The organism is Amycolatopsis thailandensis (genome assembly GCF_002234405.1).
In the GTDB taxonomy this organism is placed as follows: domain Bacteria; phylum Actinomycetota; class Actinomycetes; order Mycobacteriales; family Pseudonocardiaceae; genus Amycolatopsis; species Amycolatopsis thailandensis.
In genome coordinates this window covers 1-57,671 of the sequence record NZ_NMQT01000066.1, presented here as the reverse complement: position 1 = coordinate 57,671, position 57,671 = coordinate 1, and the positions used below count along the sequence as shown (strand labels likewise).

At 69.6% G+C, this 57,671-nt stretch carries 40 protein-coding genes and 1 pseudogene (1 of these 41 running past the window's edge); 25 read left to right on the top strand and 16 right to left on the bottom strand.

Annotated features, from left to right (window positions below; genetic code table 11):
- The 4 genes from CFP71_RS19030 to CFP71_RS19015 all read left to right on the top strand — a co-directional run.
- Positions 1-555, top strand: the 3' portion of a protein-coding gene (locus CFP71_RS19030; RefSeq protein ID WP_093935213.1) for a LysR family transcriptional regulator. The gene continues 309 nt to the left of window position 1, outside the view; 555 of the gene's 864 nt are visible here — the last part of the coding sequence; its start codon lies beyond the left edge, outside the window; the stop codon is at positions 553-555.
- Between the two features lie 143 nt (positions 556-698).
- Entirely contained in the window at positions 699-2,039 is a 1,341-nt protein-coding gene (locus CFP71_RS19025; RefSeq protein WP_244199734.1) for an MFS transporter, read from the top strand.
- A 2-nt stretch (positions 2,040-2,041) separates the two neighbouring features.
- Positions 2,042-3,190, top strand: coding sequence for an ROK family transcriptional regulator (locus tag CFP71_RS19020; RefSeq protein WP_244199733.1), 1,149 nt, complete (start codon positions 2,042-2,044; stop codon positions 3,188-3,190).
- Positions 3,187-3,915, top strand: a complete 729-nt coding sequence (locus CFP71_RS19015; protein WP_093935234.1) for an SDR family NAD(P)-dependent oxidoreductase — start codon at positions 3,187-3,189, stop codon at positions 3,913-3,915. The genes CFP71_RS19020 and CFP71_RS19015 overlap by 4 nt, the downstream gene beginning before the upstream one ends.
- Positions 3,916-5,286: 1,371 nt before the next feature.
- Here CFP71_RS19015 and CFP71_RS19010 read toward each other — a convergent pair.
- From CFP71_RS19010 to CFP71_RS18990, 5 genes are read right to left on the bottom strand one after another with little or no spacing between them, the layout of a single operon-like run.
- Positions 5,287-7,560: a lantibiotic dehydratase gene (locus CFP71_RS19010; RefSeq protein ID WP_167406183.1), complete on the bottom strand. Its 2,274-nt coding sequence runs from the start codon at positions 7,558-7,560 to the stop codon at positions 5,287-5,289.
- Positions 7,560-9,032: an MFS transporter gene (locus CFP71_RS19005; RefSeq protein ID WP_143267116.1), complete on the bottom strand. Its 1,473-nt coding sequence runs from the start codon at positions 9,030-9,032 to the stop codon at positions 7,560-7,562. Before CFP71_RS19005 ends, CFP71_RS19010 begins: the two co-directional genes overlap by 1 nt.
- The gene (locus CFP71_RS19000; protein WP_093935208.1) at positions 9,029-15,871 is read right to left on the bottom strand and encodes a non-ribosomal peptide synthetase; all 6,843 of its coding nucleotides are present in this window, start codon (positions 15,869-15,871) and stop codon (positions 9,029-9,031) included. Before CFP71_RS19000 ends, CFP71_RS19005 begins: the two co-directional genes overlap by 4 nt.
- A 4-nt stretch (positions 15,872-15,875) precedes the next feature.
- Complete coding sequence (locus tag CFP71_RS18995; protein ID WP_093935207.1) at positions 15,876-23,636, bottom strand: non-ribosomal peptide synthetase; 7,761 nt, start codon at positions 23,634-23,636, stop codon at positions 15,876-15,878.
- Positions 23,637-23,640: 4 nt separating this feature from the next.
- Positions 23,641-23,844, bottom strand: coding sequence for an MbtH family protein (locus CFP71_RS18990; protein WP_093935206.1), 204 nt, complete (start codon positions 23,842-23,844; stop codon positions 23,641-23,643).
- Positions 23,845-24,114: 270 nt separating this feature from the next.
- Between CFP71_RS18990 and CFP71_RS18985 the strand changes: the two genes are divergently transcribed.
- Positions 24,115-25,683 (top strand): amino acid adenylation domain-containing protein, encoded by a 1,569-nt coding sequence (locus CFP71_RS18985; RefSeq protein WP_244199732.1) that lies wholly within the window; start codon positions 24,115-24,117, stop codon positions 25,681-25,683.
- On the opposite strand, the gene CFP71_RS18980 is transcribed toward CFP71_RS18985, so the two are convergent.
- A complete protein-coding gene (locus tag CFP71_RS18980; RefSeq protein WP_167406182.1) occupies positions 25,628-28,573 on the bottom strand; it encodes an ATP-binding protein in 2,946 nt (981 codons plus the stop codon). The genes CFP71_RS18985 and CFP71_RS18980 overlap by 56 nt on opposite strands.
- A 151-nt stretch (positions 28,574-28,724) precedes the next feature.
- On the opposite strand from CFP71_RS18980, the pseudogene CFP71_RS45595 reads away from it, so the two are divergent.
- The 3 genes and pseudogenes from CFP71_RS45595 to CFP71_RS44975 form a co-directional block, all read left to right on the top strand.
- Positions 28,725-28,820 (top strand): annotated as a pseudogene (locus CFP71_RS45595) (hypothetical protein); the annotation flags it as partial.
- A 106-nt stretch (positions 28,821-28,926) separates the two neighbouring features.
- Complete coding sequence (locus tag CFP71_RS44980; protein WP_244199731.1) at positions 28,927-29,154, top strand: hypothetical protein; 228 nt, start codon at positions 28,927-28,929, stop codon at positions 29,152-29,154.
- Between the two features lie 2 nt (positions 29,155-29,156).
- Positions 29,157-29,696, top strand: a complete 540-nt coding sequence (locus CFP71_RS44975; protein WP_244199730.1) for an SDR family NAD(P)-dependent oxidoreductase — start codon at positions 29,157-29,159, stop codon at positions 29,694-29,696.
- 216 nt (positions 29,697-29,912) lie between these two features.
- Here the strand turns inward: CFP71_RS44975 and CFP71_RS18965 are convergent, their stop codons facing one another.
- Both CFP71_RS18965 and CFP71_RS18960 read right to left on the bottom strand, forming a co-directional pair.
- Entirely contained in the window at positions 29,913-30,290 is a 378-nt protein-coding gene (locus tag CFP71_RS18965; RefSeq protein ID WP_093935203.1) for a hypothetical protein, read from the bottom strand.
- Positions 30,287-31,519 (bottom strand): MFS transporter, encoded by a 1,233-nt coding sequence (locus tag CFP71_RS18960; RefSeq protein WP_244199729.1) that lies wholly within the window; start codon positions 31,517-31,519, stop codon positions 30,287-30,289. Before CFP71_RS18960 ends, CFP71_RS18965 begins: the two co-directional genes overlap by 4 nt.
- A 76-nt stretch (positions 31,520-31,595) precedes the next feature.
- Between CFP71_RS18960 and CFP71_RS18955 the strand changes: the two genes are divergently transcribed.
- Complete coding sequence (locus tag CFP71_RS18955; RefSeq protein ID WP_093935233.1) at positions 31,596-31,967, top strand: MerR family transcriptional regulator; 372 nt, start codon at positions 31,596-31,598, stop codon at positions 31,965-31,967.
- A 505-nt stretch (positions 31,968-32,472) separates the two neighbouring features.
- Here CFP71_RS18955 and CFP71_RS44210 read toward each other — a convergent pair.
- Positions 32,473-32,610: a hypothetical protein gene (locus CFP71_RS44210; protein ID WP_167406180.1), complete on the bottom strand. Its 138-nt coding sequence runs from the start codon at positions 32,608-32,610 to the stop codon at positions 32,473-32,475.
- 254 nt (positions 32,611-32,864) lie between these two features.
- Here CFP71_RS44210 and CFP71_RS18945 point away from each other — a divergent pair, with 254 nt between their 5' ends.
- Complete coding sequence (locus tag CFP71_RS18945) at positions 32,865-33,152, top strand: hypothetical protein (protein WP_143267115.1); 288 nt, start codon at positions 32,865-32,867, stop codon at positions 33,150-33,152.
- 5 nt (positions 33,153-33,157) lie between these two features.
- Here CFP71_RS18945 and ctaD read toward each other — a convergent pair whose 3' ends face one another.
- Complete coding sequence (gene ctaD / locus CFP71_RS18940) at positions 33,158-34,930, bottom strand: aa3-type cytochrome oxidase subunit I (RefSeq protein ID WP_093935199.1); 1,773 nt, start codon at positions 34,928-34,930, stop codon at positions 33,158-33,160.
- A 144-nt stretch (positions 34,931-35,074) separates the two neighbouring features.
- Between ctaD and CFP71_RS18935 the strand changes: the two genes are divergently transcribed.
- The 5 genes from CFP71_RS18935 to CFP71_RS18915 all read left to right on the top strand — a co-directional run bounded on the left by CFP71_RS18935 (position 35,075) and on the right by CFP71_RS18915 (position 38,027).
- Positions 35,075-35,629, top strand: a complete 555-nt coding sequence (locus tag CFP71_RS18935; RefSeq protein WP_093935198.1) for a hemerythrin domain-containing protein — start codon at positions 35,075-35,077, stop codon at positions 35,627-35,629.
- 24 nt (positions 35,630-35,653) lie between these two features.
- Positions 35,654-36,058 (top strand): hypothetical protein, encoded by a 405-nt coding sequence (locus CFP71_RS18930; protein ID WP_093935197.1) that lies wholly within the window; start codon positions 35,654-35,656, stop codon positions 36,056-36,058.
- A gap of 38 nt (positions 36,059-36,096) precedes the next feature.
- Positions 36,097-36,522, top strand: a complete 426-nt coding sequence (locus CFP71_RS18925; RefSeq protein ID WP_208635985.1) for a hypothetical protein — start codon at positions 36,097-36,099, stop codon at positions 36,520-36,522.
- Entirely contained in the window at positions 36,519-37,688 is a 1,170-nt protein-coding gene (locus tag CFP71_RS18920; protein ID WP_093935196.1) for a zinc-dependent alcohol dehydrogenase, read from the top strand. Before CFP71_RS18925 ends, CFP71_RS18920 begins: the two co-directional genes overlap by 4 nt.
- Positions 37,689-37,829: 141 nt before the next feature.
- Positions 37,830-38,027 carry a hypothetical protein gene (locus CFP71_RS18915; RefSeq protein WP_093935195.1) on the top strand — a complete coding sequence of 66 codons (198 nt, stop codon included), beginning with the start codon at positions 37,830-37,832 and terminating at the stop codon, positions 38,025-38,027.
- A gap of 78 nt (positions 38,028-38,105) precedes the next feature.
- Here the strand turns inward: CFP71_RS18915 and CFP71_RS18910 are convergent, their stop codons facing one another.
- Complete coding sequence (locus CFP71_RS18910; protein ID WP_093935194.1) at positions 38,106-38,831, bottom strand: GAF and ANTAR domain-containing protein; 726 nt, start codon at positions 38,829-38,831, stop codon at positions 38,106-38,108.
- Positions 38,832-38,885: 54 nt separating this feature from the next.
- A complete protein-coding gene (locus CFP71_RS18905; RefSeq protein WP_093935193.1) occupies positions 38,886-39,506 on the bottom strand; it encodes a GAF and ANTAR domain-containing protein in 621 nt (206 codons plus the stop codon).
- Between the two features lie 2,856 nt (positions 39,507-42,362).
- Between CFP71_RS18905 and CFP71_RS18900 the strand changes: the two genes are divergently transcribed.
- From CFP71_RS18900 to CFP71_RS18880, 5 genes are all read left to right on the top strand, one after another.
- Entirely contained in the window at positions 42,363-43,499 is a 1,137-nt protein-coding gene (locus CFP71_RS18900) for a hypothetical protein (protein WP_093935192.1), read from the top strand.
- Positions 43,500-44,674: 1,175 nt separating this feature from the next.
- Positions 44,675-45,997: a M20/M25/M40 family metallo-hydrolase gene (locus tag CFP71_RS18895; protein ID WP_093935191.1), complete on the top strand. Its 1,323-nt coding sequence runs from the start codon at positions 44,675-44,677 to the stop codon at positions 45,995-45,997.
- The gene (locus CFP71_RS18890; protein WP_093935190.1) at positions 45,997-46,875 is read left to right on the top strand and encodes an alpha/beta fold hydrolase; all 879 of its coding nucleotides are present in this window, start codon (positions 45,997-45,999) and stop codon (positions 46,873-46,875) included. The genes CFP71_RS18895 and CFP71_RS18890 overlap by 1 nt, the downstream gene beginning before the upstream one ends.
- Before the next feature lie 40 nt (positions 46,876-46,915).
- Complete coding sequence (locus CFP71_RS18885; RefSeq protein WP_093935189.1) at positions 46,916-47,512, top strand: winged helix-turn-helix domain-containing protein; 597 nt, start codon at positions 46,916-46,918, stop codon at positions 47,510-47,512.
- 1 nt (position 47,513) lies between these two features.
- Positions 47,514-48,257 (top strand): SRPBCC family protein, encoded by a 744-nt coding sequence (locus CFP71_RS18880; protein WP_093935188.1) that lies wholly within the window; start codon positions 47,514-47,516, stop codon positions 48,255-48,257.
- Between the two features lie 193 nt (positions 48,258-48,450).
- Here CFP71_RS18880 and CFP71_RS18875 read toward each other — a convergent pair whose 3' ends face one another.
- From CFP71_RS18875 to CFP71_RS18865, 3 genes are all read right to left on the bottom strand, one after another.
- Positions 48,451-48,672: a DUF5703 family protein gene (locus CFP71_RS18875; RefSeq protein ID WP_093935187.1), complete on the bottom strand. Its 222-nt coding sequence runs from the start codon at positions 48,670-48,672 to the stop codon at positions 48,451-48,453.
- Positions 48,669-49,682, bottom strand: coding sequence for a YncE family protein (locus CFP71_RS18870; protein WP_093935186.1), 1,014 nt, complete (start codon positions 49,680-49,682; stop codon positions 48,669-48,671). Before CFP71_RS18870 ends, CFP71_RS18875 begins: the two co-directional genes overlap by 4 nt.
- 112 nt (positions 49,683-49,794) lie before the next feature.
- Positions 49,795-50,760 carry an aldo/keto reductase gene (locus tag CFP71_RS18865; protein WP_167406181.1) on the bottom strand — a complete coding sequence of 322 codons (966 nt, stop codon included), beginning with the start codon at positions 50,758-50,760 and terminating at the stop codon, positions 49,795-49,797.
- A gap of 136 nt (positions 50,761-50,896) precedes the next feature.
- Here CFP71_RS18865 and CFP71_RS18860 point away from each other — a divergent pair, with 136 nt between their 5' ends.
- The 4 genes from CFP71_RS18860 (at position 50,897) to CFP71_RS18845 (ending at position 55,744) form a co-directional block, all read left to right on the top strand.
- Positions 50,897-51,943, top strand: a complete 1,047-nt coding sequence (locus CFP71_RS18860; protein ID WP_093935184.1) for an LLM class F420-dependent oxidoreductase — start codon at positions 50,897-50,899, stop codon at positions 51,941-51,943.
- Complete coding sequence (locus CFP71_RS18855) at positions 51,943-52,782, top strand: undecaprenyl-diphosphate phosphatase (RefSeq protein ID WP_093935183.1); 840 nt, start codon at positions 51,943-51,945, stop codon at positions 52,780-52,782. Before CFP71_RS18860 ends, CFP71_RS18855 begins: the two co-directional genes overlap by 1 nt.
- A gap of 105 nt (positions 52,783-52,887) precedes the next feature.
- Positions 52,888-53,598 (top strand): histidine phosphatase family protein, encoded by a 711-nt coding sequence (locus CFP71_RS18850; protein ID WP_093935232.1) that lies wholly within the window; start codon positions 52,888-52,890, stop codon positions 53,596-53,598.
- A gap of 103 nt (positions 53,599-53,701) precedes the next feature.
- A complete protein-coding gene (locus CFP71_RS18845) occupies positions 53,702-55,744 on the top strand; it encodes a M3 family metallopeptidase (protein ID WP_093935182.1) in 2,043 nt (680 codons plus the stop codon).
- Between the two features lie 57 nt (positions 55,745-55,801).
- Here CFP71_RS18845 and CFP71_RS18840 read toward each other — a convergent pair whose 3' ends face one another.
- Positions 55,802-57,025 carry an aminotransferase class V-fold PLP-dependent enzyme gene (locus CFP71_RS18840; RefSeq protein ID WP_093935181.1) on the bottom strand — a complete coding sequence of 408 codons (1,224 nt, stop codon included), beginning with the start codon at positions 57,023-57,025 and terminating at the stop codon, positions 55,802-55,804.
- Between CFP71_RS18840 and CFP71_RS18835 the strand changes: the two genes are divergently transcribed.
- On the top strand, positions 57,024-57,671 hold a 648-nt coding region (locus tag CFP71_RS18835), incomplete at its 3' end, for a GntR family transcriptional regulator (RefSeq protein ID WP_143267113.1). The two genes, CFP71_RS18840 and CFP71_RS18835, sit on opposite strands and share 2 nt — an antisense overlap.

Sequence of the window (57,671 nt, the reverse complement as noted above, 5' to 3'; positions counted from 1 at the left end):
CTGCTGCACCGCGTCCGCGAACGTTTCCAGGAGGATCCGGCCGCGACGGAGATCCGCGTGGTGGTGAGCGGGTTCGGTGAACAGGCCCAGCTGGTCCGCGACGGACGGGCAGATCTGGCGATCGCCGCCTGCGTGGACGGTGACGGCCTCGAAACCGAACTCCTGGCGACCGAACCGCGCGTCGCCGCGCTCGCCGTCGATCACGAGCTCGCCGGTCGCGACGTGCTCGGCGTCGCCGATCTGATCACCGAGCCCGCTCCGCGCTGGGCGGATTCGCGGATCGTCGACAGCGGCCACTGGCTGGGCCATCCCGATCGCCGGTCCGACGGCCCGGTCGTCCGCGACACCGCCCAGCTGCTGGAGGTCGTCTCCCTCGGACAGGCCGTGGCACTGGTGCCCGCCTCGCTGGCCGCCGTGAACGTCCGCCCGGACGTCGTCTACCGGCCGGTCGGCGATGCGACGCCGTATCGGACCTTGGCGCTCTGGCGCTCGGGGAGCCGGTCGCCCTCGATCGCCAGGTTCCTCAGGATCGCCGCCGAACACGTGCCGGAATAAGGATCGACAGGTCAGCGGCCCTTGCCTGATCGTTCCGCTCCGGTTGGCCGATCGTCCCCGACAGCGTCGGATCCAGGCGGGAACACCGCGTGAACCGTAGTTTGGTGTTTGTCGCACAAAAAGCGCGGTGGGGAGGAAACCTGATGGTGTCGGGGATTGCGAGACCTCAGTCGATGTCGCCGAGACGGGCGCGGTTCGTACGGAACTGGACCGGCAGGCTGGTCGCCTTCGGCGAGTTCATCGACGGCTACGACCTGCTCGTCATCGGCGCCGCCGTCCTGTTCCTCAAGCCGTCGTTCCATCTCACCGCGTTCCAGGTCGGCCTGGTGACCGCGGCGGCCTTCGTGGGTACGGCGCTCGGTCTGGTGGTCTTCGGTGACCTCTCCGACCGATTCGGCCGCCGGGTGATCTTCATGATCAATCTGGTGGTCTTCGTGGTGGCGTCCCTCGCCGCCGCGTTCGTCCAGGACGTGTGGCAATTGGTCGCGGCCAGATTCGTGCTCGGTCTCGCGGTGGGGATGGACATCCCGACCTCGCACGCGTTCCTCACCGAGATCGCGCCCAAAACCCGGCGAGGCCGGATCGCGGGCAGTTTGCCCAACATGATGTGGCTGTCCGGCGCGGTCACCTCGGTGCTGCTCGCGCTGGCGCTTCAGCCGTTGTTCGGAAACGAGACCTGGCGGTGGCTGTTCGGCCTGGCCGCGCTGCCCGCGGCCGCGGTGCTGGTGGCGAGGCAATTCCTGCCGGAGTCACCCCGGTGGCTGAGCGCGCGCGGCCGCGGGGAGGAAGCACAGCGGATCTACGACGCACTCGGGCTGGACCCGCCGAAGCGCGAGGTTTCGGAGAAGCGCAGTTACCGGAGGCTGGTTTCCGGTGGTGCGTGGCGACGGCTGGCGACGGTCACGGCGTTCTTCGCCATCCAGGCTTTCGGTGGCGCGGTCGCGACGGTCGCGGGACCGCTGATCATCAGCAGTACCGGCATCGGGGTCTCCAACACCCTGTACTTCTCCCTGCTGGGTTTCGTGGTGGGCCTGGTCGCCGTCGTGGCGGGCGCCGCGATCATCGACCGGGTAGACCGACGACGGTTGGGCGTGTGGACGTGTCTCGGCGTGTTCGCCGCCGGGGTGGGCATCGCGTTCACCGGCGAGCGGGCAGGCGTCGGCCTGGTCGCGTTCTGGGTCGTGTACGCCATGCTGACCTGGCTCGGCCCTGGCGTGTTGTCCTGGGTGTGGAGCACCGAAGCCTTCCCCACCTCGCTGCGTGGCCTCGGATCCGGGATCGCGCAGTGCGTGACCCGGCTCGCGATCGCGCTCAACGTGTTCTTGGCGCCCATGCTGGCGCAGAAGTACGGCATCACGATCGTCGCGTGGTACGCCTGCGCGTTCTTGGTCAGCGCCGTGATCGTGCTGGTGTCGCCGTGGCTGGCCACCACCGGTGTCGAGCTCGAAGAGACCAACGGTGTCGAGTCCGGAAAGCCGGTGTGAAGATGAACGACCCAGGTCTCAGCGGGACCCGGCCGCGTCAGGCCCGGCAGGCCAACACGGCCGCCGTGCTTCAGCTGCTCGCCCAGCGCGGCCCGCTGGCGCGCGGTGACATCGCGAAGGAGCTGTCCCTCAATCACGGCAGCGTCAGCAGGATCATCGAGCCCTTGCTGTCCGCCGGCGTCGTCCGTGAGCTCGCAGAGCAGTCCACCGGGGTCGGCAGGCCCCGGGTGCCGGTGGACCTGGACTCGTCCAGCCGGTACGCGGTCGGCGTGCACCTCGGTCTCGAACGGACCACGGCCGGACTGATCGACCTGGCCGGTCACTGCGTCCGGACGCTCGCCGAGAACCGTGATCCGGCGGACAGCGTCGCCACCCTGCGGCACGCCGCGGACCTGGCGGCGGAGATGGCGGGTTCCGCGCCGGGCCCGGTGCTGGGCATCGGTGTGACCGCCGGCGGTGAGGTGGACCGTCAGACCGGTCGGGTCGTGCGCAACGACGTGCTGGGCTGGACCGACGTCCGGGTGTCCGGCCCGTTGCGGGAGCGGACCGGGCTCGACGTCGTGGTGGACGGCAACGTGTCCGCTCTGCTGGGCGCCGAGCTCACCTTCGGCGCCGGACTGGGTCGCCACAACGTGTCGTACCTTTTCGTCGGCAACGTCGCCGAGACAGGGTTCCTCAGCCGAGGAGGGGGTACGAGCTCGAACGGCATCATCCAAGGCGGCTTCGGCCGCCTGCTGGTGCCCGGCCTCACCGATGGTGGTCACGGGCGCTTCGGCGAACGCGGGACGGACGTGGCGTTGCTCGCCGCGGCTCGGTCCGCGGGAGTCGCGGCGAGCTCGCTGACGGACCTGATCCGCCTGGCGGACACGGACACGGACACGGTCGCGAGCGGGCTTCTCGAGGCGCGCAGCGCCCAGGTGGCTCTGGTGGCCGACACGGTGTTCGACCTGATGCGGCCGGACATGATCATCCTCGGCGGTAGCGGCGCGCCCTCGGACCGATGGCTCGAAGCGGTACGCGATCGCGTCGAGACGACTCCGCCGCACACGCTGGTCCGGCCACGGTCCCGAGGCAACCCCCTGGTCACAGCCGCGGCGGGACTCGTCGTGCGCGCCTTCTTCACCAAGGGGACGGCCGAATGGGTCGCGTGAGCGGGGTGGTGGTGCTCGGCGGCGCGGGCGGTATCGGGTCGGCCGTGGTGAGCGAACTGCTGGGGGAGGGGCGACCGGTGGTGGCCGTGGATATCGCGCCACCACCGCCGGAACACGTCGATGTGCCGTGGATCCGGGGCGACGCGACCGATCCGGCCGTGGTCGGTGCCGCGTTCGACACCCTCGGCAGCGTGACCGGCTTGGTGCACTGCCTGCTGAGCGAGCATCGCGCCCCCTTCACCGAACAGACGACGGACGCGCTGCGCAGGGTGCTGGACGTCGGTGCGGTGTCCGCGCTGGAGCCGTTGCAGCAGCTGATCGGCCGTGCCGGGGGACGGCCGTGCGCCGCGGTGCTGGTCAGTTCGATCCATGCGGGCCTGGCCTGGGCCGGGCAGGCACCGTACGCGATGGCCAAGGCCGCGCTGGAGGCGCTCGGCCGCGCCGCCGCCGTGGAACTCGGACCGCGCGGGCTGCGGTGCAACGTCGTCCGGCCGGGGTTCGTCAAGGTGCCGCGTAACGCGCATCGCTGGCAGGACGCGGCCACCCGCGACGCGCTGACCGGGCTACAGCCTCTCGGCGAGCTCGCCGAGCCGGAGGACGTCGCGCGCGTGATCGCCTTCCTCCTCGGCGATCGGGCCAGGTTCGTGTCCGGTGAGACCGTCACCGTGGACGGCGCGATGACCGCCGCGCTACCCGAGCCGCCGGCACCGAGCCGCACGAGCTGAGGGCGTCCGACCAAGGCGACGCAGTCTTTCCACCCATCGCTGGGGAACGTGTCGCGCAACGCCGGGCGCCGATCACCACGGTTATTGGGGGGTAAGGCAAAGGTGGCGTGCTCTGTCGCTCGCCCTCACGTCGACCTCGGGTGTTGCGAAAGCCACTTTCGCAACGCTGAAGGTCGCGAAAGTGGCTTTCGCAACGCTTCCGGGACTTCGCCACCCACGAGGACCGCAAGACCCGAGGCGAAGGGGACTTTCCCCTCATCACACGAGCGGAAAGCACCCTTCACCCCGCTGATCACCCGGCACCCCACCAGGACACCTTTGCCTTACCCCTCAATAACCTCACCGAGTGGACGGCACAAGCGAATTCCGCCTGGACAGGACCACCTCCCTCCAGGCGGCTCTTCCCACGGCTCGGGGAGTGGCCCGGGTACGGATCGCGCGAGCGCTGTGGGAGGCGACCGGCGACGACGAGTACGTGTCCGAAGTGGCCACGATGCTGGAGAGCCTCGGCGAGCGGGACGATCGGGTGGCGGCGGCCGAAGCGCTGCGGGAGTTGCCGATCATCCCGCGTTCGTTGGCCGCGTTACACCGGGGAATGTCGGACCCGGATCCGCTGGTGCGTCACCGCAGCGGCGAAAGTCTGCTCGGACTGGCCGGACAACCACCCGACCTCACGGCCGACGGCAGGTCCGCGCAGATCGCCGGAGACGATCCGGCTGCTTGGCGTGCCGTTGCCGATGAGGTGCTCGGTGCGTTCGGCACGCGGTCGCAGGGGTCTACGGCGACCGGGCGAGTTTCGCGGTGGAGCTGGGGCCTGCCGACTATGTCGCGCCTCATCACCGGGCCGCGGGGGTGTTCCTGGCCGGCGTCCGGCTGGCCGGTCCGGAGAAACCGCATGTGCCGTCCCTGCGCAATGTCGGCGTGTACACGACCTATCCCGATCGAGTGCCCGACTATCCGAATCTGCGCGCCACCCTGGAACAGCTGGGATTCGGCGGGTTGCCTGAGCCGATCGCCCTCGACGAGGTCGCGACCGCTGCGACCCTGGACGCGGTTGCCGCGGCCCTCGACTTCGACGTTTCTCGTTGGTGCGTGACGGAAATCCTGGTCGGCGACCGGTCACGTATCGCACTGGAGATCGGACCGGCCGACCCTGGCGGCGATCGGTTGCGTGTCTGCACGTTGTGGCTGGACGGTGCGATCGCGACTCCGTTCGACAACATGGCGTACGTGCCGCAGTTCGTCCACTCACTGCGGTTGGACGCCGCCCGTTACCGGGCCGGCCGGTCACCGGACTTCGGCTACTGGGGTCCGACCACCGACGACCTGGACGCGGAGTTGCGCTCCGACGGCACACTCCGGTACTGCGGCTCAGGCCAGCTGATCCACGGCGACGAGGCGGAGTTCGGCGGTGTAGGTGTCGCCCTGGCCGTCCGTCAGCCAGGTCTGTTCGGGGGTGGGCAGCATTTCGGTGAGGACCAGGGTCGCGTCCGGGTCCTTTCTGGTCAGTCGACGGATGGCCTTCGCCAGGATCTGGACGTAGACCGGACTGTCGAAGTCGACGTAGAGCGGCCGTGGCTCGGTCGGTGAAACGGCGAAGACGAAGCGGGGCAACCGGTTGTGCCGTGCCCATTCCCGCGCACCGAGGAACCGCTCGGACTCGGTCTTCGACTGGGCGAAGGCGAGCTCATCCGCCCGTGGCCGCCAGGTCTCCCGTGCGACGACCAGGCGGTCCACCGTGATCCGCGGGGTGTGCGGCAGGTCGGGGACGGGCTGGAACGCGTCCATCACCAGCCGGGTCAGCGCCTGGGAGAACACCTCCAGGACATCGAACTCCCGGCCGTCGGGCAACCGGACCATGACCCGTCCGGCGCGTTCGGAGACCAGCGCGTCCGCGCTGAGCACGACCCGCGGTCGCGCCGGGTCGGCGGTGTGGTCGAGCAGCGCGACCTGATAGTCCAGTTCCCGCACCAGCGACTGGCGGGTCCTGGCGGACAACCGGGTGTGATTCTCTTTGGCCAGCAAGGGAAGCAGTCTCGGGCCAGGGAAGTCGCCGGTGGTCAGGTCCAGCAGTTCGGCGACGTCGGGGTGCTGGGTCAGGAACACCGACGCGCCCATCGTGTTGATCGCGGTGTGCAGCTCGCCCAGCACGATCTGGAAGTCCCCGCGTGCGACGGCTTCCTCGCCGTCCGCCAGCAGCAGCACGTCCGGGCTGACGTACCGCGAAGCCGCCCAACCGGGAGTGCCCGGCGGCACCGGGAACAGCTCTTCCACCCGGGGCCGCAGTGAATCGGCCGACAGGGTCGTCCGGCTGCCCTCGGCCGGCAGGAGCGAGGACCACCGGCGCCGGAACTCCGCTTGGATGTCCGCGGCGTCGGCCGGGGCGTCCCCGTGCAGCAACGGCATGCACGCGAACCAGAAGGAGGCCAGGTCGACCGGTCCGGGGCCGAGCCCGGCCAGGATGGCCTTGGCGCGATCCGAAGTGCGCCGGGCCAGTTCGGTGGCCATCCATCTCGCGCTGGTCAGGAAGAGTTCCAGCGGTGCGAGTCCCTCGGCCACCCGCGTGCCGAGCACGACCCGGTCTCCCCGGCGGGCGTCGGCGTAGGCCACCGCCCGGCACGGCGCGACCCGCGCGCCCTTCTCCCGCAGGGAGGCAACGTCGGTCAAACCGGTGAAGTCGTCGCCGAGCGCGGACAACGTGGTGCCCAGCGAATCGGCGTCCGCCGCGGCACGGACTTCATCGAGCCGGGATTCCAGCAGCTTGAGCGTTTCCAGGCACTCGCGGCGCAACCGGTCCTCGCCGATCCGGTCCAGCAGCGCTCGCAGCGCCCTTTCCGGACGAGGTCCGGCCGGCACCTCCAGCCGCCAGGTCAGCCAGCGGTCGTCGCACATCCGTTCCAGGATCCGGGCCGTGCCCTCGACGCCGGTACGGTGGCCGATCTCGTCCGCGGTGAGGACGCCGTCGCACAGCGCGAAGATCTTTTCCTGCTCCGGGCCGATCGGGACCGGTGGCCTGCCCGGTACGCGGACCTGTCCGTCGTCGAGCCGGACGAACGGCACCCGGCGCGGCGCCAGCCAGCGGCGGATGCCCGGTTTCCGGTCGAGTGTCTTGGCCAGCGAGTCGATCGCCCAGCTCGACAGGAACACCTCGGAGCTTTCGATCAGCTCCGGCGCGGTGGCGAACCGGATCCCGGTCAGCGCCGGATCGAATCGTCCCCAGCCCACCGGCCCGAAGAATCCGATCGTGTCGTTCTTGACGCAGAACCTCTGCCAGTAGCGGGCGACCAGCTCCTCGCGCTTGCGCGGCATGTTCGTCCGGCTCGCGACGGTCGGGGTCCAGGCGAGGAAGGGCATGAGCGTTCCGTCCACGACGGACTGGTTCTGCCAGGTGATCGCGGCCCGGAAGCGATCGTCCGCGGCGATCTCCCGCAGGACGAACGCGGTGTCGACCGCCGCCTGACGATAGGCGTCCTCGAAGGCCGCGCGCCGCGTGCTGTCCGGTGCTTCCGCGGCGATCGCGTCCGCCGCCGCGGCCAGCCCTTCGGGGGCGAGCCGGAGCACGCCCGCCGCCGGGAAGCCGGCGCCGCGCAACACCAGCTGCGGCCAGAGCGACCACCGGCTCCCGATCGGGACCAGCGCGCTCATCACGCCCGCCCGGCGGCGACGGCGAGCACCGCGTCGGTCAGCAGGCTGGGCGAGGGATGGGTGAACACCGCGCCCACGGACAGGTCGACGCCCAGCTCCCGGAGCACGCCGACGGTCAGCTCGAACGCCGCCATGGAGTCCCCGTCGGCTTCGAAGAAATCACTGTCGGCGGTGAGCGCGTCGTTGTCGAGGGCCGCTCGGTACAACTCCAGGATGACCGCGGCCGTCTCGGCGCGTGTCCGTTCCACGGTCGGTGCGTTCTCGTTCATCGGTACTGCCTTTCCGGTGTCGGGGGTGGGGCCGGCTCGCCAGGCCGCGGTGACGAAGACGGCGCTGGCGAAGGTCGCCACCATGGCGACGAGGTACAGCACCGGGTCGAGCCCGGCACGGTCGATGAGGAACCCCGCGAGGAGGAACCCGGCGGGCCCGCCGAGGGCGTTGACGGTGATGACGGCCTGGAGCACTTTCGGTCGCCACACCGGGGGGACACGGGTGGTCAGCAGGGTGAAGTAGGGCGCGTTCAGCACGGGCACCGCCGCCGCGGACAGCGCGAGCGCGGCCAGCAGCCAGGGCAGCGTGGCGCCGGTGACCAGTACCCATAGCGGCAGGGCGATCACGACCGCCGCGCCGGCGGCGAGCAGCCGGGGCGGGAAGCGCGACGCCACGGCGTAGGCGGTGATCGAACCGAGCACAGCACCGGCCCCGGAGCAGGCGACGAGCAGACCGCCGACCGCCGGGTCGCCGTCGAAGCGCCGGAAAGCCAGTAACGGCAGAGCGATCCAGAGCATCCGGAACAGCAGGCCGTAGAGCACGCTCGACAGGGCAGCCATGCCCAGGAACCGGTCCCCGCGCAGATATCCCAGCCCGGCCAGCAACCCGCGCGGGGCTTCGACGGTTCCCCGAGCCGAGCCGACGGCGGGCACAGCCGACAGGAGCAGGGCGGACACCGCGTAGGTGGCCGCGTCGGCGAGCAGCACCTGCCCGGGTGACAAAGTGGTCAGCAGCAGTCCGGCCACCGCGGGACCGGCGAACGCCGCCAGGTTCACCGTTCCTTCGAGCACGCTGTTGACCTTGGTGACCGCCACGGCGTCGTCGTGCGTCAGTTCCGTGCCCAGCAGCCGTTGCGCGGCGAGATAGGGGATGGTGAACACGCCGAGCACCACCACGATCCCGAGAAGCAGGCCGAAGCTGAGCACTTGCGCGGCGTGCAGCACCGGCACCAGCGCGATCACCGGCGCCCGCGCCGCGTCGCAGCACACCATCACCCGGCGGGGCCCGAACCGCTGCACGACCTCGCCGCCAAGCAGGCCGAGCAGCGCGGTGGGCAGGATCTGCGCGGCGAAGACCAGGCCGGCCCGTCCGGCCGAGCCGGTCTGCTCCAGCACGAACCACGGCAGCGCCAGCATGCTCATCTGCGAGCCGAAGGCGGAGATCCCTCCCGCCAGCAGCAACGCGCGTACCGGCCACCTCACCGCGGTCGCTCGGCCGTGGCCGCACGGATGATCGCGGCCACTTCCGGCGCCGACGAGTCCACGATGTCCATGTGACCGCCGTCGACGGTGTGCACGGTCAGCCCGGTGGTGAGTCCCGTCCACAGCGCGACCTGGTCGGCGTGGCCGGAATCGGTCCGTTCGCGGGCCAGCACCAGGACGGCGGGACCGTCGTAGTGACCGTGCCGGTGATCCGCCAGCGCCTGGAGCAGGGCCCGCCACATCCGCAGCGGCAGTCCCTCCACCGATTCGGTGGTGACCCCCATCGCCTGGGAACGCCGGAGCAGGTCCAGGATCCGGGCCAGCTGCCGGTCGCGTCCCGGGGAGCGGCCGTGGGGGAGCGTCGCCACCAGTTCTTCGGCCTCGCGGAGAAGACCGGCCTGCTCGGTGACCCGGCTCGCCTCGGCGGCGGTCGGCATCGGCGGGTCCAGCAACAGCGGCGGATCGACCCGGCGTCCCGCCGCGTGCAGCTGCCGGGCCATCTCGTGGATGAGCACCGCGCCGAAGGACCAGCCGCACAAGGTGAACGGCTCCTCCTGTCCGGTGGCGAGGAGGTCGGCGACGTAGGATTTCGCCAGCGCCTCCACGGTTTCCGGCGTTTCACCCGCGCCGTCGGACCCGGGTGCCTGGAACGCGAGCACCGGGCGGTCCTCGTCGATCAGCGCCGCCAGCTTGACGTACCAGCGGACACTGCCGCCGGTGGGATGCACCAGGTAGAGCGGCGCGCGGGGGCCGCCCGCACGCAGCCGGATCAGGTTCGCCGACGCCGATGGGCTCGACGGCGTGGCTGCCGAGAGCGCGGTCACCAGGCCCCTGATCGTCGGATGCTCCAGCACCATCGGGACGGTCAGGACGATGCCGGCGTGCTGGGCCGCCGAGCGCATGTCCAGCAGGGTCATCGAGTCGCCGCCGAGCTCGAAGAAGTCGTCGGTGACCCCCACTTCGTCCAGATCCAGCACCTCCGCCCAGATCGTGGCGAGCGTGCTCTCGGTCGCCGACGCGGCGGCGACACGCGGCCGGGTCTCCTTCCGATCGGGTTCCGGCAGGGGAAGCCCGCCGACGTCGACGAGCCCGCCGGAAGACAGCGGGAAGGCATCGAGCCAGGTCCACGCCTCGGGCACGAGGGACCCGGGCAGATGTTCGGCGGCGAACTGCCGCAGATCGGCGCGGGAACCGGTCAAGTAGGCGGTCAGGCGCCCCTCGACCGGCATCACCAGCGCGTCGCGCACTTGCGGGTGGCGGCACAGGACAGTCCGGATCCGGGCGGTGTCGGCCCGGACGCCCCGCACGCGGACCTGGTGCCCCACGGGACCGAGGACGCGGAGTGTGCGGTTCCCGTCGATCCAGCCGAGATCGCCGGTGCGGACCGGGCGTCCGCCGGGATGATCGGCCAGATGGATCTCACCGGTGACCCCGGCGGGTGCCGGAAGGCCCTGCCCGTCGAGCACGGTGATCCGTACCCCCGGCGCCGGCCGGTATCCCGCTGCACCCGGGTTCTCTTTACGAGCGGCGAAATGCCCGGCTTCGGGACTGCCGTACCCGGTGACGACGGTGATCCCGTCCGGGAGGACGTCCAGGCACCACGGCGGCAGTTCCCCGCTCACCCACAGTTCGTCCACTTCGGACAGACAATGCGGGTCTTCGTCGAGCAGCCGGGCGCCCAGGGTGGCCGTGAGGGTCAGCCGCCTGACCCGGTGCCGCGCGATCGACGCTCGCGTCTGTCCGGCGTCGGGCGGGGTAGCGGGCCCGGGCACGAACCGGCCGCCGCCCAGCAACGGTCCCCAGAACGCGTCCACGTCGTCGTTCGGCCCGAGGTTCAAGCTCACCTTCGCCGTAGGGGCGACGCGGCTGAGGACCGCCCGATGCGAGTGCGCTCCGACGGCGAGGTCCCCCGTGACCACGGTGAACGGTGCCGCCGACGCCCCGTCCGTCAAAGGATGGACGGGAACCGGGCCGAAGGACGCTTCGGCGACGGTGGACACCACCGCCCGTGCCTCGCATCCGGCGGGCAACGAGGCGCCCGCGAGCGGGACCACGGCCGCGCCCGCCTTCAGCACCCCGAGCCAGGCGACCGCCCGCTCCGCCGGTTCCGGGACGAACACTCCCACCGGGACACCGGGCCGGACGCCGCGCCCGGCGAGATCCGCCGCCACGGCATCGGATCGACGGTCCAATTCGGCGTAGGACAGCGCGGGCGCGATCGCGACACGGTCGGGTGTCCGACGGGCCTGCGCACGGAAGGCCTCGTGCAGGGTGGTTTCCCGAGGGAGAGTGGCGGGGCCGGTCAGCGGCTGCACGTCGTCTTCGCCGAGGAACGCCGAACCGAACGGCCCGGGGCCGCCGTCGGCGATGGCCGTCAGCACGGTCAGATGGAGCCTGGCCACGGCTTCGGCCTGAGCCGGGGAGAGGAGCGCCTTGTCGGCCTGGAGCGTCATCAGCCGGGGGTGGAAGGTGACGGCCAGCGGCAGGTCGGTATAGGCGACCTCCCGCATGTCGTCGGAGACCTCCGCGCCGATGTTGTGGAAGCTGACGTAGTTGACCAGTGTGGTGATGACCCGATGGCCCCGGTCCCTGGCCATCGACGCGGTCGGGTAGCGGCGGTACGGCTGGATGTCGCGTTCCTTCGCGAACACCGCGCGCAGGAACTCGCGCCAGGTCGCGGGCGTTTCGGTGACGCCGAACGGCGCGAGGGTCAGGAACAGTCCGCGCATCCGCTCGGCGCCCGGCAGCTCGGGGCGGCCGTTGCAGGTCAGCCCGGTCGATACCGCCGTGGTACCCGAGAGGATCTGAAGAGCGCGCAGGTGCGCCGCGATCATCACCGTCTTGAGCGGTACCCCGGCGGCCGCGGCGGCGGCGCGCAGGCGTTCGGTCAGCTCCTCCAGCGACAGCTCGATCTCGTGGACGCCTTGGTCGTCCCCGGGTTCGGGGTCGGGCTTCGGCAGGGTCGCGGGGGTGAGCGTCCGCGCCTGACCGGCCCAATATTCCCGCGCCTCGAAGGACTTCTTGGCCCGCGCTTCGAGCGCGACGTACTCGGCGAACGGTGGCGGCGGCCGGAACTCGGGCACCGTCCTGCCGGTGACCCCGGCGTCGTAAAGCTCCCGCAGGTCGGCCAGCAGGGAGGTCAGGCTCCAGCCGTCGATGATCGCGTGGTTGTCGGTGACGGTCAGCCGGGCCCACCGGTCGGTCATGCGGTGCACGGCCAGGCGCAGCAACGGCGGCCGGTCCAGATCGAGCGGGGTGACGCTCTCCTGCCGGAAGAACTCGGTGTACGCGGCTTCGCGCTGCTCTTCGGGGAGCGCACGAAGATCCACCACGTGCGGCCGGTGCGCGCCGCGCGGATGCACCAGCGCGAGCGGTTCGCCGAATCCGCCCGGCGCCAGTGACGTCCGCAGGATTTCGTGGCGGGCCACCAGTTCCGCCACAGCCCGGTCCAGCGCGTCGCGGGAGAACGGCGTGAAATGGTCCACCAGGAAACCGGTGACGTTGTGATACGGCGTCCGTCCGGGCCTCGCGGTCATCTCGTAGAGGATGGCGCGCTGCATCATCGTCTGCGGATAGGCGTCGGCCAGCCCCTCGGGCAGACGCCGGCGATCCTCGGGTGTCAGCAGGCTGAACGGGGTCACCTCCGGACGCGGCCCGTCCGCCGTCGGCGCGGCCCCGGCCAGCGCGGCGACCGTCCGGTGCCGGAACAGGTCGTGCACGCTGATCCGCAGGCCCTCCTCCGCGGCGCGCCCGGCCACCCGCAGCGCCAGGATCGAATCACCGCCCAGGTCGAAGAAGTCGTCGTCGGCGCCGACCCGGCCGACGCCCAGCACCTCGGCGAACACGGCCGCCACCCGCCGCTCGGCCGGGGTCCGCGGGGCCGGTCCCGTGCCCGTGGGGTCCGGGTGGGCGCGGTCCGGCTCGGGCAGCCGGGCGTGGTCGACCTTTCCGTTGGCGGTCAGCGGGAACTCGTCGAGCCAGACGAACATCGAGGGCACCAGATGGTCGGGCAGGTCCTTCCGGAGCCGGGCCCGCGTCTCGCCGACGGGACGACGGTCACCGGTGAGGTAGGCGATCAGGCGATGGGTGCCGTACCCGTCGGGCCGGGCGGTCACGACCGCCGCGCGGACGCCGTCGATCCGGGCGAGCGCGCTCTCCACCTCGCCCGGCTCCACCCGGAACCCGCGGATCTTGACCTGCTGATCGGAGCGCCCCAGGTACTCGAGCGTGCCGTCCGCGCGCCTCCGCGCCAGGTCCCCGCTGCGGTACAGCCGGGAACCGGGCGGACCGAACGGATCGGCGACGAACCGCGCCGCCGTCAGAGCCGGGCGGCCGAGGTAACCGCGGGCCAGGCCCGCTCCCGCGATGTACAGCTCGCCCCGCACACCAGGCGGGACCGGCCGCAGCCGCTCGTCGAGGACATGGATCCGGCGGCCAGGGAACGGCCCGCCAACGGGACTGACCGGTACCGGCAGATCCGCCGCGGTGAGCCGGTGCAGGGTCACGTGCACGGTGGTCTCGGTGATCCCGTACATGTTGACCAGTTCGACCTGGCCGAGGCCCGGACGATCGGTCCAGTCCGCCAGTTCGGACGGCGCGAGCGCTTCGCCGCCGAACACCACCCGGCGCAGGCGCAGTTCCGCCTGGCGGGCCGAGAGCGCCGGGCCGAGATGGCCGAAGGCCGTGGGAGTCTGGCTGAGCACGGTGACCCCGGTGCGGACGATCAGGTCCGCGAACGCCTCGGGAGCGCGCACCGTTTCGGCCGGGGCGATGACCACTCGACCGCCGGAGAGCAGCGCGCCCCATAGTTCCCAGACGGAGAAGTCGAAGGCGAACGAATGCGCACACGCCCAGACGTCGGCGGGCGAACTGGGCAATGTCTCACGGTTGGCCTCGATCAGGGTGGTCACGTTGGCGTGCGTGACGCCGACACCCTTGGGCACGCCGGTGGAGCCGGACGTGTGGATCACATACGCCAGGTCTTCGGGCTTCAGCGGCACACCGGGATCGTGTGCGGGATACTCCGCCGTCGTGTCGTCGTCCAGCCGTATCTCCACCGTCGCCCGGCCGGCGAGCAGTTCCCCGGTCGCGGTCCCGCTCCGGGTGACCAGCACCCTCGCGTCCACATCGGACAGTGCGAAACGCAGTCTCGCCTCGGGATGCGCCAGATCGAGCGGGACGTAGGCGGCGCCGGCCCGCAGGACGCCGAGCGCGGCGACCGCCAGGTCCACCGACCGGGGCAGTCCGATCGCGACCCGGTCACCCCGGCGGACCCCCAGCGCCAGCAGCCGGTTCGCGAGCCGGTTCGCCCGGAGGTCGAGGTCGCGATAGGTCAGTTCCTCGTCCCCGCAGACGACGGCGACCGCGTCCGCGTCCTCCGGCATCCGCTCCCGGAACACGGTGTGCACGAGCGATCCGGCCGGATCCGGTCCGCCGTCGAAACCGGCCGCCAGCAGCTTCTCCTCGGCGGCGGGCAGCACCGGCAGCGAACCGATCGGCGCCGTCGCGTCCCGCGCGATCCGGCCGAGCAGTTCGGCGTACCCGCGGGCCATCCTGGCGGCGGTCTCCCGGTCGAACAGGTCGGTCGAGTACTCCAGCGACCCTCTGAACCCGCCGGACCGTTCGCGGGAGAGGCTCAGCACGAGGTCGAACTTGGCCGTGTCCGTGGTGAAACCCAGCGGTTCGGCCGGGACCCCGTCGAACTCCGGGCTCGGCGGCGGAACCTCGGCGTCGAGGTTGAACACCGCCTGGCACAAGGGATCCCGGCCTGGCCGCAACTCCCGAGCCAGGTGTTCGAAGGGCAGGTCCTGGTGCTCGAAGGCGGCAAGGCACCGCTCGCGAGTGCGGCCGAGAAGACCGGCGAAATCCGGTTCCCCGGAGAGATCCCCGCGAATCAAGACCGTGTTGGCGAAGAACCCGATGACGTCCTCGTAACCGGTTCCGGGGCGGTTGGCCGTCGCGGTGCCCACCACGACGTCGTCCTGCCCGCAGAAGCGGCCGAGCAGCACCTGGAAGGCGGCCATCCCGGCCATGAACAGGGTGCAGCCGTGCGCTCGGGCGAGCGTGCCGAGGGCGTCGGCCACCGCGGGTTCGATCGTGAAGGCGGCCAGCGCGCCCCGGTCCGAACGCTCGGTGGACCGGGGCCGGTCGGCGGGCAGGTCAAGCGCCGGAACTCCGTCCAGTTCCTGTTTCCAGAACCTCAGCCGCCGTTCGCCTTCCGGACCTTCGATCAGCGCGTGCTGCCGATGCGCGAAATCGGCGAACCGGAGTGTGGCCGGCGGGAGCGACCGCCGGTGGTACAGCTCGGTGAACTCGCGGAGCAGGATGTTCGCGGACCAGCCGTCGAACACGGCGTGGTGGACACGGAACACGAGGACGTGCCCGCCGTCGGCGAGCCGGAGGACGGCGGTCTCGAACAGCGGCCCTTCGGCGAGGTCGAGCGGCTCGGCGACCAGGTCGCGGATCAGGTCTCCGGCGGCCCGCAGCCCGCTCACCTCGTGCACCGCGACGGAAGCGGCCGGATCCGGACGCACGTCCTGCCACACTTCACCGTCGCGGTAGGCGAACCGGGTGCGCAGGGCGTCGTGCCGGGCGACGAGCGCGTCCGTGGCAGCACGGACGCGAGCCGGCGACAGCGGTCCCGGAACGTGCAGGGCGAGGGGAACGGTATAGGCCGCGCTGCCGCCGAACAGCTCGTCGTGGAACCACAACCCGGTCTGGGCCGGGGTCGCGCGCAGCGGTCCGGCCTGCCGCACCGGGGAAACCCGGCCGGGGGAGTTGCCACCGAGGAGCATTCCGGCGAGGCGGGCCCGCAGCTCGGTCGCGTCGGAATCCGTCATCGTGTCACCGGTCCTTGGTCTCGGAGTGCGTGGCTACCGCCTGGGCGATCTCCTCGTCGGTCATGTCCCGCACCCGTGCCCACACCAGCTCCTCCACCACGGTGGCCAGGTCGCGAACCGTCGGATGCCGGAACACCGAAGGCAGCGGGAGCTCGATGCCGAACGCCGCGTGGGCACGGGCACACACGCGGTTCGCCGCCAGCGAATGCCCGCCCAGGCCGAAGAAGTCGTCCAGCGCGCCCACGTCGGGGACACCGAGTACCTCCGCGAAGATCCTGGCCACGGCCTGTTCGGTGGGTGTCTCGGGGACGACTTCCGGTGGCGTGAAGTGGTCGGCGGGTGCGGGCAAGCGGGTTTCGTCGAGCTTCCCGTTGGTGGTCAGGGGCAGTTCCGCCAACGGGACGAAGGCCGACGGGACCAGGTGCCCGGGCAGCCTCGAAGTCAGGAAACGGCGCAGGTCGGCGGTGCCGACGGGTTCCCCGGTCAGGTACGCGGTCAGTTTCCGGTCTCCCAGCACGTCTTCGCGGGCGATCACCGCGGCCGCGCGCACCGCGGGGTGCGCGGTGAGGGCCGACTCGATCTCGCCGGGTTCGATCCGGAACCCGCGGATCTTGACCTGCCGGTCGGCCCGGCCGTGGAACTCCAGCGTGCCGTCCGGTCCGAGCCGGGCCAGGTCACCGGTGCGGTACAGCCGGGAACCGGGCGGCCCGAACGGATCGGCGACGAACCGTCGCGCGGTGAGAGAGGGACGGCCCAGATAGCCCCGGGCCACTCCGGCACCGCCCAGGTACATCTCCCCGACGACCCCACCGGGAACCGGGGCGAGCCGCGCGTCGAGCAGGTGAACCTCGCGGCCGGGGAACGGCACGCCGATCGGTACCCGCTCGCCGGTCCAGTCGCGGTGCGCGGTGAAGGCCGTCGCGGTGATGGTGGATTCGGTCGGGCCGTAGGTGTTGACCACCGGGACGTCCGTGGCCGCGAGCCAGCGGCGCAGCGTCCCGGCGGGCACGGTGTCGCCGCCGAGCACGAGCAGCCGCAACGCCGGGGGAGCCGGGTGGATCCCGTCGGCGAGCACGGTCACCAAATCCTCCCAGTAGGCCGGGGTCAGCTCGCACACCGTGATCCCGCCGTCGGCGAGCGCGGTGGCCAGTTCGGCCGCGCCGAGCACGCCGTCCCCGCGCAGCACCACGGTCGACCCCGAGGTCAGCGCGGGCAGGATCTGTTCCAGCGACGCGTCGAAACTGGTCGAGGCCAGCTGCAGGACCCGGTCGCCGTCGAGGTCGTAGAGCTCCCGTGCGGCCTGGCAGTGCGCGGCGAGGGAACGGTGCTCGACCACCACGCCTTTGGGGGTCCCGGTCGAGCCGGAGGTGTGGATCACGTAGGCGGCGTCGCGGGGTCCTCCCCGGGGTTCCGGGTTCCCGTCGGGAGCGACGTCGTCGAGGACGTCCGTGCGCACGACGGACAGGCCCAGCCCGTCGAACCGCGCGGCGACCTCGCCGGTGCAGACCAGCACGGCGGCCGCGGTGTCGGTCAGTGTCCAGCGCAACCGCTCGTCGGGGTACGCCGGGTCGAGCGGGAGGTAGGTGCCGCCCGACTTCAGTACGGCGAGCAGGGCGGCGACGGTGTCCGCGGACCGGGGGAGGCAGACGGCGACGGTGACCTCCGGACCGGCGCCCGCGGCGCGGAGCCGGTGGGCGAGGCGGTTGGCGCGCCGGTTCAGCTCGGCGTAACCGGTGTCCACGCCGTCGAACCGGACCGCCGCCCGGTCCGGTGTCTTCAGGACCTGCCGCTCGAACGCGAGGTGGACCGATGGCGGGGACTCCGGCGCCGGGGCGCGCAGCCCGGTCACTCGCGCCCATTCGCCGTCGGAGAGCACGGGAAGGTCGCGGACCGGGGTGTCCGGTGCGGTGACGGCTCCGGCGAGGAGTACGGCGTAGCTTTCCGCCAGCCGGGCCGCCGTCGCCCGGTCGAACAGGTCGGTGGCGTAGACCAGATGCCCGACGAGGTCGCCGGTCGTGGTGTCTTCGGCGAGCGTGAGCCCGAGGTCTTCCTTGGCGGACAACGTCTTCAGCGGTAGTCGCACCGCGGTGGCCCCACCGAGCCGCAGTTCCGTCGTCCCCGTTTCCAGCGCGAACATGGCTTGGTAGAGCGGGGTCCGGCTCGGATCACGGGGTGGGGCGACAGCGCGGACCACGCGGTCGAACGGGAGTGCCTGGTGGCCCAGCGCGGTGAGGACCCGTTCGCGGGTGTGTGCCAGGAGCGCCGAGAAGGGCGGATCCTCGCCCAGGTCGGCCCGGATGACCACGGTGGTGGCGAAGTAGCCCATCACGTCGGCGTATTCGGCGTGATCGCGATGGGCTCCCGTGATCGCCGCGGTGACGTCGTGCTGACCGCTCCACCGCGACAGCAGGACGTGGAACGCCGCCAGACCGGTCATGAACAGCGTGACGCCATGGCGGCGGCTGAGCGCCTCGGCCCGCTCGCGCAGCCCGGCGGGGATCGTGAACCGCACGACGTCCCCGTTCGCCGAACGCGACGCGGGCCGGGGGTAATCGGTGGGCAGGGCGAGTGGTTCCACACCGGCCAGCTCGGTGCGCCAGAACTCCTCGGATCCGGCCAGGAGACCGGCTTCGAGGGCGGACCGTTCCCAGCGGACGTGATCGGCGAACCGGCGGGCCGGTTCCGGTGCTTTCCCGCCCGCGGTGAACAGGGCCAGTTCTCGCAGGAACACCGCCACCGACCAGCCATCGACCGCGATGTGGTGCATCGAGACGACGAGCCGCCGCCCGCCGTCCGGGGAACGCAGGACGCGGATCCGCAGCGGTGGCCGGGCCGCGAGGTCGAACGGACGGCGCAGCTCGGCCTCGACGGCGTCGTCGAGACGACCGACGTCCAGCACTTCGACGGTCACGGGCGTGGGCGGATCCACGAGCGCGACGGGCTCCTCTCCGTCGACCGCGTACCGCGTGCGCAGGATCTCGTGCCGACGCACGATCTCGGTAAGCGCGCCGCTCAAGGCGGCGACGTCGACCTCGGCGGGCAGCCGGTACACCAGTGGCACGGTGTATTCGAGGCTGCCCGGATCCAAGCTCTGAGCCAGCCACAGCCGCCGCTCGCCCGAAGACAGTTCGCGGCGGCGCTCGACGGCGGGGGAAGGCTTCGGCCCGGCCGCCGGCTTCGGTATGTCGGCGATCCGCGCGGCGACCGCGGCGACGGTGGGGTATTCGAACAGGTCGCGCAGCCGCAGCCCCGCCCCGAGTTCGCCGCGGGCGCGGGCGGCGATCTTGCCTGCCAGCAGCGAATCGCCGCCGAGGTCGAAGAAGTTCTCGTCGATCCCGACCTCGGGGTGGCCGAGGATTTCCGCCCAGATCCCGGCCAAGGCCCGTTCCATCCGGGTCCGGGGTGCCCGGCCGGTCCGGCGCGGTGTCTCGGTGGACACCCTGACGGCGGGAGCGGAGCGGCCGAGTTCGAGGTCGACACCGCCGGTGATGTCTTCCAGCGCACGCACGAAGCCTTCGGCCATCCGCGCGACGCTGGCTTCGTCGAAGAGGCTCGTCGCGTAGGTCAGCGCGGCCGCGATCCCGGCGGTGCCCTCGTCGAAGACGAGCGAAAGGGTGATGTCTTCCTTGGCCGCCGCGTACGGCGGCGGCACCCGGCGCAGGGTCGCGTCCCCCAGCCGGGGCGGCGCCGGCCGGTGCTCCAGGGTGAACATCGTCTGGTACAGCGGATGCCTGCCCGGGTCCCGTCGTCCGCCCACCGCGCGGACGACCTCGTCGAACGGGAGATCCTGGCCGGAAAGCGCGTCGACGACCTGGTCTCTGGTGCGGCGGAGCAGGTCTTCCGGTGAGTCGGCGAGATCGGCGCGGATGGCCACGGTGTTGACCAGGCAGCCGATCAGACCGTCGAATTCGGGCCGTTCGCGGTTGGCCGAGACCGTGCCGACGGCGAAATCGTGCCGCCCGCCGAGTCTGGCCAGCGTGACCTGCCAGGCGGCCAGGCCGAGCACGAACGGCGTGATCCCCCGCGCGGCGGCGGTCTCCTCCACTGTCGAGCGCAGGGAAGCGGGGACGGTGAACCGCCACACCGCGCCCGCGGTGGAGCGCAGCGGAGGACGTGGGCGATCCGTCGGGAGCACGAGCGGGCCGACGCCCTGTAGCCGATCCGCCCAGAACCGGCGCAGCCGCGTCGCTTCGGCCGGGAGCAGGACTTGCCGCTGCCAGGACGCGAAGTCGGCGACCCGCGCCGCGTCGCCCGCGCGGTCACGCCCGGCGTACGCCTCGGCGAGGTCGTTCAGGAAGACCTGGGCGGACCAGCCGTCGAACACGATGTGATGCACCGCGACGACGAAGATCGAGGGCGCGGAACCGTTGCGCATCAGGGAAAACCGCACCGGCGGACCGGTCTCCACGTCGATCGGGGCCGCCGCCTCGGCGGCGAGGAACGCCTCCGGCCCGGCGTGGGGCGGGTCGAGGACGCGTAACTCGGCCGGGCCGGGCGGGGCGATCAGCCGGACCGGTTCCCCGGCGCCGATCCGGTAGCGGGTGCGCAGGGCGGGATGCCGTCCGACCAGTGCGGTGAGGGCTCGCCGAAGCGCGTTCTCGTCCAGCGGTCCGTCCACTGTGTACGCGAGGGTGATGACGTACTCGGCGCTGTCGGGATCGAGTTCGTGGGCCAGCAGCAGCCGTCGTTCGTTCGCCGAGAGAAGCTCGGTGTCCGGACCGGTGACCGGTCGCCGGGAGGCGGCCCCCTCGGTCGCCGCGGCGAACTCGGTGAGGGTCCGGTGCCGGAACAGCGCGGCCATACCCACCGAGGTCCCGAGTTCGGCCCGCAGGCGCGCGATCATCCGACCCGCGGTGAGGGAATGCCCGCCCAGGGCGAAGAAGTCGTCGTCGCGGCCCACCTGTGGCACGGCCAGTAGGTCCTGCCAGACCTTCGCGACGGTCTGTTCGGTGGCGGTCGCGGGCGGCCGGTGAGCGCGGGCGGGTTCCGGTGCGGGACCGGGAAGCGCGGCGCGGTCGACCTTGCCGTTGGGCGTCAGGGGCAGCCGGTCGACCGGGACGAAGAACGCCGGAACCAGGTGGGCGGGCAGGACCGAGCGGGCGAATTCCCGCAACGACTCGGCGCCGCCGGTGAAATGGGCGACGAGCCGCCCGTCCCGGACGGTGACCACCACCGCGCCGGCGTCCGGATGCGCCGCCAGCGCGGACTCGATCTCGGCGGGTTCGACGCGGTGGCCCCGGATCTTGACCTGCTCGTCCGCGCGGCCGAGGAACTCCAGGTCGCCGCTCTCCCGAAGCCGGACCAGGTCGCCGGTGCGATACCAGCGGCGGCCACCGGGCGCGGCGACGAACCGCTCGGCGGTGTGCGCCGCGCGCCGGGAGTACCCGCGGGCCAGCGCGTCGCCGCCGAGGTAGAGCTCACCGGTCGCGCCCGGGGGCACCGGGCGCAGGCGGTCGTCGAGGACGTGGGCGGCACGCCCGTCCAGTGGCGTGCCGATCGGCACACCGTGGTCCGGCCAGTCGGCGGGCACGGTGAACGCGGTGGCGGTGACCACGCCCTCGGTCGGGCCGTACGCGTTGACCACCCGGGCCGAGGGGAAGCGGGCCCGCCAGCCGGTGAGCTGACCTCCGGTCAGGGCTTCCGCTCCGAGCACGAGAAGCCGGGGCTCCCAGCCGGTGCCGTCCAGCACGGCCAGTTCGGCCAGGAGTGTGTCGGCGTAGGACGGGGTCACGTTGAGCACCGTCGGGCGGGTGCGGAGGAGTTCGGCGGCGGTCTCGTCCGCCGCGCGGGGATCGGCGATCATCACGCAGGCCGCTCCGGAAACCAGCGGGACGAGGATCTGTTCGAGGGACACGTCGAAAGCGCAGTTGGCGATCTGGGCGATCCGATCGCCCTGCCCCACGGCGAAAGCGGCGGCTGCCGCACGGAGGTGGACGGCGAGAGCGTCCCTGTCGACTTCCACGCCCTTCGGGGTTCCGCTGGAACCGGAGGTGTAGATCAGGTAGGCGGGTGCCCGGCTCGGCTCCGCCGGACTCGCGAAATCGGGGGCGTCGTCCGAGACCGTGGGAGAAACCCGCGCGACACCGGCGAAACGCTCCGTCGCCCCGTGGCCGTCCTCGACGACAAGGCGCACCCCGGCGTCGTCCAGGGTCCATCGGGTCCGGGACACCGGATGGGCCGGGTCCAGCGGCACATACGTCCCGCCCGTGCGCAGAACGGCCAGCAGACCGACGATCAGCCCGGGTGACCGGGAGACGGACACCCCGACGCGGGTGCCGGGTCCGGCCCCGAGCGCGCGCAGTTTCCCGGCGAGCAGGCGCGCGCGCCGGTCGAGCTCGGCGTAGGTGAGGGTCACCGGACCGCATACGACGGCCGGTGCGCCGGGAGTCCGGGTCACCCAGCGGTCGAACGAGGCCGTCACCGGTTCGGGAGGGGACGAGGCCGGGCCGTCCGGGGGCGCGTGCCGCGGCCCGGCGAGCACCGGCAGATCCTCGATGCCGGCCGAGGTGCCTGCCGACACCAGCGCCGAAAGCAGGTTCCGGTAGCTGTCGGCGAACCGGCTCGCCCAGCCTGGTTCGAACAGTTCGGTGTCGTAGGTGACTTCGATGTCGAGCCCGCCGTCGCGATGGACGAGCGAGACCGCGAGATCGGTGTTCACCCCCTGTGTCCGCAGGGGGTAAGAGCCGATCCCGACCCCGGCCATCGAGTCGTTCGCGCGCCTTTCGACGCCGAACATGGCTTGGAACAGCGGGGTCCGGCCCGGATCCAGTTCGGGGCGCAGTTCGCGGACGACCTCTTCGAACGGGATGTCGCCGTGGGCGAAGGCTTCCAGCACCCGGTCGCGGGTCCGTTCCAGAAGCGTCCCGAAATCGGGCTCGCCGGTCAGATCCGCGCGGATCACCAGGGTGTTGACGGAGAACCCGATCGGCGAGGCGGGCCCGGCGCCACCCGCGCTGGCCACGCCGACCGAGAGATCACGCTGTCCGGTGAAGCGCGACAGCAGGATCTGGAACGCCGTCAGCCCGGTCATGAACAGGGTCGCCCGGTGCGGTCCACCCAGCTTGCGCAGCAGCCGGGCGTCCTCGGCGCCGAGGGAGACCCGCGCGATGGCCCCCGCGCCGGACCTTACGGCGGGCCGTGGCCGATCGCCACGCAGGGCGAGCGGTTCCAGGCCGCCGAGCCGGTCACGCCAATAGTCCAGCTGCCCGGCGGATCCGGCCCCGTCCTCGCTCGTCCCGGACCGGTCGGGTCCGGGGAGGCGGGCTTCCCGGCCTTGCGCCGACGCCTCGTACAGTTCGGCGAACTCACGCCGGAAGACCCCGGCCGACCTGCCGTCGAAGACCAGGTGGTGCACCGACAGCAGCAGGACGTGCCGGTCTTCGGCCAGCCGAAGCAACGAGACCCGCAGTGGCGGTCCCGCCGTCAGGTCGAACGGGGTGACGCCCTCGGCGTCGACGTACCGGTCCAGCGCCTCCGTCACGGGTTCCGGTCCGCCGGAAAGCTCGACGAGGGGGACCGGGACGGGGGCCGGCGGCTCGACGATCCGCATCGGGTCGTCGCCTTCGAGCACGAACCGGGTCCTCAACGCGTCGTGCCTGGCCACCACCCCGGTCACCGCCAGGCGGACCGCTTCGAGGTCGAGTTCTCCTTGAAGCAGCCAGGGATAGCGCTGGTTGTATCCGCGGTAACCGGGCGCGAGCTGCAGCCGGAACCACAGGCCGCGCTGCCCGGCGGTCAGGGGCAGGGAGGGGTGGGGGTCGCTCATCGTGTCAGCCGTCGGCCAGGCTGCGTGGACGCAGATCGGTCCAGACCCGCTCGATGTGGTCCAGGCATCGCCGCCGGTCGGTTTCGCCCAGTTCCACCCGCCAGCCCTCGGGGATCTCGGCGAAGGCGGGCCACAGGGAACGCTGGTCCTCGTGGTTGACGAGCACCAGGAAGCGGCCGTCGGGGTCGTCGAAGGGATTGCTGCTCATGGACCGCCCGTTCTGCCTGCCGTTCGTGGACAGCCGCCACTGTCACAACCGGGGCCGGTGCGGCACATGCGTGGTAGGCACCCACATCGACGTTCTCCGACGTCGGCCCGCCCGGGCGTCGCCGGGGTTCACCGGTTCGGCGCAACGGCCCGCGAGGTCCGGACGGCGGGCGGGCGCCCGGTTTGGGTGTTCGCCACGGATGTGGCCGTACCGGCGTCCCGGTACGTTCGGCCCGGTCAGGCCCGGGGACCGAACGGCAGGGGAGACACAGTGCCCGATCGCACGCTGTACCAATGGTTCGCCGAATCGGTGTCCGTCCATTCCGGACTCCCGGCGGTGGAGACCCCGAAGGTCGTCCTCAGCTACGCCGAGCTGGCGGAGCGGGCCGAGGCCCTGGCCGCGCACCTCGTCCGGACGGCGGGCCGGGTCCCGCGGCGGATCGGCTTGCTGGCCGGGCAGGACCTGGTGGCCGTGGTGGGGTACCTAGCGGTACAGCGCCTGGACGCGGTCATGGTGCCGCTCAACCCCGCCTACCCGGTGGCCCGCAACGCGACCGTGTGCCGGATCGCCGGCGTCGACACGGTGCTGGCGAGTCCGGCGGGAGCCGCGCAGTGCGACGCCGGGCTGGGCGAAGACCTGACGGCCGTCCTCCGGATCGGCGAGACCGAACTGCTCGGACTGCCCGCGGCAGGCGACGTCCTGCCGCCCCGTGCGGCGAGCACCGACGACCTCGCCTATGTCATGTTCACCTCGGGATCCACCGGGGTGCCCAAGGGCGTGCCGACCCGGCATCGCAACATCTCCCCGTACATCGAGCACAACCGGCGGCGGTACGAGGTGGAGCCGGGAAGCCGTCTCTCCAACACCTTCGACCTCACTTTCGACCCGTCCGTGTTCGATCTCATCGTCACCTGGTCGGGCGGCGGCACGCTGGTGGTCCCCGGTCCGCGTGAACTCCTCACCCCGGTCGACTATCTGATCCGGCGGCGGATCACGCACTGGTTCTCCGTGCCTTCGGTGATCTCGGTGTGCGCGGACCTCGGCACCCTGCCCGACGGCTCGGACCCGGCCGCCACCGCCACGTCGCTGCGTCACAGCGTCTTCATCGGTGAGCCGTTGACCCACGGGCAGGTCGAAGCGTGGCGCCGCGTCGCGCCGCAGGGAGCCATCCACAACTCCTATGGCCCCACGGAGGTCGCCGTCGCGTGCGCGGAGTACCGGTTGCCCGCCGATCCCGCCGACTGGCCCTCGACGTCCAACGGGACCTTGCCCATCGGCGCCGTGTACCCGCATCTGGCGTTCGTGGTCCTGGACGAGCGGGGAGAACCGGCGGCGGAGGGCGAACTGTGCGTGCGGGGAGGCCAGCGCATGGACGGCTACCTCGATCCCGCCGACGACCTCGGACGCTTTCTCCTGGCGGGCCCGTCGGGCGTCGACGAGTACGTCGGACAGGGGCCTCTGACCCCGGAGCACTACTACCGCACGGGCGATCTGGTGCGCTGGGAGGACGATGTCCTGGTCTGCCTCGGGCGGCGGGACAACCAGGTCAAGGTGCACGGCTACCGGGTCGAGCTGGGTGAGATCGAAGCGGCGTTGCGCCGCCATCCCGGTGTGCGGCAGGCGGTCGTGCTCGCCAAACCGTCCGGCGCCGACAACGAGCTGACCGGTTACTACACCGGGGCGGACCCGGGCGCGGCGGTCGTGCGCCGGTGGCTGCGCACCCAGGTCCCGCCGCATATGGTGCCCCGGCGTTGCGTCCACCGGGAAACGCTGCCGCTGACGGTCAACGGAAAGATCGACCGTCGGGCGCTGTCGGCACTCGCGCCGGTGCCGGGGTGATCCGGACGACTCCCGCGGTGATCGCGAACCGCCCGAGTTCGATGCGGCCCGGCAGGCCCGTCTTGGCGATCAGGCTCGACACATGCCGTTCGACCGTGCGATGGGACAGATGCAGCAGGTCGGCGATCTCCCGGTTGCTGAGCCGGTCGACCAAGAGACGCAGCACCTCGTACTCACGCGCGGTCACTCCCGCCGCTCGCACCTCCGGGGGAAAGACCGCCGCACCTGCGCGCGCACCGGCTCGCCGGACCAGGGCCCCCGCGGCTTGCCCCACGGCCAGGCCGTCGAAGTGCTTCTCCGCCGCACGCAGCCATCGCACGGGCGCGCCCCACCCGTCGGCCAGAGCGGCTTCGCCGACCAACCGCAGTCCGAGGAACCGCGCGTTCGGATAAGGGGCCCCGAGGGCGACCGCGTCGGCGACCGCGACCTCCGCCTCCGCGCGGTCGCCCCGGCGGCCCAGCAGGACGGCTCGCGCGAAGGCGGCGAACTGCCGGTCCCAGCGCAGATGATGGGCAGGATCGGCGGTGGCGGCCGCCCAGCCGGCGAGGTCGAGATCTCCGCGCAAGGCACGCAGCAGCAGGCTCAGTCCGTGCTTGCCCGAGTGGTGGGGGATCGAGAGGGAGACCACCTGGGCCCGCGCGGCCAGGTCGAGCTCACGCATCGCGCGCTCCCGATCCTCGGCGAGCAAGGCGCAGAAGGCGCCGGAAAGACCGTGTAGCCAGCCGGAATGCTGAGGCTGGAAACCTCCTTGCGCACGAAGCGCGAAGTTCGCCGTCGCCAGTTCGGCCGTCCGTCCGCGATGACCCGCCAGCACGGTCCGGAGCAGGAGCACCTGCTGGGTGAGCCGGTGCAGGCGCAGCCGGGTCGAGTCCGCCTGCAGCCGGTCCAGCAGTTCTTCCGCGGTGGCGAACTCGCCGCGCAGCACCGCCACCAGCGCCAGGGTCAAGGTGCCTCGATGACGGAGGGACTCGGCGCCCCTTACACCGGCTTGCTCCACGACGAGGCGCAGCTCGTCGACGTCCCCGGTGGTCATGGCCTCCCAGGACCGGAGATGCAGCAGCGCGCGTAGTTCGTCGAGTGGCCGGTGGTGGTGCACGGCCATCGCCACGGCGTGGGCGAGGCATTCCCGCGCCCGGGCCGGATCGTGCAGGGAGAGCAGACGTCCCAGCAACGGCCAGCCCCGGCAGGCTGTTTCGGGCAGATCCGCGGCTCCGGCCGCCGCGATGAGCCGCGCGACCGTGTCCGACAGCTTCCGCAACCGGCCGGGCGTCGCCGCGTCCAGCGCGAACCGTACTTCGGACAGCTCCGCCCGCACGTACCCGATTCCCCCGGATTCGTCGCCCAGCGCGATTTTCGCCCGTTTCACCAGGGCCGACGCCACTCGCGTCCGCCCGGTCTGCCAGGCGGCGTCGGCGAGCCGGAGGTGCAACCCCGCCTGCCCCGAGCCGGGCAGGCGGCGGACCAGTTCGTCCACCGAGCCCGCCAGGCCCATCGCGCGGTCGGCGAGCCCGGCTTCGACGAGGGCGCCGAGCCGGACGTCCCAAGCCGCCGCCCTGCCCTCGGGAGAATCCCCGGCGGGCAGGAGAACGGCCCGGTCGGCGAGATCCATGGCCGCACTCAGCCGGGCTTCGACCAGCTGTCTTCGCGCTTCCTCGGCGAACAACCGGCTGGCGGCCACCGGTTCCCCGGCACGGGAGCGCAAGGCCGCGGCGGCCGGGCACCACAGCCCGGGGAGCCCGGGATGCGCGGCTTCCACGGCGTCGGCCACCCGCCTCGCCAGCTCCGCCTGCCGGGCCGGGGACAGCTGGGCGAGCAGTGCGGTGATCAGGAGCGGATGCAGGATCGGGAGCCGGGTGCCCGCCGGGCGTCCGGGCGCGTACGCCTTGCGCCCGAGCAGCCCGGACAACCTGTTCCTGACTTCCCCGGCTTCGAGGCCGGTGGCCGCCGCCAGCACCGTCGGGGAGTAGCGGCGTCCCAGCACCGCCGCCAGCAGCAGTAGGTCGAGCGTCACCGGATCGAGCGTGGCCGTCCACCTCTCCAAGGCTTTGACGAGTTCGCCCGGAGCCTCGCCGGTACGGGACGTCATCCACCGCGTGTCGCTTTCGCCGGTGCCCAGATAGCCGCTCTTCGCCAGGTCGAGGGCGATGGCCCTGATCAGCAGCGGAATGCCGGAACTGCCCAGCCAGACGATGTCGGCGACCGCCGTCGGTACTCCTTCGACGCCGAGGTGGGAGCACACCAGGCGCCGCGTGTCGGCATAGCCGAGGGGCGGTACGGAGAGGAACCGCCCGCTGCGTCGGGTGGCCACCGCGTCGGCCAGGGCCAAAGCCATGGAACCCGGCTCGGAGCCGATCGTGGCCACCAGCAGCACCGGTTCGCGCCGGAGGTTGTCGATCAGATACTCGACGACCGCCAGGGTCTCGTAGTCCGCTTCGTGGAGGTCCTCCAGGATCAGCACGCAGCCCCGCCCGCGTGCGACACGGGAGAGCAGGCGCAGCACCGCTTCGCCCAGCAGCACTGGTGACGGGCTCGCACCCGCGTATTCCGGGAGCAGGGCGGCCAGGGCGGGCTGATGGATCCGCAGCGCGTCGGCGTCGAGGTCGTCGGAGCCGCGGACCAGGGACAGCACCGCTTCGGTCAAGGGCCGTAAAGCGACCGAACGGCCGATCACGCTGCCCCGGCCCTGTCCCCACGCCATCCCGGCGGCGACGGCCATCTCCGCGACGGTCGCGGCCAGCCTCGACTTGCCCACCCCGTTCTTGCCGACGAGGAGCAACGCGGTGCCTTTCCCCGTGCCGGTCAGGCGCAGTGCGTCCCGGATTTCCTGTTCCAGCCCGTTTCTCCCGATGAGCCCGGTACCCGACTTCCGCGCATGGTCAGCGTCTATCACGGTGTTCCTTCCCCCTTGGACGAACTCGCAGCACATCAGGAAAGAACAGGGAATGGCAATCCACCAAAGGCCGGAGGAGCGGCAAGGCGGCCGATACCGTCGGTTATCGTGGCGGCCAGGACAGTTTGAGGATTAATCGGCGGGCGAAAGGATGAGCGAGCCCTCTTCGCGTTCATTCCGGTGGCCGCCCCGAAGGCCGTCGACCGCCAAGGGCGCGGGAATCTCCCGCGGTTCGCTGTACTTCTACTTCGGGTCGAAACAGGAGGTTCTCGCCGCGCTGATCGCCCGCACCGTCGCCTCGTTGCACCTGGACGGGCAGTCCGCCGACCCCTGGCTTGCCCCCGCACGACACCGTGCGAAGGGCCGAGGAGAACACGGCCCGCACCGCGGCCATGACTCGTGTCCTCGTCGCGGCCGGCCTGCCCGACGAGGACGGTCCGACCGGCGCGGCGGCGCTCGCGCAGGCCCCGTGCTGGATGACCGAGCGCAACTTTTACCACGTGTCGACACAACCCGGCGGCCTGGATCGCATGCCCGAGACGATGGTCGAGATCTGGTGCCGTGTCCTACCTGAAGGGTAGTCATGCTTTTCCTGATCACCGATGTCGGCAGCGGTCTCGGCCGGGCGTTCGCTCAAGGGGCGCTCGACGCCGGTCACGTCGTCGTCGAGCGCCGACTGGATGTCACCGACGACGACGCGGTGTTTTCCGTCGTGGAGGAGATCGAGGCGCAGGTCGGATCGATCGACGTGCTCATCGCGAACGCCGGATATGGACAAGAGGGAGTGTTCGAGGAATCACCGCTGTCCGAGTTGCGGGCGCAGTTCGCCATCAACGTGTTCGGTGTGGCCGCCACGGTACAAGCGGTGCTGCCGTTCATGCGCGAGCGTCGTGCAGGGCACGTGTTCGCGGTCAGCCCGGCTCATCGTCCGAGGCGCCCCGGGACAACTAAACGACACGTCGCAAAACTCGGCCGCCAGGTCAGCCGGAAGTCAACGGGGGGGCGTGAATCGACGTATGTCTATCGAACTCTGACGTCATGTCCGGTGCTGGCTGCACGGCATGGATTACCGCGTCTTGCGAGCGTCGTTCGACGCGACTTCTCTCACGGTCTACCGACTTGACGGAATGTCGCGGTTAAATTCCCAGGGCTCGTAATCCGCCAAGCCGGTGACCGGCATAACTTTCACAACGATAGGTACAAGCGCCAGCCGCTTCGAAAGCCGGGCTCCCGGTGCGCCGCGAGAGCTTCCTCGACCAGCCTCCCACGGCCTCGCGAGGTCACGCCGGCCTTCGTTGATCAAGCCCAGACGATTATTGCGCCCCTCGCTCGATGCGTCCTACCAGAGCGTGGAGGGTCCCGAGACGACCCAGCCGTCGTCGACAGGTTTGATCCAGAAGCCCAAGGCCACCTCGATTGTCCGCTCGCGGAAGGTGATCTCGACGTAGAGATTGCTCCTGGAGTCATTCCAGGCGAAGTTTCCCAGGGCGAGCTCGGCCAGCCAGGACAAGTCGCGTTCCCACTCGCCGGCGGCGGGCTCCGTGTCGAGACTCGCACCGACCGAACCCGACCAGAGCGATTTGAGCACGTGCTTGACCGACGTGTGATCGACGAGTTGTTCGGCCTCGGTGGTCTTCCCGTCCCGCAGAAGGCTGAAGTAGCGGTGAACAACGGCTTCAACGTCGGTCTCGGCGGGTGGCTCCGTCCAGATCTTCACTGTCGGGACTCTAGGTGGTGACTGACAGGTTCCCGGAAAGCGGTTGTAGTGCGCGACGTGGCCAGCCAGGACAGGCCTAGACCGGCCAGCGCAAGGATGGCTCCGGCCAGGCCGGTCCAGCGCAACGCGCCCGCGGCGACGATGCCGCCTCCGAGTGCGGCGCCGAATGCGTTGGCGAGGTTGAACCCGCTGACGTTGACGGCGACCGACAGGGTGGGCGCGTCAGCGGCGTGTCGGAGGATCAGGCCCTGTAACGGGGCGATCGTGGCGGTGGCCAGCAAGCCGAAGACGAGCACGGCGACGATGGTGGCCGGCTGCGAGGGTGCGGCGAACGGCAGCACGGCGAGGATCACCGTCAGGCCGAGGAACACGATCCGCACGGTCATGATCGGTGAGATATCGGTGAGCCGGCCGGCGGCGAGGTTGCCCAGCAGGCTGCCGACGCCGTAGGCGAGCAGGAGAGCGGACGCCATGCCACCGGAGAAACCACTGACCTGAGTCAACAGAGGCATGAGGTAGGTCAGGACGACGCCGACCCCGGCGAAGCCGATGGCGGTGGTCGCGATGGCCAGCAGCACCGGGCGACGCAGCAGGACCCGAAGCTCGGATCGGGCGCCGGTGGTCGGCGCTGGTGTGCGCGGCATCGCCACGGCAAGGACCGCGCCGCCAGCGGCGGCGATGACCGCGATGACCAGGAACGGCATTCGCCAGCCGAATGCCTGGCCGAGCAGCGCCCCGAGGGGAACCCCGAGCACGGTCGCGACGGTGAGCCCGGAGACCACGATGGCGATGGCGCGCCCAGCCCGGTCCGGTGGCACGACGGTCGTGACCACGACCATGGAGATGGCGAACAGTGTTCCTTGAGCCAGCGCGGACAGCACGCGGCCGGCCACCAGCAGGCCATAGGAGGTCGCCGCCGCGCTGAGCAGGCTCCCGGCGATGAACAGCACGATCAGGCTGAGCACCAGGCCTTTACGGGGCATCCGCGCGGTGAGCACGGTGATCAGCGGGCCGCCGATGACCACGCCGAGGGCGTAGGCGGTGACGAGTTGGCCGGTGCCGGCGACGGACACCTGCACGCCGGCCGCGATCTGTGGCAGTAGGCCGCTCACCAGTAGTTCGGCCGTGCCGATCGCGAAGATGCACAAGAGGAATCCGGCGATGATCGGGACGGCCCGTCTTGTCGCCGTCGGTGCTGGAGTGCGGGGTGAGGTCGTTGCGGGTGTCATACGGCGGACCGTAGAGTCTGACATGGATGTGAGAGTCAACTGTGGTGTGGCGGGAGTCGCAGTGTCGGTGCGGACGATCAGGATCGGCGAGTTGTCCCGGCGCAGCGGCGTGAGCCATCGGCTGTTGCGCTACTACGAAGAGCAGGGGCTGCTTCGGCCGCAACGCCGACCGAGCGGTTACCGGGAGTACCCGACCTCCGACGTCGCCGTGGTGCGCAGGATCCGGGGTCTGCTGGCCGCTGGGTTGTCCACCGCGACGATCTCCTCGGTGTTGCCGTGCATCCGCGAGGACGGCGAAAGGCTGGTGCCGACCTGCCCGGACCTCATCGCGCAGTTGCGACGGGAGCGCGATCGGATCGACCAGGCCATCGAGGACCTCAGCACCTCCCGCCGGGCTTTGGACACGGTGATCTCCGCGGCGCCGTCGACGCAGGGCCCGGCGACCTGAGTCCGACGCGACTCGGTGGACCTCGTCGTCTCCTGGCAATGCTTCTCGTCGGGGCCCGCTGCGTGTAGCTGTTCGAACGACTCTCTCGTCAACTGACGGCGTATTGGCACTCGCGGAAAGACGCATCCTCCATCCCCGACAACACTGAACGTGCCCCAGCTGCTGGCCGGTCGGTGAGAGAGACCACGGCCGGCAGTGTGGTATCAGGGCCGGCGCGATGCCCAGCAGACCAAACAGCGCGGGCTGCCTGTCGGTGAGGTGGCGCAGTGACCAGGACAGAACCGTGGGCAGGCTGGCGGTGGGGTCGTCGGACTCCAGAGCCTCCAGACCGAGGTCCCGGAGTTCGGTGACGAGGTCGGTCAGAAGGTCAGGGTCGGTTCGGATACGGGCCGCGATCAGTCCGAGCGCCAGCGAGAATCCGCCGCACAGGCCGATCAGCTCGGTGATCGCTCGGTCGACGTCGGTGAAACGTGGACCGGGGCCGTCGATTCCCACGACGATCGGCTCAGAACCAGCGGGCGCGGCCGTCCACCTTGCGTCCCGTGCCGCCGAGAATCGCGAGAACCACACCCATGACGGCGAGAACGGCGCCGATGGTGGTAAGCACGTGCCGGGAAACCGGGCCCGCGGCCGCAAGTTTCACGATTGAGGTACGGGGCTCGTGGGTAGATGTCGTGAGTCGTCGTGGAGTGCCGCTGGAGGAAACGTAGTGTTGTTTCGCAGGAAAGCGATCGTGCCCGTTGGTGATGTCGAGCGGGCGGAGGCCATTTTGGTCGCTCGGGGTGTCAACCGTGAGCGGGCTGGTGGTGAGCTGAGGGAGATGGCGCGCCGTCGGCACATCTCGCTGTCACGGTGCGCTGCTTTGGTGGCGTCGACCGGCCGGGCACCGTGGTCGGCGTGAAGCCGCCCGAGGATGAGATGTCCGCCGACCTCACGTCGGAGCAACGCAAGGTGCTGGTGACACCGTGGCTCCGTGAGGTGGTGGATCTGCCGCCGGCGGCGGACGACGCGCTGGCCTTGTGCGCGGCAGGGCTGGTCCTGGACTCGCTGCTCCCCGCCGAAGTGCCGATACCGCGAGAGGTCGACCTCGAAACGCTGGCCTACGCCGATCCCGCCCTGGTCGTCGAACTGCGCCGCCGGCTGCGATCCGGGATCGACCGGGCGCTGGTTCCCGAATCGGCGTGACAGCGTCAGCGTCCGCGCGGGTCGCTGCTGGGGCCCTGGTCGTCCGGCTGGGTGGCCGAGGCGGCGATTTCGGCCGGATCCGCGGCATCCCCAGGGTGCCCGGTGGTGCGGTGTGCTTCGTCGCGGATGCGTTCGATCATGTGCGGGTAGTGCAGTTCGAAAGCGGGGCGTTCGGAGCGAATCCGGGGTAATTCGAGGAAATTGTGCCGGGGTGGCGGGCTGGTGGTGGCCCATTCGAGGGAGTTCCCGTGTCCCCACGGGTCATCGACGTCCACCGGTTCGCCGTACCGGTAGCTCTTGACCACGTTCCAGATGAACGGCAGCACGGAAAGGCCGAGCAGGAACGCACCGATCGTGGAGGCCGTGTGCATGCCGGTGAACTGGTCGCTGTGCAGGTAGTCGGCGTAACGACGCGGCATTCCGGCGTTGCCGAGCCAGTGCTGGACGAGGAACGTGGTGTGGAAGCCGATGAATGTGGTCCAGAAATGCCATTTCGCCAGTCCCTCGTTCATCATGCGGCCGGTGATCTTGGGGAACCAGAAGTAGATTCCGGCGAAGGTGGCGAACACGATGGTGCCGAACAGGACGTAGTGGAAATGCGCCACGACGAAGTAGGTGTCGTGGATGTGGAAGTCCAGCGGCGGGGAGGCGAGGATGATCCCGGTGAGCCCGCCGAGCAGGAACGTCACAAGGAATCCGATGGACCACAGCATCGGTGATTCGAAGGTTAGCTGTCCTTTCCCCATGGTGCCGATCCAGTTGAAGAACTTGATCCCGGTCGGCACGGCGATGAGGAAGGTCATGATCGAGAAGAACGGCAGCAGGACCGCGCCGGTGGCGAACATGTGGTGCGCCCACACCGCCGCCGACAGTGCGGTGATGGCGATGGTCGCGAAGACCATGGTCTTGTAGCCGAACAACGGTTTCCGGCTGAACACCGGGACGATCTCGCTGACGATGCCGAAGTACGGCAACGCGACGATGTAGACCTCGGGATGGCCGAAGAACCAGAACAGGTGCTGCCACAGGATCACCCCGCCGTTGGCCGGATCGAACACGTGCGACCCGAGGTGACGATCGGCCATCAGCCCGAACAGCGCCGCGGTCAGGATCGGGAACGCGATCAGGATCAGGATGCTGGTGAACAGGATGTTCCAGGTGAAGATCGGCATTCGCCACATGAGCATTCCCGGACAGCGCAGACAGGCGATCGTGGTGACCATGTTGACCGCGCCGAGGATCGTGCCGAGTCCGGTCACGATCAGCCCCGCGATCCAGAGGTCTCCGCCCACTCCCGGTGAGTGCACGGCGGTGGACAGCGGCGTGTAGGCGGTCCAGCCGAAGTCCGGTGGCCCGCCCGGGGTCAGGTATCCGCTGAGCACGATCAGCGCGCCGAACAGGTACAGCCAGTACGAGAAGGCGTTCAGCCGGGGAAAGGCGACGTCAGGCGATCCGATCTGGAGGGGCACGAGGAAGTTGGCGAAGGCGAACACGTTCGGTGTCGCGTAGAGCAGCAGCATGATCGTGCCGTGCATGGTGAACAGCTGGTTGTACTGCTCCGGCGACAGGAACTGCAGCCCGGGCCTGGCCAGTTCGCCGCGCATCAGGAGCGCCGTCAGCCCGCCGATCAGGAAGAACCCGAACGACGTGACCATGTACACCACGCCGATCGTCTTCGGGTCCGTCGTCCTCATCAGCTTCAGCAGGGCGTTCCCCCGCTTGCCTGTCCGGCGAGGTGCGTGCGGGACCGGGGCGAGCCGTGACGGCGTCTGAGTCATCGCGGTACCTGTCCTTCGTCCGGGGCGTCGCACGCGTGTACCCGGCCACTCGGTTCCCACACTTTTCGCGGTGAGGTGTGAAGCGCGGTGATGGGGGAACCCGCCGGAAACCGAAACGTCCGCCGGACAAGAGGGAAGAAATCCGTGGCCGACAAAGAAAACGAAGACGTCATCGCCTTGCTGCACCGCCAGCACGACGAAATACGGCTGCTGTTCACCGAGCTGGAGACCGCGGAAGGAGAACGGCGCCGGGACCTGTTCCGCGACCTGGTGCGGTTGCTCGCCGTGCACGAGACGGCGGAAGAGGAGGTGGTCCATCCCGAAGTGCGGGCTCTTCAGGATGGCGAGCACGTCGTGGAAGCCCGGATCGGCGAGGAACACCGCGCCAAGCGGTTGCTGGTCACCCTGACCGAGATGGGCCCGGACGCGGAAGGCTTCGACACCTTGCTCGTCCAGCTGCGCGAAGACGTTCTCGCCCACGCCGAACACGAGGAAAAGGAGGAGTTCCCGCTGCTGCGCGTGGCGCATGGACCGGACAGGCTGCGCGCGATGGCCGCGACCGTACGGGTGGCGGAGGCGATCGCGCCGACCCACCCCCACCCCGGGGTCGAGAGCGCGACCGCGAACCTCCTGCTCGGCCCGCCCGTCGCGATCATGGACCGGGCCCGCGACGCCATCCGCAACGCCCTTGGCCGCTGATCCTGGCGCCAGGAAAGGAAAACCATGCTCGAGCACGATCAGTCCTACGACCCTCCGCAGGACACCGGGGCACCCGATCAGGTCGAGAGCGATCCGGCCGCGCTGAACAGCGCCGAGGACCTCGATGAAGACCGGCTGCGTGTGGACCCGCTCGAAGAGGGAATGGATCCACCGGAGCATTGGAGCGGGGTGACCAAGCACGGCATGACGTCGTGGGAACAGGCACATCCCGCTCCGCTCGGTGAGCGGCTGGCCGAGGAACGTCCGGACGTCGGCGAGACGGCGGAGGCCACCGATCGTGAGCGGGAGGAGCGTGTGGACAACACACGGCCGGACAGTCTCGATTACGCGGAAAACCTCGGTATCGCGGCAGATTTCCCCGGGGGTTCCGTGCCTGACGAGATCCGCACCCCGCCGCCACCGGACTGATCGAAGCCCCGAGCTTATCCGCGAGGAAAGGCAGACGAATGACAACAGCACGAACAGTCACCGCGGCCGCCGTCGGAGGTGCCGGCGTGGTCGCCGTCACCGTCATCCGCGGCTTGCGCGGACCGGCCGCGGACCATGACGACCATTGGCTCGCGGTGACCGTCAACCGCCCGCCCGACGACGTGGGGCCGATGGACTCGCTACCGGAACCGTTGGCGCGGCTGGGCGACGACATCGAACTGCGCATCGTACCCGCGGCAGGGGACAAGGGCACCGAATTGCGCGCCCGCCCGGCCGGGACCAAGGTGTCGCGCGGGGATCTGCGTTCCGCTCTCCGCAAGGCGAAGTCGCTCATCGAAACGGGAATCGTGCTCCAGGCGGATCCTCCGTCCACTCATCCCGGGCCCCTCGGCAAGGTCCTGCGAAAGATGACCCGCAACGCGCAGAAGGGTGGACGGCTGTGAGGGCACTCTGCTGGGAAGGCGTCAACGACGTCCGGGTGCAGAACGTCCCGGACCCCCGGATCCAGAACGACAAGGATCTCATCCTGAAGGTAGGGCTCAGCACGTCCTGCGGCTCGGACCTGCATCTGCTGACCGGGCACATCCCCTTCATGCAGGCGGGTGACGTGATCGGGCACGAATTCATGGGCGAGGTCGTCGAAACCAGCCCCGGGGTGACCCGGCACAAGGTCGGTGACCGGGTGGTGGTGTGCTCGTTCATCGGCTGCGGTGAATGCTGGTACTGCGGCCACGACCTGTGGTCGCTGTGCGACAACACCAACACCAACCCGGGAATCACCCAGGCTCTGTGGGGTGCCGATCCTGGTGGCATCTTCGGCTACTCCCACGCGATGGGCGGGTTCAAGGGCAGTCACGCGGAGTACGTCCGGGTGCCCTTCGCCGACCACACCGCCATCCCGATCCCGGAAGGCGTCGACGACCTGAGTGCCCTGTTCTCTTCGGATTCGGGACCGACCGGCTGGATGGGAGCCGATCTCGGCGGCGTCCGGCCCGGCGACGTGGTCGCGGTCTGGGGCTGTGGCGCGGTCGGTCAGATGGCCGCCCGCGCGGCCCAGCTCCTGGGAGCCGAACGGGTCTTCGTCATCGACCGGTTGGGCTACCGGCTCGACCAGGCCGAGCGGGTCTTCGGGGTCGAGACCTTGAACTACGCGGACACCGACGTGGGTGCCGCGCTGCGTGAGGCGACCGGTGGCCGGGGTCCCGACGTGTGCATCGAGGCGGTCGGCTGTGAAGCCCACAGCTTCGGACCACAGCACGTTTACGACCAGGTCAAGAGCAAGCTCAAGCTGGAAACCGACCGGCCCATCGCCGTGCGGGAGGCCATCTACAACTGCCGCAAGGGCGGCTCGGTGTTCGTCCTCGGGGTGTTCAGCGGTTTCGTCGACAAATTCCCGCTCGGCGCCATGATGAACAAGGGCCTCACCCTGCGCGGCGCGCAGCAACACGGTCAGCGCTACATCCCCATGTTGCTGGACCGCCTCGCCAAGGGAGAACTCTCGACCGACCATCTCGCCACGCACGTGTTGCCGCTGGACGACGCGCCCCGTGGTTACGACTTGTTCAAGAACAAGAAGGACGACTGCGTCCGCGCTGTCTTCCGCCCTTGAATCCTGTTTGGGCAAGACCGCCTCGAGAGATCTTCGGATCTCTCGAGGCGGCCTTCACGGGTCACTTGGCGAGCTTGTCCTGGACCGTGTCGTAAGTGCCGTAGAGGGCGGGGTCTGTCCGGGACGCGATACTGCCCCCTGGTGCTGCACAGCGCGGCGAGCTTGGCCAGTAGCGATTCAGGTCGGGGCGACAGCCTTGGCTTCTATGGAAAGGAAGTTCAGCAGGCCGCCGGCCTGCTCGCCGACACTCTCACCGTGCCAGCCGATCTGGCGTTCACCCGGCTGCGTGCCTACGCCTTCCTTACCCGGCGCCTGCACCTGGACGACCACACCACGTAGGCCGATCCAGCGGCTCGGGTGAGGTGCGCGCTACCTGGTGGGGGTACGTCGTCCTGGCGCAGACAACATGGTCTCGGTCTAGGAGTTCTCGGGAGCGGGCAGTGTGCCGCGGGTGTCGATGACGTGGCGGGCGATGTCGCTGGTGCGGCGGAGGTGGCGGCGGGCGTGACCGCGCATCAGTTCGAAGGCCTGGTCCACACTCGTGTCGGTGCGGGCGGCGAGGATTCCTTTCGCTTGCTCGATCAGGATCCGGCTTTGCAGGGCGGTGTGCAGCTGGGTGACGAGATCGATCTGCTGCCGCAGGACTCGTTCGTGCAGGATGCCGATCGTCGCGGCGTCGGCGAGTGCCTGTGCCAGCTGGACGTCGGTCGCCGATAGTTTCGCGGGATGGATGTTCAGCAGGAGCAGCGCGCCCAGGACCTGGTCACGCAGACGCATCGGGACGGCGCACATCTCCCGGTAGCCGACTCGCTCGGCGGCCTCGGTGAAGTCGGGCCACTGTGTGCGCGCGCCGTCCAGGTCGATCGGTCCGATGACTCTCACCTCGTGGTGGCTTTGCCAGGCTGGACCATCGTGCTGGGCCATGGCCAGTAGATCGGACAGGGCGTAGCCCGAATCCGATGCCGCGACCTGGCGGAGTTCGATCCCGGGAGGTGCGAGCAGCAGCGCCGCGGCCGAAACCCCCAGCAACTCCGTACATCTGATCGCGAGGGTGTCCAGCAGTTCGACGAGATCGAAGTCGCTCACCAGGGTATCGGCGAGTTCGACAAAGGTAGCGGCCAAGCGTTCGTCCCGATTGTCCATCTCAAGGTCCTCGCCCGGCCCGCTGGCCGTTCCTGTGTCCTGGCCTCATGCAGGTCATGAATAGCGGAAGTCTCGTGGCAGCCTGAGGCGCCTGGCGACGATGTCCCGAGCCACCTCGGCGATCGGGCGATCCTGGCTGAGCGAGTAGGCCCGCAGCCTGGACAGGGCCTCGGCGAGCGAAACGTCCAGGAAGACGCTGATCATGCCGGTAGCCTGGTGTACCTCGGCGCGATGGAGTTGCTGCGACCACACTTCCTCCGCAGAGTCGTCCGGGCTTGTCAACAACGCCGGCGTGAGGGAATCCGCCAGTGCCAGAGCTTTGGTCATCGCGGCGTTGTTCATCGACCCGGCCGCACGCCGATGACACATCAGCGCGCCGATGGTGATCGCACCGAGCATCACCGGGAACGCGAAAACCGCGTGCACGTCCCGTTTCAACGCGGCCGCGGTGAAACCGGGCCAACGCGCGGTCACGTCCAGTGCCGAGCACAGCACCGGTGCGCCGGTGTCGATCGCGTCGACGACAGGGCCTTCCCCGAAGGTGAATTGTTCGTCGTCGAGCCGGGCGCTGGCCTCATCGGAGGACCATGCCAGCTCTGCGGCCCCGCTCGTCGTCGCGGAGACCGTCATCCCGTCCACGCCCAGCAACGCGACGTGATCATCGGTCAGCCTCATCCCCACCTCCACGTTCAGGGTGAGACACAGTCATGCCCGTCCGTCGGCAATGGCGCTCTGTTCAGGATAGGGCTCAAGAGTGTGGAGGTGAAATAGTCGACGGGGATGTCTTTTTCAACCTTGATTCCATGATTTCCTCACGATGCGAAGCGTCGTGAGGAAATCATGTGTTGTCTCGCCTTTCGGTCGACTCCGGGCGGGTCCGGCGATCGTTTCGTCGACGACGGCGCTGGCCGGAAGGTTACGAGAAGTCCCGGTCAGGCTTACGACATACAGTGTTCGTTCGCGGCGCCGTGATCGGCCGCAGGTCACTGCTTCTCGTCTTGCGCCCGCCTGGGTTTTCTGCCAGCCGCTGTCAGCCACGGGTCGGCGGGTGGGACGCGCGACTTCAGCGGTCGGCCGATGCCGCGAGGTAGGCGGTAATCCTGATCCAGGCGAGGCGCCGCGCACGTCGCTGCACAGGGCGCCCCGCAGCACTCTCGTCATCCATGGATCACCGACCGGACTACGGCCGGCGGACGAGCACACAAGTGGCCCGGACGAGGAAACCAGGACACCCCCTGCGCAGACAACGCTCCCAGAGCCGACGCCCGCGCGTCGGAAAGCGCGAGGCGGGCGCGATGAGCTCGTCGACTCGACCTGGTTCGGCCGCTTCGAACGCCTGCTGCAGTCCTGGCCGCTCGCTTTTCGGCTGGCGCTGCTGATCGTCCTCGTGCTGACCGGTACCGCGGCGATAGCCGCCACGTTGGGAATCGGTGGTCAACTAACGCTCATCGCACTCAGCCTGGTCGAACGCCGCAGATACCGTGACCGGAAAGCCCGGATCGGCCGCTCCGCCCCGCCTGGCAAACGCCCCGGGCGATAACAAGGTCTCCCTGTATCGGGAGAGGTAATGCCCGGCCACGATAGATATCTTCGTCAGCCGTGGCCGTGGGTGGGTGCATGCCGGTGCGGCATGGGGTGCGCGGTCGAGGCGGTGACGACGTACGTCCGCGGTGGCGTTGGAAGTCGTCATCACCGCCGGATCGACTCGGTGTTCCCGGAGCCGTCCCACGGCATGGTGGCAACCGTGGCTGTTCGGCGAGCCCGCGTCGACGGGTCAGTGGCAGAGGGCGGTGACGACGAGCTTGCCTTCGGCCTTCATGACTTTCCGCTGCCCTTCTGTGTCCTGACCTCTGTCACGTCGCGTCCGGCTTCCTGTGTCCGTTGTCAACGGCCTCGGATAATGTCGGAGGTGTATCGGTTGTCTTCACAGTTTCCGGCTCATCGTGAAACTCTACCGAGGACGGCTTTTTCTTCATCCGGAGAAGACAGGCCGCCCCCACGGCAGTCGCCCCGATCGTCAAGAGCCATGGCCAGCGACGTCGGGGCCTCGGGAGTCCTCTGCCACTTGCCGCACTCTTGGCCTCGGCAAACGCTTCGCCCAGGTTCGCTTTCGCGGCGGCTCGCCGCCTCTTGCCCCGCCGCCCAGGCTCGCGGGTTGATTTCGCGGCCAGCACTGCCGCTTGCGCCGCCCTGCGCCCAGGCTCGCGCAATCCGGCCATTCTCGTACGTGTCTCTTCCCGTACGGCAGCTGAGTTCTGCCGGAGCTCCCTGCGAGTGTTCCGGGTTTGTCTGGCAAACTTCTGCCGCGCCTGGTGGGTGGTCTCGGCGACTTCGTCAGCCCCTTCTAATAACTTCCGCTCGGCGATACTGGCGACCTCCGCAGCCGCTTCGGCCCCAGCCCTGCCCGCCTCCACGGCGAGCTCGCGTACTCCGATCGCGCTGGTACTCACCGATCGCCCCATCGAATTCGGGCTTCGCGTCATCACCTTCTCCTAGCTGGTCGTGCTACAAGGTGCCCCTGCTCGGGCAACCGCGTTCCGCGTTTACCCCCTCGCAGCGCCGCTGAAACAGCACCGGGTGAACACGCGGATCGGGTAGCCGGGAAGCTCAGGCCCGGGCTGTCGGTCCGATGACGTCGGAGCTACCACGGTTGTCAATGCCGTGGACATCCGGAAAACAGGCAGCGAGTGCCGGCAACGCTGGGCGAAATCCACGACGTGATTGGCACCAAACGGGGCCGGACGGCGTGCCGACTAAGCGTTCCCGAACGCTGACGGCGCACAGCGCTTGAGTTCCACCGCCGGAGTCGACCTCGGCAGGCTCGCCCGAGTCGGAACCCTTCGCCGAGGGCTGCGAGCTGTTCTCTCCCATCACGTGATCTTCCACTGGAACCGAATCGGCCTGTCCTACGGAACCCAGGCCATCCTTGCCCACGCCGTGAAAACCGCCGTCCTCGACGAATGAGCGTGCCCTTCAGTGTCGGCTAGGCTGAAGGCAAGGCGGACAGACGCCCCCGAGAGGTTCGCTGACAACGAGGTTGCTGCGTCCAGCGGCCGGGCCGGCCCAACTGTGGTCACGTCCAGCCAGCCGACAAGGGGCACCCGATCGGGCATGTACCAGGCGTCTGGCCGCAACGTGACGAAGGACTCCTGGCCACACCGCCACCAGTTCCGCAGATCGGCCATCCTGTCGACCTTCGCGACGCGATCACGTTCCGCGAGGTCACCCAGTACGGCGACCATCAACGACGCAACAGCCGCTCGAACCGGCGTCTTCTCACGTGCCTGCATCGACCTGACCCACCCTTTACCGCGTCCTGCTCGCTAAGGACTGAGCACACGCGAGCTCGAAGATCAAACTATTCCAAGATCAATATTGTGGGAAGGGTAATACCCTGCCCGGCGTCGGAAGTGTGTGCTACACACAATAGGTAGCGATCCCCTTTGGACTTAAGGCAGAGGAATTCTCTCGGACCCGCGTCCCGGATTCTCGAAACGGGTTCCGGCCGCGCCGACTGGAAGGAAAAGCCTGGTGACCGATGCCCAATCGTCCTGGAAGAGCTTCGTCGAGGCGAAGAGCAAGGAAGCCCGCCCCACACCCAAGCAACTGGCGGAACTGCGCGTCGCGGCCCTGCAGCGGCTTGGCGGCAAGGGCGAGACCTGGCAGGACCGCCTGGCGCAGATCGACCAGTGGTGGACGCAGATGAAGAAGGACGAGCAGAACGTCACCTGGGAGAGCGCCTTTCGGGCCAACCGGATGACGATCCGCGGGATCAACATCACCAGAACGGCCCGTTACGGCCGCTTCGAGATCGGCGAACAGGCCAACGCCGAGACCAACAAGAAGTACGCTTTCCTGTCCCGGGACCCGGAGTCGATCGCGGAACGGCTGAACCCGGACAACTTCCAGCACCAGCCCGGCAAGAAGAGCAAGAAGGACATCCTGGGCCTGCACGCGCTGAGCGCCAGCCTGCTGCACGGCGACTACTCGATCAACGAACAGACCAAGGGCTACAGCGACTCGATCGTGCTGTTCTTCCCTGTGCCCTCCCCGGAGGACATGCAGATCTTCGACGCGATCTCCCACCTTCCCGGCGCGCCCCCGGACCGCCTCATCGACATGCGGGCGAAGATGACCCGCCTCGAGGGTGCCTGGCACGGGGACATGCACACCACGATGACCTACACCAACGGCCAGCCCCGCGCGGACAAGAAGGTCGTCAGCAAGGTCTCCCACCTCTACCAGGAGATCACGGACGAGAAGCTCGACCGCGCGATCTCCGTCCGCTACGGCCTCGCGGGCACGTGGAAAGACGAGACGGGCACCCTGTACAAAGCCACGGAAAAGGAGCTGGCCGAGCGCTACCTGTATGCGCTGCAGCACCCCATGATCCTGAACAACCCCTCGGAAACGGTCAACGAGGTCGTCATGTCCTACCGGCAGCACGACAGCCCGGTCTTCCCTTTGTACGCACGATTCGACAACGAGAAGTTCCTGATATGCAAGGTCGCGCCGACGGCGCAGTACCGAAAAGTGATCTCTGAGCTCCGGCGCGCGTGGCAAAGCGAAGGCAAAGGGGCGACCGATCAAAAGCCCAACCCCAGCCACACCTGGGAGGCGACCGGCGATCACATCACTGCCCACGGCGAGTACGTGAAGGCCAAGTAGGCGCCGCGGCCGGATCTCCGCTCGGTGCGGCACTGGCGGCAAGGACGTCCATTGGTGCGTCGCCGTCCGCACCGATCCGGCAGGTGGGAGCACTCGCCGGTGTCGTCCTCGGCGCCAGTGGGGGCTCCCGGCACCGACCCTCTTCATCCGTCGTGTGGCAGTCGCCCTTGCCTCGCGGGTCGTTACAGGATCCCGAGACTTGGGGACGCGAGAATCTGGACACGCCCTAAAGAATGCCAGCTTCGCGGGCCCAGCGTGTGAGGTAGGTCCCAATTCGAAAGTGTCGACGCTGTTCCTGATGCATTCGATCCGCGTGTACTCAATATCTGGGTGATACCCACCGGTATCACGCAGGTATTGAGTACATTGCTCGGCCTGTCGGGCGCCGATCAACTCGTGCAGCTCGCAGCGTGAGTGTGCAGCTCGGAGCGCCCTTCCTGAGTGGACTCGTGGACGGCCGACGGGTCGGATCTCTGGTGATGCGGGGCATGCGGCTACCGCTCTTCGCTGAAATCTCGAAAACCCATCAAGAACTCGATGAATCTAGCATTCTGTGTGTAATTCGAGGTGTACGCTTCACTATTGCCATACGCCTGGGCTAAGTGTGACTGCTCGCAGTATGCCCCCCGTGAAGGCTATTTTCGCTCGGGGCGCCTATAAGTAACAATCGGCCATGATTCGTTGCTGCTGCCGTCGTGGCTGGAACGGTTACCCGATCCTCGTTCCGGTCGGGCTGACGGGTGGAACGCTGGGCCCTCTGTGGGCCGGGGGACGTTCGGCTCGGACCGGGTCTAACCGGTCCTGACCAGCTCGAACGTAGGTGATGCTATCTGGTGGCGCCGCACGGCCCGGGTGCCAGGAGCGGCGACCGCCGCTCCCTTCGCGGCTTGGCGAATCCGGCGCAGGCAGCTCATCGTCGGCGTGTCACTGACGACGCCACGGGCGGGCTTAGCGGGCGTCACGTGTGGTTCACCGCGGCGCATCGACATCACGTGCGGGCCGGCTCCATGGGGGCTCGGTCGATGCTGCCCGAGGCTGGCCGGGATCGCTGGATGAGGCTCCGGCCGTGCGGCAGGCCGCGGCACGGCGCCGCGTCGGCGGGAGTGGGCGGACACACGCCGTCCACGAGGCGGTCGAGGCGGGTCGGCGCGCGTCACCAATGGTAGGAATGCCTGGTGACCGAACCGAATCTGATCGAAGCCGCCGCCGACGAGGCAGTCACCCTCACCAGTGAACTGATCCGCATCGACACCACCAACACCGGTGACCCCGACACGCTGGTCGGTGAACGCGCCGCCGCCGAGTACGTGGCCGAGAAGCTCACCGACGCGGGCTACGAGATCACCTATGTCGAGTCCGGCGGCAAGAACCGCCACAACGTGATCGTCCGGCTGCCGGGCGCCGACCCCTCGCGTGGCGCGCTGCTGATCCACGGTCACCTCGACGCCGTCCCCGCCGACGCCTCGGAGTGGTCGGTCCACCCGTTCTCCGGCGCGATCCAGGACGACTACGTCTGGGGACGCGGTGCTGTCGACATGAAGGACATGTGTGGCATGGCGCTCGCGCTGGCCCGCCACTACAAGATCAACAACATCGTCCCGCCCCGTGACCTGGTCTTCGCGTTCCTCGCCGACGAGGAAGCGGGCGGTAAGTACGGCGCGCAGTGGCTGGTGGAGAACCGGCCCGAGCTGTTCGAAGGGGTCACCGAGGCGATCAGCGAGGTCGGCGGGTTCTCGATCACGCTGAAGGACAACGTCCGCGCGTATCTCATCGAGACGGCCGAAAAGGGCATCCGCTGGATGAAGCTGCGCGTGCGCGGGACAGCGGGCCACGGCTCGATGATCCACCGCGACAACGCCGTCACCAAGCTGTCCGAGGCCGTCGCGAGGCTCGGCAACCACCGCTTCCCGCTGGTCATGACCGACTCCGTCCGCGAGTTCCTCGACGGCGTCACCGAGATCACCGGCTGGGACTTCCCCGAGGACGACATCGAGGGTTCCGTCGCCAAACTCGGGAACATCTCCCGGATGATCGGCGCGACCCTGCGCGACACGGCGAACCCGACGATGCTCACCGCGGGGTACAAGTCGAACGTCATCCCCTCGGTCGCGGAGGCTTCGGTCGACTGCCGGATCCTTCCAGGCCGTCTCGAGGCGTTCAACGCCGAGCTGGAGGAGATCCTCGGCCCGGACATCGAGAAGGAGTGGATGGAGCTCCCGCCGGTCGAGACGACCTTCGACGGCGCCCTCGTCGACGCGATGACCAACGCGGTCCTCGCCGAAGACCCGGGCGCCCGCACGCTCCCGTACATGCTCTCCGGTGGCACGGACGCGAAGTCGTTCCAGTCGCTCGGGATCCGCAACTTCGGATTCGCCCCGTTGCAGCTGCCCGCGGACCTCGACTTCTCGGCGCTGTTCCACGGGGTCGACGAGCGGGTCCCGGTCGACGCGCTGAAGTTCGGCGTGCGCGTGCTCGACCGCTTCCTCCGCTCGGCCTGATGCCCGGTCTGCTGGCCGCCGACGGGACACCCCTGCACTTCGAGCGCTGGGGCGATCCGTCGGCGCCGGTGACCGTCGTACTCCTTCACGGATACGCCCTCGACAGGCGGAGTTGGCGGGCCATCGGACCGGTGCTGGCCGAGGCCGCGGAGGAGCCCCTCGCGGTGCTGGCCTACGACCAGCGCGGCCACGGCGAATCCGGGGAGGTCCGGGCGGAGTCGGCGACGATGGGGCATCTCGCCGACGACCTGGCCGAACTGCTGGACAAGGTGATCCCCGGCGGCAAGATCGTCCTGGTCGGCCACGACATGGGCGGGCTCGCGATCCTGTCGCTGGCCCAGCGCCATCCGGACGTCTTCGCGGCAAGGGTGGCGGGAATCGGGCTGCTCGCCATGTCGGCGGGCGGCGTCACCCCGGACGCGATCTGGCCGAACGCGCTCGGGAAGCTAGGCCGGGACCTCGAAATGGTGTTCGGGACGAAGCTGATCGGCCTGGTGCGGGAGCACACGAGCAAGGCGGTGACCGCCGGGCTGCGGTGGTGGCTCTTCGGGGACGACCCGGTGCCCGGCGACGTCGAACTCGCCGTGCGGATGATCCGCGGCAACTGGCCGCAGACGGTGTCGGCGTTCCGCCCCGCTCTGGACGCTTACACGCGGGAATCGGCGTTGTCGCAGGTCGGCGCGGTGCCGGTGACCGCGATCGTGGGGGAGCGGGACAAGCTCGTGCCCACGGCGGACGTCGAAGAACTGGCTGGCGCGGTGGAGAACGGGACGTCCGTGGTGCTGCCCGGGGTGGGGCACGTCGTCCCGCTGGAAGCGGCCCCGCAGGTGGTGCCCCGGCTCTTGGCCCTGGCGAACCGGGCCCGCCGACAAGACTGACGTTCTTGACAAATTCTGTTTTCGGTGGCACCTTCTTGCCATGTTCTCCGTTGCGGTGATCGAGGACGCGGAAGCGGCCGAAGTCTCACTCGACCCGGTCCGGGCCCGGCTGCTGGCCGAACTGGCCGAACCGGCGTCGGCCACGATGCTCGCCGCACGGGTGGATCTGCCGAGACAGAAGGTGAACTACCACCTGCGCGCGCTGGAGAAGCACGGGCTCGTCGAGCTCGTCGAGGAGCGGCGCAAGGGCAACGTCACCGAGCGCATGATGCGCGCGACGGCGTCCTCGTACGTCATCTCGCCGACGGCGCTCTCGGCCGTGCAGCCCGATCCGGCCCAGTCGCCGGACCGCCTGTCCGCGCGCTGGCTGCTCGCGGTCGCGGGCAGGCTGGTGCGCGACGTCGGCCTGCTGATCACCGGCTCCACCAAGGCGCGCAAGCGGGTCGCGACCTTCGCGATCGACGGTGAAGTGCGCTTCTCCTCCGCCGCGGACAGGGCCGCGTTCGCCGAGGAACTCACCGTCGCGATCACGAACCTGGTGGGCAAATACCACGACGAAGGCGCCGAACAGGGCCGCGACCACCGGATCGTCGTCGCCGTCCACCCGAGCGTCGGAACCGAGCCTGAGGAGCGCTGAAGTGGGCCACGAATTCGAGATCTCTGACAGAGTCGAGGTCGACGCGACGCCGGAACAGGTCTGGGACGCCATCGCGACCGGGCCGGGCATCACGTCCTGGTTCATGGGCCGCAACGAAGTCGAAGGCGGCGTCGGCGGCACGGTGAAGACCGCGTTCGGCGGCTACGAACCCTCGTCCGCGATCACCGCCTGGGACCCGCTGGAGCGGCTCGTCTACGGCACGGAACCGGAACCGGACGGGAGATTCGTCGCGTACGAGTTCCTCATCGAGGGCCGTTCCGGCGGCAGCACCGTACTGAGGACCGTGACGAGCGGCTTCCTGCCCGGCGACGACTGGGAAGACGAGTTCGAGGCGATGACCGCCGGCGGCGAGCTGTTCCTGCGCACCCTGGTCGAGTACCTAAACCGGTTCGCCGGCCGGAAGGCGGTGCCGGTGACGGTGTTCGGGCCGATGATCGAGGACTGGGACAGCGCGTGGCTGGCGCTGGGCCGGGAATTGGGGCTGGCCGGACGGCCGGAGGCGGGGGACCGGGTCCGCCTGTCCACCAGTGCGGTGTCCACTGTGGACGGCGAGGTCTATTTCGCGAACGCGCAGACCGTCGGGATCCGGACCCCGGACGCGCTGCTGAGGTTCGTCCGCGGCTTCGTCGGGCCGATGGTCGCGATGCATCACCTGTTCGGCGACGTCGATTCCGCCGGACAGGACGGGCTCTGGGCCGATTGGCTCGGCCGCGTGTTCAAGTGACGAAAATCTGAAGGGGACTTTCCCCTCATCTCACGCGGTGATGGGCGCTTTACCCGCATCGCATGCGGTGAAAGTCCCCTTCAGCCCGGCGCGAACTTCCGACTCAGGACACTGGGCGCAAGGAAGGGGTCCCTCATGTACTTGCCGCTCGCCTGGGCAGCGAGATCCGCCCAGGCGGAAAGCCGTCCAGCTCTCAGGTGATGATGCCGGGCAGGGGGGTGGCGGTGCGCTTGCGGCGCAACCACACCCTCCTGGTCCCGTCGGAGTAGAGCCGGACGGTCGAAAGCTCCCATCCGGCGAACTCGGCGTGGATCGACAGCTGCGTCGCCGCCGCCCGCCGGGAAACACCGGGAGGCAGTTGCAGCCGCCGGTATTCCCAATCCCCTTCGACCACCGCCTCGTCCACGACTGTCATGGCGTGATCACCTGGATCCCTTCTCCGATGGCCGAACCGACGACCACACGGCCGCCTTGCTCGTCGACGGTGACCGAATCTGGCTGCCGCAAGGTGGGGAACCGGTGCTTCTCGATCGGCTCCCCGCCGCGGACGTCGAAGCCGACGACCTCGTTGCGTTCGGTGAGGGTGACCCAGGCGAGGCCACGGGTGCGGTCGTAGGCGATGCCGTACGCCCCGCCGGGGACGGGGTAGCGCTGGCGAAGCAGCAACGGAGTCGTGGAGAACGCCAGGAGCGCTCCCGCTCGCGCGTCGGTGACGAAGACGCGTCCGAGGTCGTCGGTGACGGCGTTGGCGGCGCCGTCACCCGCGCGCAGGCCCTCGCCGATCTTGCCTTCGGCGAGGTCGACGGCGAACAACGCGGTGCGCAGCTTGTCGAGCACGACGACGCCGTCACCTGTGTTCAGCACGTCGTCGGCGCTGTAGATCTGGCCGGTGATGGTCTTCGGGCCGCCGGTCCCGGACAGCACCTCCACGGCCTTGCGGTCCCGCACCGAAACCAGCGTCGCGTCGCCGTCGGCGAGACCGGCCGACGGCTGCCCCGCGACCGGGACCGTCTCCAGCGCGCCACCGGGCAGGGAGACCTTCGCCAGCAGGCTCTTGCTCGGAACGCTCGCGAGCACCTGCGAACCCGACACCGTGAGCCGCTCGGCCGGGCCGGGCAGGGGCACGGTCGTCTTCGGGGCGTCCAGGGCCGCGAGGTCGTAGACACGCAGGGAAGGCGGCTCCGAGACGGCGACGACGAGCGTCTTGCTCGCCTCGTCCGTCACCAGTGCCTTCACCCCCGGCGCGGCGAACACCGAACCGGCGGGCTTGACCGCGACCGCGGGGGAGACCGCCGCTGTCGCCGCGACGGGGTTCTGCACGATCTGCAAGGTGTCGTTCGGTGTGTCGTCCGTACTGCAGGACGAGAGCACCAGGGCACCGGCGAGCGGGATCGCGATCCGGGAAACGGCGGACAGCCGACCCACCTTGGTGCCTCCACCTGCTACTCGTCGAACGGACCTCTCCAGCATCCTCCTGGAACCCCACCGCGTCACGTCTGTGTCACCCAACAGTCACCTAATCCAGTATCCGAGAGGCTCAAAGGCCGCGTTCCGGGTACCCGACCTCGATCGCGCTGACGTCGTCGAGCGCCGATCGGATGGCGGGCGGGAGCGTGATCTCCTCGGCCGTGAGCGAACCGGTCAGCTGACCGGTGTCACGGGCCCCGACCACGGGCGCGACCACTCCGGGCCGGTCACGGACCCAGGCCAGCGCGACGGCCAGCGGAGAGGTCCCGAGGCCGTCGGCGGCCGTCGCGACCGCCTGCACGATCCGGGCCGCGCGATCGGTCCGGTGATGTTCGACATAGCCCGCGAAAACGCTCGAAGCGCCGCGCGAATCGGCGGGCGTCCCGGTGCGGTACTTGCCGGTGAGCACGCCCCGGCCGAGCGGCGCCCAAGGCAGGAGGCCGATGCCGTGGTGCTCCGCGGCGGGGACGACCTCGCGGTCGACCCCGCGCTCCAGCAGCGAGTACTCGACCTGCGTCGAGACCAGGGGAGCGACGGCGGAACTGCGGGACGCGGCGGTCGCCAGCTGCCAGCCGGAGTAGTTGGAGACGCCGACGTAGCGGGCCTTCCCGCTGTTCACGGCGTATTCGAGCGCCGCGAGGGTCTCGTCGACCGGCACGGTGGTGTCCCACGCGTGCAGCTGCCACAGGTCGATGTGGTCGGTGCCGAGCCGGCGCAGCGAACCTTCGAGCGCGCTCAGCAGGGCGCCGCGCGAGGCCCCGCCGCCGAACGGGCCGTCGGTGCGGCGGGCGACGGCCTTGGTGGCGAGCACGATGTCGTCCCGGGGCACGAGGTCGCCGAGCAACCCTCCGAGGACGCGTTCGCTCTCGCCTTCACCGTAGATGTCGGCGGTGTCGACCAGGGTGCCCCCGGCGTCGACGAACGCGACCAGCTGGCTGGCCGCCTCCTCCGAGTCGGTGTCGCCACCCCACGTCATGGTCCCGAGGGCCATCCGCGAGACCCGCAGTCCCGACCGGCCGAGCTGTCGCTTTTCCACGACGGGCGAGCCTAGCCGGAAGGCAAGTGCGGGACGCGGAGCAGGTGAGCGTGTCGTGATCGAGTACCACCGGGCGGGTCATCGGCTGTCAACACCCTGAACGGAGGAGTGACACTCCGATGGATACATTCACGCCGTGCGACTCGGACTGAACTTGGGCTATTGGGGCGCGGGAAACGACGCGGCCAACCTGGCATTGGCGAAGAAGGCGGACGAACTGGACTACGCGGTCGTCTGGGCCGCGGAGGCGTACGGCTCGGACGCCCCGACTGTGCTGTCCTGGGTGGCGGCGCAGACCTCACGCATCGACGTGGGCAGCGCGGTCCTCCAGATCCCGGCGCGGACACCGGCGATGACCGCGATGACGGCCGCGACCCTGGACACGCTCTCGGGCGGCCGGTTCCGCCTCGGCCTCGGTGTCTCCGGTCCGCAGGTCTCCGAGGGCTGGCACGGCGTGAAGTTCGCGTCGCCGCTCGGCCGCACACGCGAGTACGTCGAGATCGTCCGCAAGGCGCTGGGCCGTCACCGGGTCAAGTACGAGGGCGAGCACTTCCAGCTGCCCCTGCCCGGCGGGCCCGGCAAGGCACTGACTCTGACCGTGCACCCGGTTCGCGAAGAGATCCCCGTGTACCTGGCCGCCATCGGCCCGAAGAACCTCGAACTGACCGGCGAGATCGCGAACGGCTGGCTGCCGGTGTTCTTCTCGCCCGAGCACGCCGGTGAGCAGCTGAAACTGATCCAGGCGGGGGCGGACAAGGCCGGGCGCTCCCTCGACGGCTTCGACGTCGTCCCCACCGTCCCGCTCGTGGTCGGTGACGACTGGAAGGCCTGCGCCGACGCGGTCCGCGGGTACGCGGCGCTGTACATCGGCGGGATGGGCAGCCGGGAGAAGAACTTCTACAACCAGCTCGCCTGCCGGATGGGCTTCGAACGCGAAGCGGCCGACGTCCAGCAGAAGTACCTGGGCAGGGACTACGAGGGCGCCATGGCGGCCGTCCCGCTGGAGTTCATCGACGCGACGTCGCTGCTGGGCCCCAAGGAACGGATCGCCGAGCGGATGCGGGCCTTCGCCGAGGCAGGCGTCACCACCTTGACCGTCGCACCCTCGATGCCCGACCCCGAGAGCTCCGCACACGCTCTCGAGGTCGCGGCCGAAGCGATCGAACTGGCCGGTGTCGCCTGATGGGCTGGTTCGAAGCACTGGTCCTCGGCCTCGTCCAGGGCCTGACCGAGTTCCTGCCGATCTCGTCCAGCGCGCACCTGCGGATCACCGCGGCGCTCGCCGGCTGGGACGACCCGGGCGCCGCGTTCACCGCGGTCACCCAGATCGGCACCGAACTCGCGGTCATCCTGTACTTCTCGACCAAGATCGGGAAGATCCTCCGCGCCTGGTTCTTCTCGATCTACAAGAAGGACTGGCGACAGGACCCCGACGCCCGGCTCGGCTGGCTGATCATCGTCGGTTCACTGCCGATCGTGGTGCTGGGCCTGCTGTTGCAGGACGCCATCGACGAGTCCTTCCGTGACCTGCGGATCACCGCGACCACGCTGATCGTGTTCGGCCTGATCCTGCTGGTGGCCGACCGCATCGGGAAGCAGCAGCGCACGCTCGACCACCTGACCGTGCCGCACGGTCTCGGGTTCGGGTTCGCACAGGCGCTGGCGCTGATCCCGGGCGTCTCCCGTTCCGGCGGTACCACCAGTGCGGGGCTGTTGCTCGGCTACACCCGCGCGGAGGCCGCGGAGTACTCGTTCCTGCTGGCGCTGCCGGCGGTGTTCGGCTCGGGGCTCTACAAGCTGACCGACATCGGCAAGGACGGCGCCCCGGCGCAGTGGGGGCCGACGATCCTGGCCACGCTGGTCGCGTTCGGCGTCGGCTACGCGGTCATCGCCTGGCTGATGTCCTACATCAAGACCAAGAGCTTCGTGCCGTTCGTGATCTACCGGCTCGTGCTCGGTGTCCTGCTGTTCGTGCTGATCTTCGCCGGCGTCCTGGACCCGCAGGCCGGCCCGCACGTGTAACCCCTCGCATTCAGTCCTCTGAATGCGGTAGTTGCAACGCGCAAGGACCGCATTCAGAGGACTAAACGCGGGAGTGGGCAAAGCACGACACGTAGGGTGGGCCACGTGAGTACTGTGATCCTTCTGCGCCACGGCAAGTCCACGGCGAACGGTTCGGGCGTCCTCGCCGGGCGCACGCCCAAGGTCGGCTTGGACGAGACCGGTCAGGCGCAGGCGGCCGCGCTCGTCGAGCGCCTGGCGCCGGTCCCGCTCGCCGAGCTGGTGGTCTCGCCGATGCTCCGCTGCCGCCAGACGGTCGCGAAGCTGGCCGAGGCGCGTGGCCTGGACAAGGTCAAAGAGCCCGGTTTGTCCGAAGTGGACTACGGCGAATGGACCGGTCGCGCGCTCAAGGATCTGGTCAAGGAACCCCTGTGGCGGGTCGTGCAGGCGCATCCGTCGGCCGCGGTCTTCCCCGGCGGCGAAGGCCTGGCCGAGATGCAGGCCCGCTCGGTCGCGGCCGTCCGCGCGCACGACGCCCGGATCACCGCGAAGCACGGCGAGAACGCGGTCTGGCTCCTGTGCAGCCACGGCGACGTGATCAAGTCGATCCTCGCCGACGCGCTCGGCCAGCATCTCGACTCCTTCCAGCGGATCGTGGTCGACCCGGCGTCGGTCTCGGTCGTCCGCTACACCGAGACTCGTCCGTTCGTGTTGCGGGTCAACGACAACGGCGGCGACCTGGCCGGAATCGCCCCACCCGAACCGAAGGCGAAAGCCAAGCGCGGCAAGGGAAAGCAGAGCTCCGACGCGGTGGTGGGCGGTACCACCGGAGCGTGACCATCGCAGTCGGTGGCATCACCGCCACGGACGGCATCCAGCGGCCCCTCACTGCCCGTAAGGTGGCCAGAACAGCAGATTCGACGACCCGGGAGCAACACCGATGATTTCGCAGGACAACCCGTTCGCCGCGCCGAGTGAGCTGCCCTACTCCCTTCCTCCGTTCGACCGGATCGCCGACGAGCACTTCCTTCCCGCCTTCGAAGCGGGTCTGGCCGAGCACGCCGCCGAGATCGAGGAGATCGCCGGCTCGGCCGAGCCGCCGACCTTCGAGAACACCATCGTCGCGCTCGAGAAGTCCGGCAGGCTGCTGTCCCGTGTGTCCAGCGTGTTCTTCAACCTCGCCGGATCGAACGCGAACGACGAGATCCAGCGCGTGCAGGCCGAGATGGCGCCGCGGCTGGCCGCGCACGCCGACGCCATCAACCTGAACCCGGCGCTGTTCGCCCGGATCAACACCCTGTTCGAGCGCAAGGACGAACTCGGCCTCGACACGGAGTCGCTCCGCCTGCTGGAGCGTCATCACACCGACGTCCGCCGCGCGGGCGCCGGACTTCCCGAAGCCGACCAGAAACGCCTGCGCGAGCTGAACGAGCAGCTTTCGACCCTGTCGACCCGTTTCCAGCAGAACCTCCTGAAGGACACCAACGACCTCGCCGTGGTCGTCGACGACGTCTCGGAACTCGCGGGGCTGAGCGAGGACGAGATCGCCACGGCCGCCGAAACCGCGGGGGAGAAGGGCAAGTACGTCCTCAAGCTGACCCTGCCGACAGCGCAGGCTGCTTTGGCCTCGTTGGAGGACCGCGCGCTGCGCGAGCGGATCTTCACCGCGTCGGTGTCCCGCGGCAACCGGGGCAACGAGTTCGACAACAACGAGGTCGTCGCCCGGATGGTCCGGCTGCGCGCCGAGCGGGCCGCCGTGCTCGGTTTCCCCGACCACGCCTCGTACGTCATCGAGGACGAGACCGCGAAGACGGCGCAAGCCGCGGTGGGACTGCTCGAACGCCTCGCCCCGGTCGCGGCCGCCAACGCCAAGGCGGAGGCCGAAGAGCTGCAGCGCTACCTCGAAGCCGACATCCCGGGTGCGATCCTGCGGCCGTGGGACTGGTCGTTCTACGCCGAACGCGTCCGCAAGGACCGGTTCGAGGTCGACACCGCCGCGCTGCGCCCGTACTTCGAGCTGAACCGGGTGCTGACCGACGGCGTCTTCTTCGCCGCGTCCAAGCTGTACGGCCTGAGCTTCACCGAGCGGGAAGACCTGCCGAAGTACCACCCCGAGGTCCGGATCTTCGAGGTCTTCGACGCCGACGGCACGGCACTCGGCCTTTTTCTGCTCGACTACTACGCCCGCGATTCGAAGCGCGGCGGCGCCTGGATGAACAACTTCGTCGACCAGACGAAACTCCTGGGCACCAAGACGGTCGTGGTGAACGTGCTCAACGTCGCCAGGCCGCCGGCGGGGGAGCCGACCCTGCTGACCTTCGACGAGGTCGTGACCGCCTTCCACGAGTTCGGGCACGCGCTGCACTCGCTGCTGTCCGACGTCGAGTTCCCGATGTTCTCTGGCACCAACGTCCCGCGTGACTTCGTCGAGTACCCCTCGCAGGTCAACGAGATGTGGATGCTGTGGCCCGAGGTGCTGGCCAACTACGCCAAGCACCACGTGACCGGTGAGCCGCTGCCGCAGGAGCAGGTCGACAAGCTCCTGGCGTCGCAGCAGTACGGCGAAGGCTTCTCGACGACCGAGTACCTCGCGGCTTCACTCCTCGACCAGGCGTGGCACGGGCTCGGCACCGAGGACAAGGTCGACGACGTCCAGCGGTTCGAGGCCGAGGCGCTGACCAAGGCCGGTGTCGCGCTGGAAGCCGTGCCGCCGCGCTACCGCACCACCTACTTCGCGCACATCTTCAGCGGCGGCTACAGCGCCGGGTACTACTCCTACATCTGGAGCGAGGTTCTCGACGCCGACACCGTCCAGTGGTTCCGCGAGAATGGCGGGCTCAGCAGGGAGAACGGCGACCACTTCCGCCGTGAACTGCTCGGCCGGGGAGGCAGCATCGATCCGATGGCCGCTTTCCGCGCGTTCCGCGGCCGCGACCCGGAGATCGAGCCGCTGCTCAAGCGCCGCGGTCTTTCCGGGGCCTGACCCGCCTGACGGTTCCCCCGCCCGGACACCCCCAGTGCCCAGGCGGGGGAACCGCGTTCAGCCGGCGAGTTCGGCGACGGCCGCGACCACGTCGTCCACCTCTCGCTCCGTGTTGTAGTAGTGCGGGCTCAGCCGCAGGCACCAGTGGACGTCCTTGTCCCCGAAGTCGAATTGCGCGAATTCCCGGTAGCTGAGTGCCGAGTTGATCCTCCGGGCGTCCATGGCCTCCTTGAAGGGGACGGCTTCCCAGCCCTTGATCGAGAACGTCACCAGCGCGCCCAGTTCCGGACCCCGGTCGAGCACCTGGACGCCCGAGAGATCGCCGAGGCCCTCACGCAGTCGAGCCGCGAGCGCGGGGGTGCGCCGTGAGATCGCCTCCAGGCCGACCTCACGGGCGTACTTCGCGGCGGCGGCGCAGCCGAGCACCGCGGCGTACGGGAACTCCCATTCCTCGAACCGGGCGGCCGACGCCGCGGCTTCGTACTCGCCGGGCGCGTTCCACCGGGCACCGTGCATGTCGATGAACAGTGGCTCGTGCCCGGCTTCGAGGAACCGGTCGGAGACGAACAAGAACCCCGAACCGCGAGGACCGCGGAGGAACTTGCGGCAGGTCGAGGTGAGCAGATCGGCGCCGATCTCCTCGACGTCGACGGGATACTGGCCGACCGACTGGCAGGCGTCGACGAGGTAGAGGAGTTCGAGCTCCCGGCAGTGCCGTCCGATCCCGGCGACCGGCTGGACCAGTCCCGAGTTGGTCGGGATGTGCGTGGCGGCGACCAATTTCGGCCTTCGCGCGCGCATCAGCGCGGCCATCGCATCGACGTCGACGCCGCCTTCGGGAGCGTCCGGTGCGTGCACCACTTCAACCCCGAATCGCTTCCTCAGCGACAAGAACGCGATCTGGTTGGAGATGAAGTCGTTGCGGGTGGTGAGGACGACGTCGCCGGGTTCGAACCGGATCGAGGACAGCGCGGTGGAGTAGGCGTGGGTGGCGCTCGCCGCGAAGGCGATGTTGCGCGGCCGCGCGTTGATCAAAGCGGCGATCTCGCGGTAGAAACCGGCGACCTCGTCCGCCTGTGCGGCAGCGGCCTCGTAACCGCCGATCCCGGCTTCGAGATTCAGGTGATCGAGCATCGTCTTCAGAACCGGCTTCGCCAGAAGCCCGCAGCCCGCGTTGTTGAAATGGACGACCTTCTCGCTGCCGGGGGTGTCCGCCCGCAGGGCCAGAACGTCCAGTAGTGATTCCGTCCCGGGTCCAGTAGCACTATCATGTTCTTTCATGTCGGATAGTAGCACTTCCGCACTCGTCGCCCAGCTGCGCTCGCTGGTCCATGCGGCGGCGTCGGGGGACCGGTTGCCCAGCAGCCGCGAGCTGATCGAGCGCTACCGGGTCGGCCCGGTGACGGTCTCTCGCGCGATCGCCCAGCTGGCCGCCGAGGGCGTGGTCGTGACCCGTCCCGGCAGCGGGACGTACGTGGCGGTCAAACCGACGAAGGCGGGGGAACCGCTCGACACGGCGTGGCAGACCGTCGCGCTGACCGACCGCAGCGTCGACACCAGGTCCCTCACCGGCACCCTCGGCCCGCCACCCGACGGCGCGATCCTCCTCGACGGCGGTTATCCGCACCGCTCCCTGCAAGCGACCAGGTTCCTGAGCGCGGCACTCGCCCGGGCGGGCAGACGGCCGGACGCCTGGGACCGCGCGCCCGCCACCGGCCTGACCGCGCTGAGGTCGGTGTTCGCGGGGCCGGCGGCCGCGTCGCCGGACGACGTCCTGATCACCGCCGGAGGGCAGAGCGGGCTGTCGATGACGTTCCGCGCCATCGCGGCGCCCGGAAGCCCGGTGCTCGTCGAATCGCCGACCTACCCGGGAGCGCTCGCCGCGGCGCGGCCGGCGGGGCTCCGCCCGGGCCCGGTTCCGAGCGAC

Coding starts and splice junctions, on each gene's coding strand:
- CFP71_RS19010 (WP_167406183.1), bottom strand. CDS start 7,560: ATGAGCGCGCTGGTCCCGATCGGGAGCCGGTGGTCGCTCTGGCCGCAG.
- CFP71_RS18910 (WP_093935194.1), bottom strand. CDS start 38,831: ATGGACAATCGGGACGAACGCTTGGCCGCTACCTTTGTCGAACTCGCC.
- CFP71_RS18930 (WP_093935197.1), top strand. CDS start 35,654: ATGCTCGAGCACGATCAGTCCTACGACCCTCCGCAGGACACCGGGGCA.
- CFP71_RS18855 (WP_093935183.1), top strand. CDS start 51,943: ATGGGCTGGTTCGAAGCACTGGTCCTCGGCCTCGTCCAGGGCCTGACC.
- CFP71_RS18995 (WP_093935207.1), bottom strand. CDS start 23,636: ATGAGCGACCCCCACCCCTCCCTGCCCCTGACCGCCGGGCAGCGCGGC.
- CFP71_RS44975 (WP_244199730.1), top strand. CDS start 29,157: ATGCTTTTCCTGATCACCGATGTCGGCAGCGGTCTCGGCCGGGCGTTC.
- CFP71_RS18960 (WP_244199729.1), bottom strand. CDS start 31,519: ATGACACCCGCAACGACCTCACCCCGCACTCCAGCACCGACGGCGACA.
- CFP71_RS18840 (WP_093935181.1), bottom strand. CDS start 57,025: ATGAAAGAACATGATAGTGCTACTGGACCCGGGACGGAATCACTACTG.
- CFP71_RS18905 (WP_093935193.1), bottom strand. CDS start 39,506: ATGAGGCTGACCGATGATCACGTCGCGTTGCTGGGCGTGGACGGGATG.
- CFP71_RS18885 (WP_093935189.1), top strand. CDS start 46,916: ATGTTCTCCGTTGCGGTGATCGAGGACGCGGAAGCGGCCGAAGTCTCA.
- CFP71_RS19020 (WP_244199733.1), top strand. CDS start 2,042: ATGAACGACCCAGGTCTCAGCGGGACCCGGCCGCGTCAGGCCCGGCAG.
- CFP71_RS18925 (WP_208635985.1), top strand. CDS start 36,097: ATGACAACAGCACGAACAGTCACCGCGGCCGCCGTCGGAGGTGCCGGC.
- CFP71_RS18990 (WP_093935206.1), bottom strand. CDS start 23,844: ATGAGCAGCAATCCCTTCGACGACCCCGACGGCCGCTTCCTGGTGCTC.
- CFP71_RS18845 (WP_093935182.1), top strand. CDS start 53,702: ATGATTTCGCAGGACAACCCGTTCGCCGCGCCGAGTGAGCTGCCCTAC.
- CFP71_RS19000 (WP_093935208.1), bottom strand. CDS start 15,871: ATGACGGATTCCGACGCGACCGAGCTGCGGGCCCGCCTCGCCGGAATG.
- CFP71_RS18890 (WP_093935190.1), top strand. CDS start 45,997: ATGCCCGGTCTGCTGGCCGCCGACGGGACACCCCTGCACTTCGAGCGC.
- CFP71_RS18875 (WP_093935187.1), bottom strand. CDS start 48,672: ATGACAGTCGTGGACGAGGCGGTGGTCGAAGGGGATTGGGAATACCGG.
- ctaD (WP_093935199.1), bottom strand. CDS start 34,930: ATGACTCAGACGCCGTCACGGCTCGCCCCGGTCCCGCACGCACCTCGC.
- CFP71_RS19025 (WP_244199734.1), top strand. CDS start 699: ATGGTGTCGGGGATTGCGAGACCTCAGTCGATGTCGCCGAGACGGGCG.